We start from the raw sequence: 57,671 nt of genomic DNA, 5'->3' as shown, positions 1-57,671 counted from the left end.
ACGCCTTCGGACGCATCGATTGCCGCGCCATTGCTGAACGACAGCAAGGTAAAATCCGTTCCACCCTTGCGGAATTCATCGGTCAAATAGGCTTGCTCGCCCGCGCGCGTCGCAACGGGGGCGTCGAGCATCGAACATCCGGGGAGTGGTCCACCGGGCCACGCATCCGCATCGGGCGACGACAGCGGCGAGTCGTAGCTGCATGGCACCGAGAGCCGTCCGCCATTGACCATGCGCTTGCCGAACTCCGTTTCCTTGGCGAGCGACAGCACTGCCTTGCGCAGCCGCGCTTCCTGATGCGAGTTCGGTGCCATGAAATCCGTCGAGCGGGTGGATTCGCGAATGTTCTCGTCGGCAGCCAGACTGCGCTCGACATGATAGCTCTCGAGCAGGCTCGCGGGTGAGGCGCCGCGCAGCACGCGGTCGAGCTTCCAGGACAGGTTTTCGGCGTCCTCGAGTCCTGAATTGGCGCCGCGCGCGCCGAACGGCGAGACCTGGTGCGCGGAATCTCCCGCGAAGATCACGCGGCCATGGACGAAGCGGTCCATCCGGCGGCACTGGAACTTGTAGAGCGAGATCCACTCGAACTCGAATTTGTCGTGGCCGAGCATGCGCGCAATCCGCGGCCGCACGTTCTCGGGCTTCTTCTCGACGACGGGATCGGCATAGCGATTGAGCTGGAGGTCGATGCGCCAGACATTGTCGGGCTGCCGGTGCAACAGCGCCGAACGTCCCGCATGAAACGGCGGATCGAACCAGAACCAGCGCTCGGTCGGAAATTCCGCGGTCATCTTGACGTCGGCTATCAGGAACTGGTCCTCGAACACCTGACCTGCGAAGTCGGCACCCACCATCTGCCGCAGCGAGGAGCGCGCGCCGTCGCAGGCGACAACATATTGCGCATGCAGCCGATAGGCGCCCTCCGGCGTCTCGATCGTCAGCGCAACCGAATCATTGCGGCTCTCCAGCGCCGTCACCTTGTTGCGCCAGCGCAGGTCGATTGCCGGTAGATCCTGCACGCGATCGGCCAGGTAGGCCTCGGCGTAATATTGCTGAAGATTGATGAAGGCCGGACGCTTGTGACCGTCTTCCGGCAGCAGGTTGAACTGGTAGAGCTGGGACTCGCCATGAAAAATGCGGCCGACGCTCCAGACCACGCCCTTGTCGACCATGCGGTCGCCTACGCCGAGCCGGTCCCAATATTCCAGCGAACGTTTCGAGAAGCAGATCGCGCGGGAGCCCTCTCCGATGCGGTCGGCGTCATCCAGAAGGACTACGCGCTGACCGCGCTGGGCAAGGTCGATCGCCAGCGATAGGCCGACCGGGCCCGCGCCGACGACCACCACGGGATGCTCGGCCGCGCTCTGGCCGGGACGATCCTGATCGGGGTTGCGGCGATAGCCGAACTGGATTTTGGCCTGATGCGTATTGGCCTTCGCCATGCGCTAACCTCGGCTCTGGTCAGGAGAGGCCTGATCTGCTAGATAGTCTCACATGCAACTATTTTGGACCGGAGCCGGCCGGCCGTCAACTGGAATTCGGAGCGCTCTCCTTGGCGAGGACATCCAGCGACATCGCGCTGAAGACACACGCAGCCGATGAGGCTTCACCGCGGCCAAAAACACGGCTCGACCTGTTCAAGTTCGTGCCATTCCGCCTCAACCGGCTCGCGGCGGAAGTCAGCGCCGCGCTTTCGGTCGAATATCAGGAACGTCACGGCCTCGACATTCCGGCCTGGCGCGTGATCGCGACGCTCGGGTTCCGCAACGATGCCTGCAGCGCGCAGTACGTCGCGCAATGCACCCGCACCCACAAATCCACCATCAGCCGCGCGGTGACCATGCTGCTGCAGCAAGGGCTGATCGAGCGCCTCGAGAACGAAGCCGATCGCCGCGAATTCCGCCTGCGACTGACAAGGAAAGGCCGCACGCTCTACGAGGAGCTGTTTCCGCAATTGCTGCGGCGGGAGGACGAGATCCTCGCCTGCCTCTCCGCGCAGGAGCGCAAGCAGCTATCGACGCTGCTCGGCAAGATCGAACAGAGCCTCGACCTGATCCAGACCAGCGAAGAGGCCGACGCCAAGCAGGCGTATTGATCACTTCGCAAAGGATCGCGACGGCGGCAAATGCAGCGCCCAGACATCGACCTTGTCGCTGGCGCGCGGATAGATCTCGGTCACGATCGGATCGTGGCCCGGAATGAACCGGTCAGGATGGCCGGCGAGACGCTCGATCGTCTCCCACCCAACCGCCATGTCGCCGACATTGTAGACGATCGGAAACGGGCTCCGGCGCTGGAGATTGGCGTAATAATGCGCGGCGTCGGAGGCCAGCACCACCGGTCCGCGGGCGGTCTCGACCCTTACCACCTGCAAGCCGTCCGAATGGCCGCCGACGCGGTGCACGGTGACGCCGGCCGCGACCTCGCCCTCGCCGGAATAGAAATTGACGCGCTCGCCGTAGACATGGCGGACCATCTGCGTGACGTGCTCGACCGAGAATGGATGTCGCAGCAGTCCGTTGCACATGCAGCGCCCCGTCGCGTAAGCCATCTCGCGCTCCTGGAGATGGAAGCGCGCGTTCGGGAAGCGGTCGAGATTGCCGGCGTGGTCGTAATGCAGATGTGTGACGATGATGTCGCGAATGCTCGCTGCGGCGACACCAAAGCGCTCCAGCGCATCGACCGGATTGAGCGTCAGCTTGCGTGCCCGAAAGTCCGCCTCCTCGGCATTGAAACCGGTATCGACCAGGATGTCGCGGCCGTTGCCGCGGATCAGCCAGACGAAATAGTCGAGATCCTGCGCCGCGCTGTCATGCGGGTCGGGCGCGAGGAAGTTCATGGTGGGGGTGCGCGGCGACATCGTCGCATAGCGCAGTGCGTAGATTTCGTAGGCGTTTCCCATGGCTTTGATCTTGCTCTTTTCTGGGTGACCTTCAGGGGCGATCGATCGCACCAAGCCATTGTCCGCCACAAAGGTCAAACACCGGAGGTTGCGAGGGACGCCGGTCCACAATGTGAGCGCAATCACATTGTTGTCGCCATGACGGCCCTAACATCCAGCCGCAACGACAACCATAATTCATCGAGTGCAATCGTGAGCGCCGGTTTATTCCCTCCGCAACGTGCCCATACGTCGCGGTCAATTGTCGCGATAGCGCCGAATCTGCAAGCGGTTGACGCCCCCCTTCCCCGGTTTGATAATGCACATTGCGTAAGTTAAGGTCGCCGCGGCGCAAGCTGGAAACGGCGCCTTTTTGGCTGGATCGCGCTCATTATGAAAATTTGCTTCCTTTTCGTTCTGTCCTTGCTCGTGTCGCTCATCCCGACCGCTCCGTCGCTTGCGGCCGGCGATCGCTTTGCGCTGGTCATCGGCAATGCCAAATATCCAGACGCCGACACCCCGCTGAAGGAACCGCTCAACGACGCGCGCGACATCGCCGATGAGCTCAAGCGCGATGGCTTTTCCGTCGAGACCGGTGAGAATCTGACCGGCGACGGCATGCGCCGCGCCTTCGACAAGCTGTACGGCAAGATCAAGCCGGGGTCGGTGGCACTGGTGTTCTTCAGCGGCTTCGGCATCCAATCCGCGCGGCAGAGCTACCTGCTGCCGGTCGATGCGCAGATCTGGACCGAATCCGACGTGCGCCGCGACGGCATTAGCCTCGAAACCGTGCTCGGCGAGCTCAACACCCGCGGCGCCGGCGTCAAGATCGCGCTGGTCGACGCGTCCAGACGCAACCCGTTCGAGCGCCGGTTCCGCAGCTTCTCGGCCGGCCTCACCCCCGTCATCGCGCCGAACGGCACGCTGGTGATGTATTCGGCGGCGCTGGCCTCGGTGGTCTCGGACGCCGGCGGCGAGCACAGCCTGTTCGTCCAGGAACTCCTCAAGGAAATCCGCGTCCCCGACCTGATGGCCGAAGAGACGCTGAACCGCACCAAGATGGGCGTCACCCGCGCCTCCCGCGGCGAGCAGGTACCATGGATATCCTCGTCCCTGGCCGAGGATTTCTCGTTCATTCCGGGGGCCGGTGGGTCGCGTCCGACGCCGCCGCCGCCGTCCCCGCCTCCCGCTCCGCCGCCGGTCGTCGCCAACAACCCTCCGCCGCCGGCTCCGCCACCTGTGCTGCCGAAACCGGCTGACACGACGGCTGCGCCGTCACCGAAGCCTCAGGTCGACGCCGCCTTGCCGCCGGCACCACCACCAGTGAAACCGGCCGATCCCGTCACCGCTCCAAGCATGGACAGCGGGCCGAGTGCGGCCTCCCTGGCCGAGGATCCCACCATCAAGGGGCTGACCGCCAAGATCGCGGCCAATCCGGACGACGTGAACGCGCTTTACCGGCGCGGCCAGGTCTATGCCAGCAAGGGCGCCTACAATCTGGCCATCAAGGATTTTGACGAGACGCTCCGGATCAACCCGAAGGACGTCGAGGCTCTGAACAACCGCTGCTGGACCCGCACCGTGGTCGGCGACCTCCAGGGCGCGCTGAAGGATTGCAACGAGGCCCTGCGGCTGCGGCCGAACTTCGTCGACGCGCTCGACAGCCGGGGACTCGTCAATCTGAAATCGGGAGCGGCCAAGAACGCCATCGCCGATTTCGACGCGGCCCTGAGGATCAATCCGCGCCTGACCTCCTCGCTGTTCGGACGCGGCATCGCCAAGCAGCGCAACGGCTCGGCGCAGGAAGGTGCGCTCGACATCGCCAACGCCAAGGCAATGGATCCGAACATTGTTCAGGAATTCGCAAGCTACGGAGTGCGTTGATATTTCTTTGAATCGGGGCTGATGTGCCTCGAACCCGCGACGGCCCGGCGATGACTAATTGAACGGATGCCGCAGGTCGCCCGTCGGGGACCTATTGCAGGATTTTGGAACCGCGCGAGCTGGCTGCGCAGGAGGGACTGGCTATGAGATTGGCTGCAAAGGGACTTACCGCAATCCTGTCCATCATCACCGTCGGCGCCGCGCTGTCGCTGACGATCCCGCTCGCATTCGCCGGCGACGACGGCAACAGCAAGAACGTCACCGAGGACGAGATCGTCCGCGCGCTGGCGCCGCCGCCGAAAAAGCCGCTGACCCGCGGCCTCTCGGTCGCTCCGCAGGCCGATCCCGCACCCAATGCGGCGGAGACCAAGCTGATCCAGTCCGTGCGCGGCCGCTCGACGCGCTCGCTTTCGTCGACCGAGCGTGAGGAAATCGCGTCGGTGGCCAAGGACAAGCCGAACATCGATCTGGAAATCACGTTCGACTACAACTCAGCCAATATCAGCGCCAAATCGCTTGCCTCGGTACAGGCGCTCGGCCGCGCGCTGACCAGCCCCGACCTGAAAGGCTCGACTTTCGTGGTCGCCGGCCACACCGACGCCGCCGGCGGCGAGGGCTACAATCAGGACCTGTCGGAGCGCCGCGCGGATTCGATCAAGCGCTACCTGGTCGACAAATACAGCATCTCCGCGGCCGACCTCGTCACCGTCGGCTACGGCAAGAGCAAGCTGAAGGACCCGGCCCAGCCGATGGCGGAGATCAATCGTCGCGTGCAGGTCGTCAACATGGAAAACAAGACCACCGCATCGAAATGAGCACGACGTAATCCTTTGAAGTGACAAGTCGTGATGTGGTGTAAAGTCTCGCTTCCAGAACGCGTCCCGCAGTCTTGCGGGACGCTGCTTTATTTCAGGGAAACGCTCTCCATGGGCCGCGTGCGGATGGCCGTGAGCCAGGCCAGGACGATCCGGCGATGAATCTCTCCCATTATCTCAAGCCGGCCGGAACGGTGGTCTTCGTCGTCGCGCTCGGCGTCGGCTATTATCTGTTCGAGCACCGGCATCGCCCCGAAGCCAAGGAGACGCCGAGCGAGGCACTGGTCATCGTGACGAAGTCGACCAATGCCTGCTTCTCCGACCTGGTCCGGGTGACCGGCTTCTTCGTGCCGCGCCGCGAAGCCGTGGTCGTGGCCGACCAGGAGGGATCCAGGGTCACCGACCTCTTCGTCACCGAAGGTACCCTTGTCACCGACAATCAGGAGCTGGCACGCCTAACCGCCCCGCCCCAGATCCCGGGCCAGCCGCAGCGGCCCGGCCAGCAAGGTCCGGTCTCGCTGAAGGCCCCTGCGCCAGGGCTCGTCACCGAGGTCCGCACCATCGTCGGCGCGCCGGCCTCGCCGCAGGCCGGCCCGATGTTCCGCATCGCCGTCAACAACGAGATCGAGCTGGACGCGCAGGTCCCGGCGGTGCACATGCCCAAGCTCAGCTCCGGCGCGACCGTGCGCATCAGTCGCGACGACGCGCCCGATTTGATCGGGCGGGTCAGGCTGGTCGCGCCCGAAATTGATCGCGCCACCCAGCTTGGGCGCGTTCGCATCAGCGTCACCAACAATCCCTCGCTGAAAGTCGGCGTGTTCGCCCGCGCCTCGATCGACGCCAAGCGAAGCTGCGGCGTCGCGGTTCCCAAGACCGCGATCGACCATCTCACCGTGCAGGTCGTCAAGGCCAACATTGTCGAGACGCGCAAGGTACGGGTCGGGCTGTCGTCCGACAGCGCGACGGAAATCCTGGAAGGCCTCAACGTCGGCGAAATCGTCGTGGCCGACGCCGGCTCTTCGCTGCATGACGGCGACCAGATCAAGACCATGTTCGCCGATGAACTCGATCGCACGCGGGTACGCTGATGGCTCTCAATATCTCGGCATGGTCGATCCGCAATCCGCTGCCGTCGGTCGTTTTTTCCATCATCCTCCTGATCCTCGGCTGGGTGTCCTTCACCAAGCTCGCGGTGACGCGGCTGCCCTCGGCGGACATTCCCGTGATCTCGGTCGCGGTATCGCAGTTCGGCGCGGCACCCGCCGAGCTCGAATCCCAGGTCACCAAGACGGTTGAAGACGCCGTCTCCGGTGTCGAAGGCGTCAGGCACATCACCTCGCAGATCACCGACGGCCTCTCGGTAACGACCATCCAGTTCGCGCTGGAAACCAACACCGACCGCGCGCTCAACGACGTCAAGGACGCGGTGACGCGCGTGCGCTCCAACCTGCCGCAAAACGTCACCGAACCCCTGATCCAGCGCGTCGACGTCATCGGCCTGCCGATCGTCACCTACGCCGCGATCTCGCCCGGCAAGACGCCGGAACAGCTCTCATATTTCGTCGACGACGTGGTCAAGCGCGCACTGCAGGGCGTGCGCGGCGTCGCCCAGGTCGAGCGCATCGGCGGTGTCGAGCGCGAGATCCTGGTCTCGCTCGATCCCGACCGCCTGCAGTCGATGGGGCTGACTGCCGTCAATGTCAGCCAGAGCCTGCGCGGCACCAATGTCGACGTCGCCGGCGGCCGCGCCGAGATCGGCAAGAACGACCAGGCGATCCGCACCCTCGCCGGCGCCAAGACGCTGAGCGACCTCGCAGGCACCATGATTCCGCTGTTCGGCGGCGGCGAGGTCCGGCTCGACGATCTCGGCACCGTCACCGACACCATCGCGGACCGCCGCACCTTCGCCCGCTTCAACGGCGAGCCGATCGTCGCGCTTGGTATCAAGCGCTCCAAGGGTGCCAGCGACGTGAAGGTGGCCGAGGCCGTGCAGAAGCGCATCGACTCGCTCAAGGCCACCTATCCCGACGTCGACCTGAAGGTGATCGACACCTCGGTCGAGTATACCAACGGCAATTACCACGCGGCGATCTCGACCCTGTTCGAAGGCGCCATCCTCGCCGTCGTCATCGTGCTGTTGTTCCTGCGCGACCTGCGCGCCACCATCATCGCCGCGATCTCGCTGCCGTTGTCGATCTTCCCGGCGTTCTGGGCGATGGACCTGCTCGGCTTCTCGCTCAACCTCGTCAGCTTCCTCGCCATCACGCTGTCGACGGGTATTCTGGTCGACGACGCCATCGTCGAGATCGAGAACATCGTCAGGCACATGAACATGGGCAAATCGCCCTATCGTGCCGCCCTGGAGGCCGCCGACGAGATCGGCCTCGCGGTGATCGCGATCTCGCTGACGATCATCGCGATCTTCGCACCCGCCAGCTTCATGTCGGGCATCGCCGGACAGTTCTTCAAGCAGTTCGGCATCACCGTCTCGGTGCAGGTGTTCTTCTCGCTGCTCGCGGCGCGCTTCGTCACGCCGGTGCTCGCCGCCTACTTCCTCAAACATGGCAATCACCAAGAGCCGCCGCCCGGCCGCGTGCTGCGGTCCTATCACAGGCTCGTGGCCTGGTCGGTGAAGCACTATTTCATCACGGTGCTGGTCGGCTTCGGCGTGTTCGCCGCCTCGATCTGGAGCATTACGCTGCTGCCGCAGGGTTTTCTGCCGGCGCAGGACAGCTCGCGCTCACTGGTTGCCCTCGAGCTGCCGCCGGGCACCCAGCTCGCCTACACCGAAAAAGTCACCGAGGACATCGTCGCGCGGCTGCGCAAGCGGCCTGAGGTGAAGAGCATCTTCGTCGATGGCGGGCGCGTTCCACCGGGCACCCAGGAAGTCCGGCGCGCCGCTTTGATCATCAACTACACGCCCAAGGACAGCCGCGACATCACCCAGCGCGAGCTTGAATTCTCGATCAGCCAGGAGCTGGAGAACATTCCAGACATCCGCTTCTGGTTCCTCGACGAGAACGGCCTGCGCGCCATCTCGCTGGTTGTGACCGGCGCAGACGCCAACATCGTCAACAACGTCGCCAGCGAGCTCGCGACACAGATGAAGCGGATTCCGACCATCTCCAACGTGATCTCGGAAACCACGCTGGAGCGGCCCGAGCTGCGCGTCGAACCGCGCGCCGATCTCGCCGCACGGCTCGGCGTCTCGACCGAAAGCCTGTCGCAGACCATCCGGGTCGCCACCATCGGCGACGTCGGGCCGGCGCTCGCCAAGTTCGATGTCGGCGACCGTCTGGTGCCAATCCGCGTGCAGCTCGAGGACGCCGCGCGTGGCAATCTGAAGACGCTCCAGCAATTGCGCGTGCCGCTCGGCGAGCACGGCGAGAAGGGCGGCGTGCCGCTCTCCGTCATCGCCGACGTCAAGCTCGACCAAGGTCCGACCAGCATCAACCGTTACGATCGCGAGCGACAGGCGACTGTCGCGGCCGATCTCGTCGGCTCCGCCGCGCTCGGCGACGCCACCAAGAAGATCTACGACCTTCCGGTCATGAAGAGCCGGCCGAAGGGCGTGAAGGTCTCACCCTCCGGCGATGCCGAAAGCCTGAATGAACTGTCCGAAGGCTTTGCCACGGCGATCACGGCGGGCCTGATGATGGTGTACGCCGTGCTGGTGCTGCTGTTCGGCACTTTCCTGCAGCCGATCACCATTCTGTTCTCGCTGCCGCTCTCGATCGGCGGCGCAATCGCGGCCCTGCTGGTCACCGGCAAGCAGCTCACCACCCCGGTGTGGATCGGCATCCTGATGCTGATGGGCATCGTCACCAAGAACGCGATCATGCTGGTGGAATTCGCCATCGAGTCCATTCGCGCCGGCACACCGCGTGAAGAAGCCATGATCGACGCAGGCATGAAACGCGCACGCCCGATCGTGATGACCACCATCGCGATGGCGGCCGGCATGATGCCAAGCGCGCTTGCGGTCGGCGCGGGCGGCGAGTTCCGCTCGCCGATGGCGCTCGCGGTGATCGGCGGCCTGATCTTCTCGACCATCCTGTCGCTGGTGTTCGTGCCTGCGATGTTCATGGTGATGGACGATCTCGGCGCCCTGATCTGGCGCTTTGGCAAGCGGCTGGTCGTGCACAGCGAAGATGCGGACGACGCCCATCACGGCTCGGCGCCCGCAGAGGCAGCGCCGGTGCCCAAGGGCATCGTGCATCCCGCAGCGGAATAATTGCCGGCGATCAGGCCTTCGGCTCGATCTGGCGGATCTCGCCCGCACGCGCTATGTTGGGGGCATGACATTCGCACGCATCACGATTGATCCCGCGGTCTGCACCGGCAAGCCCTGTATCCGCGGACTGCGATTTCCGGTCGCCCGGCTGCTCGGCCTCCTGGCAGCCGGCGAAACCCGTGAATCCGTCCTAAAGGACTACCCTTACCTCGAACGCGAAGACATCGACGAAGCCTTGCGCTACGCGGCTTTTCTCGCCGAGGATGAAACCGTTGAGCTCAGGCCGACTGTGCCGGTGAAGTGAAATTTCTTGTCGACATGCCCCTCTCGCCGACCTTGTCGGGTTGGCTCACGGAATTGGGATATGACGCCGTCCACGCATCCGAGATCGGGCTTCACGCTGCCAGCGACGTTGAAATCATCGAGCGAGCCAAGCAGGAGGTCCGCACCATCGTCACCGCTGATCTCGATTACCCTCGGTTGATTGCGACAGCGGGCAACGATAGCCCAAGCCTCATTCTTTTTCGGAATGGTGACTGGACAGAAGCCGGTGTCCGATCTCGACTCGCCGTGGTTCTGTCCACCCTGACTGAAGACGAGATCCAGGGCAGCATCGTGACCATCGACCGGGATCGTGTCCGTCGGCGCAGGCTTCCGATCGGTTGAACCCCTACTCGTTCCGCGCGATCGCCGTCAGCTTAGTCATGTTCCGCAGCAGGATGCGGCCGCGCTGGAGATCGAGGATCGCTTCCTTGCGCCAGGCCTGAAGCTGACGGTTGACGCTCTCGCGGGCGGCGCCGACGAAGACGCCGAGTTGCTCCTGCGAGATGTGCACCTCCGAGCCGAAATCGGCGGCGAGCGCGCAGAGGCGCCGCGCGAGGCGAACCGGCAGCGGCTGGAGCATCGACTCTTCCATGCGCTCGCTCTGCCAGCGGATGCGCTGGCACAGCAGCGCGATGATCTTGATCCCGACCTTCGGCTCGCGTTCGAGGAAAGCGAGAAAGTCTTCGCGCCGCAGCACGAACAGCTCGCTGGCTTCACCCGCGGTCGCATCCGCGGTGCGGCTCTGGCCGTCCAGCACCGCAACCTCGCCGAACAGGTCGCCCGGCCCCATGAAGTTCAGTGTCAGCCGGCTGCCGTCGGAGGCGCCGGTCTCGATACGAACCTGGCCTCGGCGCACGCCGAACAGCGCGTCGCCCGCGTCGCCCTTCTGGAATAGCACCTCGCCGCTCCCCAGATGCTGGGTGTGGCAGAGATTCGCCAGCCGCTGGAGCTCGTCTGCGCCGAGATCGGCGAACATGGCATTCATCTTCAGGATGACCGCAAATTCGGCCTGCTTGCTCATTTCAATGTCCTTGTGAATTTCGTTGGCAAATCGCCTGGAACCATCAACATCAGGATCGCGTAAAACCGCGCCGGGGAAGTGTGTCATAAGTCACATAACTTTGCAGCACCCCTAGACTATTTTTACGCGCTTGGAGCCGCTTCCCGTCCCGGGATAAACTCAGGCGCAAAGGACGGTCATCTGCCGGATTCGACGCCGATTGTCCGTCGTTGGAAAGTCGACATGAGAGCAGTGAAATTCGCCGGCGCGGCGGCGGCCGCCGTCATCATCGTGATCGCACTCCTGCTGGTGATCGGGATCCCCTCCGGCTTCCTGAGCTCGACGATTGCCTCGCGAGTCGAGAGCGCGACCGGCTATCGCCTGTCGATCGACGGCACCACCAGGATCAGCCTGTGGCCGACGCTGAACGTGACGCTGAACGATCTCACGCTGGCCGACCCCAAGGACCGCAGCGGCATCACGCGCCTGACCGTCGACAGCGTGCAGGCCGACATGTCGCTCTCGAGCGTCTGGTCGGGCCGCCCGAAGATCAGCGAGCTCGTCATCACCCATCCCGTGCTCTATCAGCCGCTGCTGCGTGAGCGCCTGCCGAATGCCGGCGGCGCGTCGAAGCCAATCGCGCTCGACACGGATGGCGCCGCCATCGACCGCGTCAAGGTCACCGATGGCGAGATCGCATTCGCGCGCGCGCGGGATCGCGTCGAGAGCCGCATCAGCGCCATCAACGCCGATGCGACTGTCGGTCGCGACCGCAAGATCAACATCACCGGCACCGCACGGGTCGGCGAGCACCCGACCAAATTCGACATCAAGGCGACCACGCCGGCACCACCAGCCGACCGGCCGACCATTCCGGTGGATTTCGCCATCGACATGCCCGACGTGCTGAAGTCTCAGCTCGCAGGCCACGCCGAGTTGCGGCTGAGCGGCGATGTCGTGATGATCAACGGCGTAAACGGCACGCTCGGCGATGGCGCGTTCAACGGCTGGGCCTCGGTCGATATCGCGAGCAAGCCTCTGGTCAAGCTCGATCTCGACTTCCAGCGGCTCGCGATTCCGCTGGCGAAATCGCCGGAAGGCGCATCCGGGCAGCCCTGGAGCGACGCGCCGATCGACGTGTCCGGGCTCAACTATGTCGATGCGCAGATCAGGCTCTCCGCCCACGAGGCGGTGATCGGGGATGCGCGCCTTGCGCCTTTGGCGATCGATGCGAAGCTCGCCGGCGGCGTGCTGAAGGCCGGCACCGCCAATCTCGGCGCCTATGGCGGCCAGGTCTCGGGCGAGGTGATCCTGGATGCGACCAGCGGCGCGCCGAGCTTTGCCATGCATTCCGACCTCGCCGGCGTGCGCGCGCTGCCGCTGCTGCAGGGCCTTGCCGAATTCGACCGGATCGACGGCAAGCTGCAGGCCAAGCTCGCGCTGCGCAGCGCCGGCACCAGCCAGCGCGCGCTGATGGCGAACATGCAGGGCACGGCCTTCGTCAATTTCCAGGACGGCACCATTCGCGGCATCAACGTCGCACAGATGATCCGCTCGCTGACATCGGGCACGCTGTCCGGCTGGCAGGCAAACCAGGACAACAGCCGGGAGCAGAGCACGGATCTGTCGCAGCTCTCGGCGTCCTTCCGTATCGACAAGGGCCAGGCGGTGACCACCGATCTCAACTTGACCGGACCGCTGGTCCGCGTGACCGGCGCCGGCACGATCGCCCTCGACACCAAGATGCTGGGCTTTCGCGTCGAGCCGAAGCTGGTGATGACGACCGAAGGCCAGGGCCGGGCCGCCGAGCCGGTGGGCTTCGGCATCCCCGTGATGATCCAGGGCACCTGGGCGCAGCCGCGGATCTATCCTGACATGGCCGGCATGCTGGACAATCCGGACGCCGCCTATGCCAAGCTGCGCGAGATGGGCAAGGGGCTGTTCGGCGCCGATGGAGCCGGGCTCGGCAATATCCTGGGGAGCCTTGGGCTCGGAGGTACCCCCGCGCCGGGTGGCGGCACTGCGCCCGGTAACGCCAATCCGCAAACCCAGCAGCCCGGACAGAACAACCTGCTCGGCGGCCCCCTGGGCGAGGCGATCGGCAACCTGATCCAGCAGGGGCTTTCCAGTGGCGCGGGAAACGGGACTGGGACTGGGACTGGGACTGCCACTGGCACCGGCACTGCCACTGGCACCGCTCGCAGCCGTAGCCTTCCGGCACCACCATCCACACTGATGCCGCAAGCCTCGCCAGCGCCCCCCGCCCTGGAGGACCCGCCGGCGGCGCAACAGGACAGCCAGCCGATGAACGAGCTGATGCGGCAGCTCTTTAATCGATGATTGCAGGACCAAAGCGCGGGACTCCAAGCCCTCCGTTGCCAAGCCCATCCCCTTACATCGGCCGGCCCGGCCACGGCTTCCTCCAAACGGATGAGACTGCGGCAATTCACCATCCTTCCGCCTGCCTCCGAGTCCACGGCGGGTAACCACACCGGCCAGTCACGCGGCCCCGACCAGTCCCTTGGACCAAATTGTGCTAGAAGGCTCGCAGGGTCCGTACGGACCGTAGCGCCGGCGCCGATGGCGGCGCGAGAGGATCGGGATGGCAGGAGCGAACGACAAGACACGGTTTCTGCGCGAGGGCCTGTTCGCCAAATACGTCGTCTCCCTCGTCGGCCTCGTCGTGTTCGTGCTCGCCGTCAACGGCGCGATGGAGAGCTGGATCTCCTACCGCGCCACCAGGACCTCGCTGACCGACGGCCTCGAGGACAAGGCGCAGGCTGCCGCGCGGCGGATCGAGCAGTCGATCTCCGAGCTCGAGCGCCAGATCAGCTGGGTGACGCGGGCGAGCCAGGACACGCTCGAGAAGCGCCGCGCCGACTACGCCCAGCTGCTGCACCAGGTCGCTGTCGTCAACCAGTTGTTCCAGCTCAACGGCGACGGCCGCGAGGTGCTGCGCGTCTCGCGCCAGTCGACCACGACCGGCAGCAATGCCGACCTCTCCCGCGACATGCGCTTCACCGACACCGTCGCCCGCGGCGTCAGCTACGCGCCGGCATGGTTCTCCGACCGGAAGCCGATGATGTCGATCTCGGTGGCGCATTCCGGCTTCAACGCCGGCGTCACCGTGGCCGAGCTCGACCTCAGCTTTCTCTCCGAGTATCTCTCCGACGCCCAGGTCGGCAAGGCTGCCTTCGCCTATGTGGTCGATCCGCGCGGCCGCGTGCTGGCGACGTCCTCGAAAGGGCCCGAGGTCGGCAAGGACCTGTCGAAACTGCCGCAGGTTGCGGCCGCGGTTGCACCGGGCCACGAGCCCGACACCTCGGGCACAGACTTCAACGGCCATGCGGTGATGAGCGCCGCGAGCACCGTGCCGAAGCTCGGCTGGAGCGTGATGTTCGAGCAACCGACTACGCAGGCCTTGATGCCGATCCGTGACCAGCTGGTGCGCATCGCGCTGCTGATCGGCATGGGCCTGCTGGTCGCGATCCTCGCCGGCACGCTTCTGGCGCGCCGCATGATCATTCCGATCACGGCGCTGCGCGACGGCGCGCACAAGCTCGGCGAAGGCGATTTCAGCCATCGCATCGAGGTGCACACCGCCGACGAGTTGGAAGACCTCGCCGGCCAGTTCAACCGCATGGCCGGCCAGATCCAGGAGACCTATTCGGACCTGGAGACCAAGGTCGAGGAGCGCACCCGCGACCTCGCGCAGTCGATCAACGAGCTCAAGGTGCTGGAAGAGGTCGGCCGCGCGGTCGCCGCCTCGCTCGATCTCGACGCCGTGCTGCCGACGATCGCCGCGCGCGCGATCGAGATCACCCATGCCGACGCCGTGCTGATCTACGGCTACGACGCCGAGGCGCGCCGCTTCAATCTGGTCGAGGCGAACGGCATCGACAAATCCGCCGATGGCGCCCACGTCACCATCGACGAAGGCCAGAACATCCTGAGCGATGCGGCCGGGAGCGGCGAACCGATCGCGATTGCCGATCTCGACCAGGCCGCCGGGCAGCCGCTGCGCGACGTCGCGGTCGATGCCGGCTTCCATTCGGTGCTGGTGGTGCCGCTGGTGGACCAGCAGGGCACGCTCGGCTCGCTGGTGGTGCTGCGCCGCGCCAGCGGCGAGTTCGCCGCCAGCATCATCGGCCTGATGCGCACCTTCGCGAACCAGGCCGTGCTGGCGATGCGCAATGCGCGGCTGTTCACCGAGGTCGACCACAAGGGCCGCGAGCTCGCCGCCGCGCACGAAACCGTGCAGCAGCAGGCCGCAAAGCTCCAGGAGCAGACGGAGCAGCTGCGCAACTGGAACCGCTCACTGGAAGAGCGCGTCGAGAAACAGTTAGGCGAGATCGGCCGCATCAAGCGGCTCGAACGTTTCCTCGCGCCGCAAGTCGCGCAGCTGATCGCCTCATCCGATGGCCACGACGCCCTGCTCGACAGCCACCGCCGCGAAGTCACCGTCGTGTTCTGCGATCTGCGCGGCTTCACCTCGTTCACGGAGGCGACCGAGCCGGAAGAGGCGATGAACGTGCTGCGGGAATATCACGCCGCGCTCGGCGAGCTGATCCACCGCTATGAGGGCACGCTCGATCGCTTTGCCGGCGACGGCGTGATGATCCTGTTCAACGCTCCCATTCAATTCGCCGACCACACCAAGCGCGCGGTGAAGATGGCCGTCGAGATGCGCGACACCATCGGCAGGCTGACTGAGAAATGGAAGAACCGCGGCCACTCGCTCGGCTTCGGCGTCGGCGTCGCCATGGGCTACGCCACGCTCGGCCAGATCGGCTTCGAGCAGCGGCTGGAATATGCCGCGATCGGCAGCGTCACCAATCTCTCCTCGCGCCTGTGCGACGAAGCCAAGGCCGGCCAGGTCGTCGTCAGCCGCCGCGTCTACGGTATGGTCGAGCCCTGGGTCGAAGCCCGCCCGCTCGACGATCTCGTGCTCAAGGGCTTCAACCACCCCGTGCTCGCGATGGAGATCTTGTCGTGGCGCGAGGAAGTGGAGAACGTGGTGGATGCGGCTGCTGTGCGTAAGAGAGGGTAGCCAAAACAAAAAGTGCGAAAACAACCCCATGCACAGTAGCCGGGGGCTGCAAGATCAATGACTTACGCGGGTGCTGAAGCGCAGCCTTGAAAGATCACACCCCGCGCTTCGGCCCCGTCGCCTCGAACCCCGCCTTCTGCTCGTCGCTGAGATCCGCCTCGAAATCGTCGAGCGCGTCCGTGACGCCGTTCACCGCTTGCAGCATCGTCTCCAGCCGCGTCTTGACGGCGGTGAGGCGGGCCTGTGGTGTCGCCGCTGCGTCTGACGGGCAGGCGTTCAGCGTTTCCATCGTCCGCAGCGTGGTGTCCTGGAGCACCTCAAACCGGGCCCGGGCGGTGTCGTCGAGGCGAAGCGTGGTGGCGATGTCGGACGCGGGCCATTGCTGCTGGATGAGCTGCTCGTATTGGCGCTGCGCCTGCACATCATAGCGGGGATCGCTGTCCGCCTGGCAGTCCGACGCCGCCTGGGGATTCTTTTGCTGGATCGACGCGAGCGCGGCGCGACGCTCCCCGGCCAGGCCATCGAATTTTGCTTTCTGACCATCGTCGAGGAGATCGACGAATTTTGCCAGCGGCGGTGCGACGGCGTCCGTTGTCTTGATCATGGCCTCGAGGCGCTGGCGCATCAGGCCGAGGCGCTCCATGGCCGTCGCAGGGACCTGCGTTGGACACGCGGCGCGGATGGTGTCGCGCGCAGCGAGCCAGGCGGCCGCGAGCTCGTCGAGCGCTGCGCGCTGCAATTCATTCGGCTGCACGGCAGCGGCGATGCGATCGACCGGCAGGCCGCCGGTGTCGCTGGCATCGCAGACAGTCTCGGCGGTCGGGACCTTTCGTCCGCGCCTGCCTTGCGGCGCGGTGTAGGCGGCAAGCTCGGTGGCCGCATAGGGCGCGAAGATCGCGGCATAGATGTCGCCATAGCCGTAGAGCGAGAGGCTGGTCGTATCGCCGAGAATGATTGCGGTGGTGAGATCGTCATGCGCGAACGGCCAGAACACCGGACCGACCCAGCCGTAACTGCCGTCGGGGTGGCGCCACCAGCCCTGCGGACGGCGGCCGCCACGCCAGCCCGATAGTGCTGCTTGCGCCGTCATCGCCGCACGGAGGACGTAAGGATTGGCAGGCTGGTCGCGCTCGGCGCCGCGCGGCACCTGACGAGGATCTTGCGACCTCAGCGCTGCGGAGCGGTACCGGCCACCGCGCACCGCCATGCGGGCATGGCGCAAGCGCGTCACGCCGATCATGTGGCCGACGGCAAAGCGCGCGACACCGAGCGGGCCGCCGCGCAAGCCGAACTGCGCCTCGGCGCGATTTGGCAACAGCACCGCCAGCATCATGAGGGTCGCGCCTGATAGCGCCAGCCCCAACCTGGGGCCCATGCGTGATCCCAACATGACCACTGACCTGTCCACCCTGGCCCTCCTCCGGCGCCAAGCGCGCACCGCGTCGCACCACGATGACGCGCGGAGGAACTAAATGTTCCGGAAGCAGACAGGGCAAAGCGCCGCAACTGACGCTGCGTTGCCGATGCGATGTCACTCCGCCTTCTGCGGCAGCACAAAGGTCTGGCCGGGATAGATCAAATTGGGATTGTGGATCTTGCCGCGGTTGGCGTTGTAGATCACGGCAAAGCGGGCGCCGTCGCCGTAAGCGAGCCGGCTGAGCGCCCACAGGCTGTCGCCGCGCGAGATCACCCGGCTGCCTGCTTCCGCCGGTGCAGCGCCGACGACTTCCGCCGGCGAGGCCGATGCGACGGTCGTGGCCGCGGGCACCCGCGCCATGGCCCTGGGCTTCGGTGCGCCCGTCGATCTCGGCCGGGCCGCGGGCCTGTCCGATACCGATGCCACAACATCCGACTTGTCGTCAGGCTTCTCGGCCTTCGCTTCTTGCTTCGTATCTTGCCTCGCGGCCGGTGCAGGGCGCGAGGGCGGCGGCGCGGCTTCGGCGATCGTCACCGGCATGCTGCGGCCGGATTGCGTGATGGTGCCGTCAGGCGATTTCGCCCGCAGGGTCAGCTCATAGGAACCGGCAGGAAGCTGCGGCGGCGTCATCACGAATTGGCCCGAGGCATCCGCCACCACCGTGTCGAGCGGTTTGCCGTCACGCAGCAATTCGACTTTTGCGCCAGGCGTCGCCCGGCCCGCGATCACTGCCACCTCGCCATGATCGTCGATGCGCCCGACGTCGAACCGGGGCCCGGTATCCGCAACCACCGGCGCCGGCTTCACCGGGGCAAGATCGGCAAGCGCGGCCGTGACCTGCCTCTCGCTTTCGGCCAGCGCGCCCGCCTTCGATTCCGGAGCCGGCAATGCAGGTGGCGCCGGCGGCGCGACGGCCGCAAGCTTTGGCTCTTGCGGCTTGAGTTCCGGCCTAGCGGCGACCGCGACGTCGGTCTTCGCCCCGTTCGGCAGCAGGCGGCGCAGCTCGGTGGGGCCGATCACGAGCATGGTGCCGCCCACCGCGAGCAGACAGAATGCAATGAAGGCCTTGGATGCGGTCACCATCAGGAGCGAACCTTGGTCAGAAAGAACCTTGCAAATCAGCCGAGCCGGCAAGTTGCGCCGTTTTGGTCACGGCAGCAAGACGCTCAATAGGATGATGCGCCGGCAGCGCCGAGATGGGAGATCAGGCGGTGAACGCACCGGAATCGTCGGGAACCACCCTGATTCCGTTCGATTCATGTTTTCCTAACCCTTGCTGGTAACCGGCTCTTGTCGGTTTTGCTGCATCTTGCATCTCACGGGAGGGCTGCATGGGGACATCGATCCGGTGGAGCGCGCGCATGCGCGCGTTGCTGCGCCGTTGGCGCGGCGCGCCGCTGACATGGCTCATCATCGGCGGTTTCGTGCTGATGGCCGCGATGGCTATCGGCACCGCGCTCACCGTCGACCGCTTCCGGCAGAATGCGATCGAGAGCGGCCGCGACAGCCTGGAGAGCGCGGTCCGGTTGCTCGCCCGTCATTTCGACCGCGAGTTCGAGGATTTTGCGGTGCTGCAGAAGAGCATCATCGCCGAGCTTGAAAGCCATGGTATCGAGTCCCCCGATGTCTTCCGCAGTGAGATGGCCACGCTCGCCGTGCACGAGGTGCTGCGCGCCAAAGCCAGCGGCTGGTCGGACGTTGCCGGCGCCAACGTGTTCGATGCCAAGGGCGTGCTGATCAACTCGTCGCGGCGCTGGCCTGTCGCCGATATTTCGGTGTCCGACCGCGGCTATTTCAATCGCCTCAAGAACGATCCGGCTTCGCAGGAGGAGGTCGAGGTCGTGCCCGGACGGTTGGGCAGCGGACCGGCGATCGTGTTCGCGCGCCGCGTCTCCGGCCCCCGCGGCGAATTCCTTGGACTGGTTTCGCGCGCGATCACGCCGGACCAGCTCGAATCCTTCTTCGCCTCGAGCGGGCTCGGCGAGGAATCCTCGATCGCGATGCACCATCAGAACGGCCAGCTGCTCGCGCGCGTTCCGCATGTCGACGCGATGATAGGGCAGAATTTCCGCAACGGCACGCGCGAACAGCTGGCGGTATTCGAGCGCACCTTCGTCACGACGCAGCTCTCAAGCCCGATCGACGGCAAGGACCGCATCGTCGCTGCACGCCTCCTGACCGGCGAGCCGCTGGTCGTGGTCGCGACCAAGTCACTGGATGCGACGCTGGCGACCTGGCACACGCAAACCAAATTCTTCGTCACCGTCGCGGTGCTGTCGATCGGCCTGCTCGTGCTCACGCTGTATTTCATCTTCCGCCAGATGACGCGCCGGCTCGCCGCGGAGAAGCAGCAGCTCGACACCGCGATGAATACCATGACGCAGGGCCTCCTGATGTTCGACCAGGACCAGCGGCTGATCGTCTGCAACGGGCGCTACATCGAGATGTACGGGCTGTCGGCGGACGTGGTGAAGCCCGGCGCGTATTTCCGCGACGTGATCCAGCATCGCCACGACACCGGCTCGTTCCACGGCGACGTCGATTCCTATTGCGACGGCGTCTTGAGCAATGCCGGGCAGACGCAGAGCGCGATCGTCGAGACCGCGGACGGCCGCCTGATCGAGATCAAGAACCAGCCCGGCGCCCGCGGCGGCTGGCTTGCGACCCATGACGACGTCACCGAGCGCATCCGCGCCGACGAGCGCATCGCGCATATGGCGCATTACGACGCGCTGACCGATCTGCCCAACCGCGTGCTGATGCGCGGCCATCTGGAGCGGCGCGTCGCGGAGCTCAGCCAGGGCAAGCCGTTCGCGATCCTCTATATCGACGTCGACGAATTCAAGGGCGTCAACGATTCGCTGGGACACGAGGTCGGCGACGAACTGCTGCGCCAGGTCGCGAACCGCCTGCGCGCCTGCGTCAGCGGCAACGACATGGTCGCACGGCTAGGCGGCGACGAATTCGCCATCGTCAAGGCGGGCACCCGCGAAGAGGCCGACCTGACGACCCTCGCCGAGCAGATCCTGACGGCGTTGCGCGCGCCTGTGAACTGCAGCGGCCAGGAAATCCCGACCGATGCCAGCATCGGCATCGCGATCGCGCCCGATCACGGCGACAATCTCGACGATCTGCTCAAACGCGCGGATCTCGCGATGTATGTGGCGAAATCCGAGGGCCGCCGCACTTATCGCGTCTTCGCGCCCGAATACGACGCCAAGGCGCGGCTGCGGCGCCAGCTCGAGCTCGATTTGCGCCAGGCACTCGCCCACGGCGAATTCGAGGTGCATTACCAGCCGTTGGTCGACCTTGCGGCCAATGTCGTCACCGGCTGTGAGGCGCTGCTGCGCTGGCATCATCCGGAGCGCGGCATGGTCTCGCCCGCCGACTTCATCCCGGTCGCGGAAGAGACCGGGCTGATCGGCGAGATCGGCGAATGGGTGCTGAAGCAGGCCTGTACCGAGGCCGCCTCCTGGCCCGGCGACATCCACATCGCGGTCAACGTCTCGCCGGTGCAGTTCCGCTCGAGGACGCTGGCGCTGAAGGTCGCCGCCGCGCTCGCCGAGTCGGGTCTCGCGCCCGGACGGCTCGAGCTCGAGATCACCGAGACCGTCCTGATCCGCGACGACCAGGAGGCGCTGACGATCCTGCAGCAGCTGCGCGAGCTCGGCGTCCGCATCGCGCTCGACGATTTCGGCACCGGCTATTCGTCGCTGAGTTACCTGCACCGCTTCCCGTTCGACAAGATCAAGATCGACCGCAGCTTCATTAGCGACATCGGTCAGTCCGAGGATTCCTCGCCGATCGTGCAGGCGGTGGTGCACATGGCCGCCGCCCGCCACATGGCGACGACCGCGGAAGGCGTCGAGACCGAAGCCCAACGCGAGGTGCTGCGCCAGCTCGGATGCAGCCAGATGCAGGGCTGGCTGTTCAGTCCGGCCGTGCCGGCGGCGAAGCTGAAGCAGCTGTTGTCGGCACAGGCAGCGGCGGCTTAGCGGCGCATTGCCGCACGCAAAACATCTTCCCTCCTCCTCCCTCCTCCCCCCCGCCGTGCGTTCGCGAAAGCGCGGGCCGGCTTGGGGCAGAATCGGACAAAGCATGGCGGTTTCAGGAAATACGCCCGGCGTTCGCGGCGCATAGAACACGCGCCGTTCCGTACAAATACGGACGACTGATCGAAACCCGAGCTGATCAGGAGGAGCCACACCATGACCGGGAACACCGCACCCATGCGCAATCCCTCGCACGAGAGCGTGCCGCCGGCACCTGACGCACAGCCTGACGACAGTTCGACGTCCGAGCGGCGCGCTGCCGACGCGGAGATGGCGCGCGTGCTGGGGATCAAACCGTTTCGCATGGCCCTGGACTCGTCCGGTGCCGGCATCGCGCACTGGAAGCATGATGCGCTGCACGACGTCGTCCAGCCCATGCGCCACCACGTGATCATGGCGCACAAAGGCGTGATGCAGCGCATGGAGCGGCGGTCGGGAAAATCGATCGCGATCGGCACGTTTCGTCCGGGGGTCGTGAACATCATTCCGGAAGGGTCGAGCTCGCGATGGGATATTCCGAAGCCTGTCGACGTCGTTCAACTCTATCTTCCCGATGCAATCCTGAAGCGCGTTGCGGAGGAAGCCGGGACCGCCGGACCGGCCGACCTGCTGGAGCGAACGGCGCATCCTGATCCCATTACGTCCCGACTGCTCCTGAGCGCGTCCGATGCGCTGGAAGGCAATGGCGCGCTGGATACGCTATTCCGCCATCAATTGATCAATCTTCTGGCCACGCGTCTTTTGGCTGCGCACGCAGGCTCGCCGACCACGTTCCAACCGACCATGGGCGGACTGGCGCCGAAGGTCCTCCTCCGTGCGATCGAACGATTGCGCTCCGACAGCGAAGCGGACGTCTCGCTCGATGCGCTGGCGTCCGATGCCGGTCTATCGCGCTTCCATTTCTGCCGGTCCTTCAAGGAGAGCACCGGGCTCTCGCCGCATGCATGGCTGCGCCAGCACCGGCTCGAGCAGGCCATGAACATGCTGCGGGAGAGCGACGATTCGATCGTCTCGGTCGCCGCGGCGCTTGGTTATTCCTCGCAGACCGCCTTCGCGGCGGCATTCAAGAAGCTGACGGGCGAAACGCCGAGCGATTGGCGCAGGCGCGTGCGTTAGCAGCAATCTCTCGACAGGGACGGCAATCGCGCTGGGGCATCGGCAAATCGGGTCGGCTACATCATCACCATGTCCAGACCAATCGAGGGAGACCAAAGATGACCTGGAAAAACTTTGTCAGCCAACGGCTGATTGGGTCACGCCGCCGAAGGCTCGCGACCGCAACCTTGTACGGACTCTCGCTGGCCGTTCGCTTCACGTCGGCGACAGGCGAGGAGGTGGAAATTCCACCGTACTCCATGCACCTGACGCATCCGCAGGTTTCCATCATGACCCGAAATGACGCCGGCCCGCCCTATCAGGGCTGGGCTTCAATGGAGCCTCAGCCGCTCGTCCTTGGCCACAGCGTGCCACCGCGCTCGCCGCTGCAACGCTGCATGGCGCCTTAAGACCAGCGATCGACTTCACCTCTTCGTGCCGCTGCCGGACGCTGCCCACAACGCAGCAACGCGGTCGTCTGCGAACTTTCGAAAAGTGCAAACAAGGAGCAAACCCATGCGCATCATCATCATTGGCGCCGGCTTCGCCGGCATGTACGCCGCCCTCTCCGCAGCCCGCCTGCGCGACATCCAGGGCGTCTCGCCGGAGCAGCTCGAGATCGCGCTGGTTGCTCCCGAGCCTGTGCTCGTGGTTCGCCCGCGGCTCTATGAACCGAAGCCCGAGACCCTGTCGGCGCCGCTGCTCGATGTGCTCAAGGCGATCGACGTCGCCTATGTCCAGGGCAGCGCCGAGGCCATCAACACCGAAGCACAAACGGTAGAGATCGCCACCGCCAAGGGCACCAGGAAGAAGCTCTCTTACGATCGCCTCGTCGTGGCCACCGGAAGCCGGCTGTTCCGTCCGAACATTCCGGGGCTCGCCGAGCACGGCTTCAGCGTCGATACCATCGACGATGCAATTGCGCTCGACAAACATCTGCATGGTCTCGCGAAGCGGCCCGCCGCAAACGGACGCGACACGGTGGTCGTCGCCGGCGGCGGCTTCACCGGGATCGAGGCGGCCACCGAAATGCCGGCGCGTCTGCGCGACATCCTGGGCACCAACGCCAGGACTCGCATCGTCATCGTCGAGCGCAACAATGCGATCGCACCCGACATGGGGGAAGGCGCCCGCCCCATCATCGAGGAAGCCCTGCGCAAGGTCGGCGTGGAGACACGGCTCGGCGCCGGTGTCGCCTCGCTCGATGGATCCGGCGTCACGCTGTCGGACGGCGAGCGCATCGAAACCGAGACCGTGATCTGGGCGGCGGGCATTCGTGCGGCGCCTTTGACCGGGCAGATTCCCGCCGGGCGCGACAATTTCGGCCGGCTGCTGGTGGACCGCGATCTGCGCGTGCCCGGTGTGGCGGGTGTCTTCGCCACCGGCGATGCCGCGCGAGCCGCCTGCGACGACGAGGGCAATCACGCGCTGATGTCGTGTCAGCACGCCACGCGGATGGGCGCCTTTGCCGGCAACAACGCCGCGGCCGAGCTGCTGGGCGTCCCGACCAGGCCCTATCACCAGAAGGCCTATGTCACCTGCCTCGATCTCGGCGAAGCCGGCGCGCTGTTCACGCGCGGCTGGGAGCGCAAGGTCGAGATGGTCGGCGACGTCGCCAAGAAGACGAAGCGGGAGATCAACACCGTCTGGATCTATCCGCCAAAGGCGGAGCGCGCCGCTGCGCTTGCTTCTGCGGATCCGGAACGCGTGACCGCTCTCTAGACACATCACGTGTTGATGGCCGCGATCCTGCGGGGCGCGGCCCGCCACGACAGACCATTCGGAGCCCACACCATGAACCAGCAGATCCGCAACGTCGCGTTCGCCATGCCGCTGACGAACCCCGCTTTTCCCCCCGGCCCCTATCGCTTCATCAACCGCGAATATTTCATCATCCAGTACCGAACGGACCTGGAGGCATTGCGCCGGATCGTGCCGGAGCCGCTGGAGTTGACCGAGCCTGTGGTGAATTACGAATTCATTCGTATGCCCGATTCCACCGGCTTCGGCGACTACACGGAAAGCGGCCAGATCATCCCGGTGTCCTTCCGCGGCCAGACCGGCAGCTTCGTCCACCAGATGTACCTCAACGATCATCCGCCGATCGCCGGCGGCCGCGAGCTGTGGGGTTTTCCCAAGAAGCTGGCGCAGCCGAAGCTGGTCGTCGAGACCGATACCCTGGTCGGTACGCTGGACTACGGCTCGGTACGCATCGCCACCGGCACCATGGGCTACAAGCATCGCGCCCTCGATACTTCCGCCGAAGCACGCAAGCTCATCGCGCCCAATTTTCTGCTGAAGATCATTCCGCATGTCGACGGCTCGGCGCGCATTTGCGAGCTCGTTCGCTTCCATCTCGAAGACGTCACGGTGAAGGGCGCATGGACGGGACCCGCCGCGCTCGACCTCTACTCCCACGCGCTCGCACCGGTCGCCGAGCTGCCGGTTCTTCAGGTGCTTTCGGCCAAGCATGTCGTTGCCGACCTGACGCTCGGACTCGGTACCGTGGTGCACGACTATCTGGAGCGGCCCGCGGTCGCGCAATGGCGTGGGGCCGGATCTGAAATCCTGACCGAAACACACGCCGGCTGACCGAACAGGTCGCATTGCAAGGAGTAGTCGCCATGTTTAACGTGACGCGCGAACACATCGATTCCGCACAACCGATCAATTCGCTGCCCTACGATGTCGTTGCGCTGGTGCTGCAGGGCGGTGGCGCGCTCGGCGCCTATCAGGCAGGCGTATACGAAGGCCTGCACGAGGCCGGGATCCGGCCCAACTGGCTGGCGGGCATCTCGATCGGTGCGCTGAACGCCGCTATCATCGCAGGCTCCCCGGAGGACCAGCGCGTCGCGCGGCTGCGCGAGTTCTGGGAGACGATCTGCGCGACCCCGGTGGAATGGCCTGCCGGCGAGGGACTGGCCGGGGCGCTACCCTTCGCATTCGACTTCAACTCCCTGCACAACACGCTTGCCGCGATGCGCGCGCTGTTCCAGGGCCAGCCCGGCTTCTTCAGGCCGCGCTTCCCCTCGCCCTTGTGGTCGCCCTTCTCGGGTGACGCCGCGACCAGCTTCTATGACACGGCGCCGTTGCAACGAACGCTGGAACGGCTCGTCGACTTCGACCGGCTGAATTCGGGCGAGGTGCGTGTCAGCATCGGCGCGGTCAACGTCCGGACCGGCAATCTCACCTATTTCGACACAGCCGAGCGGCGGCTCGGTCCGAAACACTTCATGGCTTCGGGCGCGCTGCCGCCCGGATTCCCCGCTGTCGAAATCGACTCCGAGCATTACTGGGACGGCGGCGTCGTCTCCAACACGCCTCTCTCTCGCGTCCTGTCGGGCGATGCGAAAGACACGCTGACGTTCCAGATCGATCTCTGGTCGGCCCGGGGCCGCGTGCCACACGACATGATGGAGGTATCGAGCCGACAGAAGGAGATTCAGTATTCCAGTCGCACCCGCGCCGTCACCGACCAGGCGCTACGCATACAGAAGATGCGGCAGGCGCTGCAGCGGACGATCGACAGATTGCCGGAGGCCGCAAGGAATGATCCGGAGATGCGCGCCGTCGCCGAGCTCGCCCGTCACCGCTCCCACAACATCATCCACCTGATCTACCAGTCCAAGCTCCACGAGGGCCACTCCAAGGACTACGAGTTCGGACCGAAGGCGATGCGCGCGCACTGGCAAAGTGGACGGGACGACATCCGCCGGACGCTTGCCGACGGACGGCGCCTTGAGCCGCCGCCTTCCGAACTCGGCATCGTCACCCATGACATTCACCGCCGCGATTGACGTCGCAGGCGACCATCATCGAAAGGAAGTTTTCATGTTGAAAGGCAAGGTAGCGATCGTCACCGGATCGACCAGCGGCATTGGTCTCGGGATCGCACGAGAGCTGGCCAAGCTCGGCGCCGATATCGTCCTGAACGGCCTTGGCGACCCGGGCGAGATCGAGAAAATCCGCAGTGGCATCGAACAAGAGGACGGCGCGCGCGTCGCGTATGACGGCGCCGATATGTCGGATGGTGAGGCCGTGCGCGCAATGATCGAGGCGACGATCAAGAACTTCGGACGGCTCGACATCCTGGTCAATAATGCCGGCATCCAGTTCACCGCACCGATCGAGGAGTTTCCGCCCGCCAAGTGGAAGGCCATTCTCGACATCAACCTGTCTGCGGCATTTCACGGCATCGCTTCAGCCGTGCCTCAGATGAAGAAGCAGCGATGGGGGCGCATCGTCAACATCGCCTCCACACATGGCCTCGTCGCATCCACCCACAAGGCAGCCTATGTCGCGGCCAAGCATGGCCTCGTCGGCCTGACCAAGGTGGTAGGCCTTGAAACCGCCGGAAGCGGTGTCACTTGCAACGCGGTCTGTCCCGGCTGGGTGCGCACGCCGCTCGTGGAGAAACAGATCAGCGACATCGCGGCGGAGAAAGGCATCAGCCAGAAGCAAGCGAGCGAAGAGCTTCTCGCCGAGAAACAGCCGTCGCTGGATTTCGCCTCCCCGAAGCAACTCGGCGGCACCGTCGCTTTCTTGTGCTCGGCCGCTGCCGACCAGATCACGGGCACGACGATCTCCGTCGACGGCGGCTGGACGGCGCGGTGATTGACCATCACTCACATCGTGCCCGTCACACGATCGGTGGACGGCCCGGTGCGCTTGCGTCGGCCGATCCGGAGCGCGTGACCAGCCTTTAGCGCGCGAAGCGATGACGGCCGCGCTCTCCCTGGCGGCGCGGCCTGCTCAACCAGGACCAGCCAGAGTTAGACCAACCAAGCGCCTCAACCTTGAAACAGGAGACAAACATGAACCTGCACAACACCTCACATCCCGTGACATCGCGGCCTGAAGAGCTCGTACCGTCGCGCTACGCGGTGAAGATCGGCGACATCGACGTGCTTGTGGTCAGCGATGGCGTGCTGCCGCTGCCGACCACGATGCTAGGACACAACGTCGACCCGGCCGTCCGGGCGACCTGGCTGCACGACATGTTCCTGCCGCAGGACGCTTTCGACTGGGCGCTGAACGCTGTCATGGTCCGCAGCGGCGGCAAGACCATCCTCATCGACGCCGGACTGGGCTCGGACCCGAACCTGCACTTGCCGCGGGCCGGGCAGTTGATCAAGCGACTGGCGGCTGCCGGGATCGATCTCGCATCCGTGACCGATCTGGTGCTGACTCATTTGCACATGGACCATATCGGCGGGCTGCTGGTCGACGGCGTGAAGGAGCAGCTGCGCAAGGACCTGCGGATTCATGTCGCGGCCGCCGAGGTCAAGTTCTGGGAAGCGCCTGATTTCTCCCGCACGGCCATGCCGGAAGGGTTCCCGGACGCACTTCGATCGACCGCCAAGCGGTTCGTGAAGGAGTACGGCAGTCAGCTGCGGCCGTTCGATGACGAGCACGAGATCGCGCCTGGCGTCATCGCCCGTCGCACCGGCGGTCACACCCCTGGACACAGCGTGGTTCGCATGGCGTCCGGCGGTGACGCGCTGACATTCGCCGGCGACGCCGTGTTTGCCGTCGGGTTCGAGCAACCTGACTGGCACAACGGGTTCGAACACGACCCCGAGGAGGCCGCGCGCGTTCGTGTCCGACTGTTGCGACAGCTTGCCGAGACCGGCGAGATGCTGGTGGCCACGCATCTGCCGTTCCCGTCCGTGGGCCGGGTGGCCGCCGACGGCGATGCCTTTCGTTGGGTCCCGGTGTTCTGGGACTACTGACCGCTCGCCGGGTTAAAGCCGAAGCGGGGCGCGGATTCGTGGCATCTTCTTGGCATCGAGTTCGCGCCCTTCAAAATAGGATCAAACATCGACCCTCGCGGTTATCGCCCCGCTGAGACGGCGGGAACCCGGTCGGCGGGCGCCAGCCAGCATTGCGTCACGTGCAGCGCAGGCGCTTCTCGTCTGCGCTCTTGCGCACGTGCGAGATCAAGCGAGGCGATATGGCGATCGTGGCACTCAGGATGATCACTCTCGTGGCGGTTGCCGCCCTGATCAACCCATCCGTGGAGGCCCGCGACGACGGTCGCTACGCAAACTCTCCCCTCAAGGGCTGGTTCGAAGGCCTGCACAGCAAGGGCGGCGGTCCCTGCTGTGCCGACGCCGACGGCACCGCCCTCGACGACGTCGACTGGGAGACGAAGAGTGGACACTACCGGGTCCGTCTCTTGGGCGAGTGGATCGAGGTACCCGACGACACGGTCATCACAGAACCGAACCGCGCCGGCCGCACCATGGTGTGGCCGTATTTCGTCAACGGCCGCGCCATGATCCGCTGCTTCATGCCCGGCAGCATGACTTGAGTATGAACTCTCGTGTCCTGGGCGGGCGCCGCATACAACGACGCGCCGCTGAACCGGACGGGCTTACTTCCCCTGCCTGGCCGCGTGGATCTCGACGAACTCGGCGTCGGGATGGCTGATGATCGTAGCCACCATGATGCCGCTGATGATGAGCGACCAGGCGGTGTCCCAATAAATCCAAAACACGTGCCAGCCTCCGTTTCGATCTGCTCCGCCCAGGGGTCGGGACAACGGCAAGGCGAGCCTGCCGTTCCCAGTGTGAGTGCGGCGCGGGGGAAGCGCTATTTCGGTTTGGTCGGCGCGGAGTTGCGATCGGTTTGGCCGGTGTGGCGCTTTGCCACGACATCCTCGTCGCGCTCGCCTTCGTGCGGGCGGGACGGCCGTTTGGGCTCGCCGGCCTGACCGCCATGCTTGCCGCCCATGTCGGGCTTGCCTTCAAGATCGTTTTCGCGGGGCATGCCGGTTTAATGCGTTCGCGCGGCATTGGTTCGTTTGGCCTGTGAACGAGTTCATAGGATCGCCGTGGTTTGCAGTGCACGATCAAGAGGCACGCTCCCCCGGGGCATTCACGTTGATATTGCGGACGGATTTGGCCTGATGCGGAAACGACTCGTCGCTTGGACGACCCTGATCTGCGCGCTGCTCGCGATCATCGTGTGGACCGTGCTCGGGCCGCCCGACCACCCGCCCGGCCCGCATCTGCCCTCCCGCACAGCGGCGGTCCGGTAGGCCTTCCACCGATACCATTTCGGCATCGATCGATCCCAATTGGAATTTGGTGCGACGGGGCGGCAGCCGCTATCCTCGCCGGCAAAACGACAAATGCCGCACCGGCTTCCAGGAGGACCCCATGTCAGGACCGACCCGACGCATCGCATCCGGCGCGCCTCGCGCTGCGATCGCCACCACCCTCGCTTTCCTCACTCTCATTTCTGGAGTCCGCGCCGGCATGGCCGAGACCTTCGCCTATGTCGGCAACGCCGACAGCAACGACATCAGCGTGTTCAAGATGGCCGAGAGCGGCGAGATGACGCCCGTGCAGACGGCCGCCTTCACCGGAGTCGAAAAGCCCGGCTCCTCGACGCCGATCGCGATCACGCCCGACCACCGCGTGCTGATCGCCGGCATCCGCTCGCAGCCGTTCCAGGCGGTGAGCTTTGCGATCGATCCCAGGACGGGCCAGCTCAGCCATATCGGCAACGGGCCGCTCGCCGACAGCATGGCCAATATCGCCTTTGACCGGGGCGGCAAATTCCTGTTCAGCGCCTCCTATGGCGGCAACAAGGTCGCGCTCAATCCACTGCTCGCCAACGGCGTCGCGGGCGAGCCGAAGCAGGTGATCCCGACCGGCCTGAACGCGCACGCCTTCCTGCCCTCGCCCGACAACCGCTTCGTGTTCGCGACCAATCTCGGCTCCGACCAGGTGCTGGCCTTCGGGTTCGATGCCACCACCGGCACGCTCACGCCGAGCGATCCGCCGGCTCACAAGGTGCCGGAGAAATCGGGGCCGCGGCATTTCGTATTTCACCCCAACGGCAAGTTCGTCTATCTGCTTCACGAGCTGAACGGCGACGTCGCGGCGTTCACGTACGAAGCCAAGAGCGGCGCTTGGGACGAGATCCAGCGCACCAGCGCGCTGCCGGAAGGGTTTTCGGGAAAAGAGTCGAATAAGAAGCCCTGGGCCGCCGACATCCACATCACCCCCGACGGCCGTTTCCTCTACGCCTCCGAGCGCACCACCAACACGCTCACCGCCTACAAGGTCGATGCAACCAGCGGCAAGCTGACCACGATCGGCAGCGTGCCAACCGAGAAGCAGCCGCGCGGCTTCCACATCGATCCTTCAGGGCGCTACCTCGCCGCGGTCGGCGAACTCTCCGACAGCATGACGGTCTATGCCATCGACCAGAGCAGCGGCGCACTCGCCAAGCTGAAATCCTATGCCACCGGCAAGAAGCCGAACTGGGTGGAGTTCTTGAGCCTGCCGTGAGGGGGCGCTGATATCTCCTCGCCGTCATGGCCGGCGAACCTCTTTGCTTGTGCGGCGACTAATTCAACGGGCGGCATCGCGCCGCCCGTGCTGCTGCGGCATTCTCATCCGGCCGGCCCCTACGTGGCCTTGGCTCGCAGCGGTCGCTTCTGCTAACGATGAGGCCGTCAAGGCCCCAACCGGAATGACCCATGCGTTCATTGCCTGCGCGTTCTGTTTCCAGACATCTCGTTGCGCTCGCCGGACTGCTGTTGCTGTCCGCCCAGCCCGCGCCTGCCGCCGATGACGACGCGCCCAAGGGGCCGGCAGTCACGGTGCTGAAGGTCGCAAAATCCTGTTTCTCCGACATCGTCGAGGCCACCGGCACGATCATCGCCCGCGAGGAAAGCTCCGTGCGGCCCGAGCGGCCCGGCCTGAAGGTGACGGAAGTGCTGGCGGAAGCCGGCGAGAACACCACCGCAGGCCAGGTGCTGGCGCGGCTGGCACTGCCCGAGGGCGGCACGCTTCAGGTCACCGCCCCCGTGGCGGGCGTGATCGCGACATCGACCGCGCAGATCGGCAATCTCGCCTCTGCCAAGGGCGAGGCACTGTTCACGATCGTGGCGCGCAGCGAATACGATCTCGTCGGCCTTGTCGCGACCAGCGATATGCGCAAGCTCGCGGTCAACCAGCAGGCGACCGTGCGCATCGCCGGCGCCGGCGATATCGACGGCAAGGTGCGCCGCATCGGACCGACGGTCGAGCCGAACATTCAGCAGGGCATGGTCTATATCGGCATCTCCTCGCAGAAGCGGTTGCTCCTGAACGCGAGCGGGCGTGCGCTGATCAAGTCCGGCCAGAGCTGCAACGTCGCGGTCCCGCTGACCTCGGTGCAGTATTCCTCGGCCGGTACCGTCGTGCAGGTGATCCGCCGCAACCGCGTCGAGACCAAGCGCGTCGAGGTCGGACTGATGTCGGGCGGCAATATCGAAGTCCGCGACGGCCTCAACGAAGGCGATATCGTCGTCGCCCGCGCCGGCGCGCTGTTGCGCGAAGGCGATCCGGTGCGCACGGTGATGGCCGCGGAAGCGGTGAAGTAATCGTGGGGTGGATGTGCGCGACAACACGCTATCGTAGGGTGGGCAAAGCGAAGCGTGCCCACGTCTTCTATCGAAATGTTGAAGAGATGGTGGGCACGGCGCGTTGCGCCTTTGCCCACCCTACAAAGCCTAAGAAAAACTAGCCGCCGGCTTGGCCGAAATGGACGTCTTCGAGCAGAGAGGAGGAGACGGACGGGACCTGGTCGCCTTCGCTGGCACGCGAGATGGCAACGCGGGTCTTGTTGAAGACGCTCTCGGCGCTGCCCTGCGCATTGAGGTTGTTGAGGAACTCGCTGACCAGCACGCTGTGCTCGCCCTTGCCGTCATCGACGACCTTGCCGGGCGAGGCCGAAGAGAGGATCAGCGCATTGTCCGTTGCGCTGATCGGCGCGAGGCCGTGGCTGTAGGAGCGGAAGCGGCGCTCATACGGATTGCGGCGGGAGGCATCGACCACGACGAGCTTGGCCTTGGCGCCCTGCTCCTTCATCATCTCGAGCACGCCCTCGATGGAAACGCCTTGGCGGCGGACATCGTTTTCCTTCCAGATCACGGCATCGACCGGCAGCATGTAGCTCTCGCGACCGGCCTGCACGCCGTAGCCGCCGAAGAACAGCATGACGACGGTGTCGCGCTTGATCCGGGACTTCAGGCGATTGACGGCGCGGACCATGTCGTCCCTGGTCGCGTCTTCCACCATGTCGACGTCAAAGCCGTTCTTGCGCAGTGACGAGGACAGCGCTCGGGCGTCGTTGATCGACTGCGTCAGCGGCGCATTGGCGTCGGGGTAATGTCCATTGCCGATGACGAGGGCGAGACGCGAGGCCTGGCCGACCGAGCCGGTGACCTGGTCGGTCGAGACGGCCTTCGCGGCATCGAGCGCCCGCATGTTGAGAGCAGCATGGGCACCGATCACGAGCGACACCGTGCCAATGAGGGCTGCGGCGACCGCGATCGTGCGTCGGGAAAGGTCGAGCTGCCTTAAATTCATCTCGGTTCGTTCCTGTGCCAAAGACCGGCCAAGCGCGCGCACACTGTTTGAGTAGCGCGATAGCGTCTTTGGGTTTGAGGGATTGGCCGGGGGTGTGCCCCCGAATTGCGCGCAATTTGCGGCGCCGCACCAAACAAAGGTTTAACCCGATATCGCCTCCCCGGCAATAGAACGCCAAAAATTAGATGTAAGTGTCTGGGAATGTTTGGTAATTTTACATGCCAATGTGTGATTTTTTTGCGTCTCCGTAACCTTCCGGAGCCCCATAATGCAGACTTCGTGCCGGCCTTTTCTGTGACCCTCATCACATTTGTATTTCCTGCGAATCCGGGTAGCTTTTTCAACGACTTGCGGGGGGTGGCGCGCGGCTGGGAGCGTGCCGGTCGGCCCCCGGCCAAATTCCCGCCACAGGTATTTCATGAGCTTTCAATATTTTGCCGGCGCCGCCTGCCGGGCGCTGACGGCGCGGAAGGACGGCCCCTCGCTTTACGACATCTGCGATCCCGTATTGTCAGTTGGAGCCGGCGGCGATCCGCATCTGGCCAAGTTCTACAAGACCGCGCTCGGCAATCCCGCATTGCGGGTGCTGCTGCGACGCGCGGGCGTGCCCGAGCTGCGTGATGAAGGCAAACTGGCCCGGCTGCGCGAGGCGCTGGTTCGCGCCCGCGACGAGGTCGAGCCCGATTGGGCGGCGGTCGGCCAGCCCGTCGCCGATCTCGTCGACAGCATCGCGCTGGATCATCCCAAGCCGCCGCCGGCTGTGTTCACCGGCGCCATGCCGCAACAATCGCAGATCGACGCCGTGATCCGCGACTGCGCGCAGCATCTGCTCGGCTCTTACCGCAAAAATGGCTTCCTGCCGACCTACGCCGCGTTCAACCTGATCGGCGATCCTGATTTCCGCGGGCGCGAGCTGACCATGGCGCTCACGGGACTCAACGCGCGCGGCTACAAGAACTCCTCGCTGCTGTTCAACCTCGCCCGCGTCTTCATCGCGCGATCGCCGGCGCGCGCAGTCGTCAATCCGCCCTGGACCGGCATTGCCGAACCGATGTGGGAGCCGGTGCAGATCCGCCACCGCTCGGCCTATTACGACGCGTTCTTCATCGAGGCGCTGCTGAGTTACGTCGAGACCGGGCTCGCCTCGTCCGCCGACAAGGTTGCGGCGGACCGCGCGGTCGCGGACATGGTCGACTTCTGCGTCAACAGCAGCCGCGAGCAAGTGGAGGGCATCGACGGGGCGCGGTTCAACGTCATCACCGCGCTCGCGCCCGCGCCGCATCCGCGCTTCTCCCGCTACTTCGCCCAGATCAAGCAGGACCTCGGTTTCGGCGTCTACGTGCCGGATTGCGACACCACGGCGTGCTCGATCTCGGCGGCAACGCAGGCCGGCTGCACCGATCCGATCCTCGACCAGCCGCTGCTGGATTTCTACGCCGGCTACCAGGTGCGCGCCGGCGTCAACGAGCCGCGCGTGACCGTGCCGATCAACGACAATATCGACTATGAAGGCGGGGTCGCGACCTGGATCGACAACCTCAAGGGCGAGCGGCCCTATGGCAACGATCTCGATCCGACGCTCAATCTCGACATTCTCGAGGTCAGCTTTCGCAACCTCGCGCGCTGGGAAGTATTGGAGACGCCGGCGCGGCTCGCCACCGTGCATCGCATCATCGGCTTCCAGAAGCGGCTGGCCGCAAGCGGCGCCTTCGCCAATCCGCGCTCGCACATCTATTATCTGCCGGAGCTCTACAGCGCCTATTTCGGCCGCTGCTACGCCGCGTTCCTGGCGCTGCCGCTGGCGGCGCAAGCCGCGATCGATCCCGACGGCGATTTCGATTTCATCCGTCACCGCGTGCTCTCCTACGTCCAGGGCGAGCTGATGGCCGCCGAAATGAACGTGTTCGACGCGGCATTGGCGCTGATTGCGCTCGGCCATCTCGGCGCCGACCCGCGCGCCTTTGCACCGGCGCTGAACGTGATCGTCGCGAGCCTGGGCGAAGGCGGCCGCCGCGGCCCGTTCCGCGCCTATGAATGGAACAAGATGAAGACGCCGACGCGAATTCTGGTGGGCGGTCCGGAGGTCACGTCCGCGTTCGTGCTGATGGGGCTGGCGGTGGCGCGCAGGCGAATGGTGAATGGCGAGTAGCGAATGGGGCTATCACATTCTATTCGTCATTCCGCACTCGCTATTCGCTCCATGATGACGGGAAGTTGAAAGCCCATCTGTCAGGCAAACGCTGGCCGGGCGGACAAAAGCCGACCACAATTGCGGCGTCTATCGCAATTTCCTCACACGCGGACCGGCATGTTGCGAAAATTCCTGATTGCGCTGTCACTGCTGGCCTTGTCCTTGCCCGGCTTGCCATCGCCGGCTGAGGCAGCCGACATCACCGGCACGGCAAAGGTCCGCGACGGCGATTCCATCCTGATTGGCAACACAAGGATCCGGCTCGGCGGCATCGACGCGCCGTCGTCCGACCAGCTCTGCCTCAATACCAAGGGCGAGCGCTGGACCTGCGGGATCGCGGCGCGCGACGAACTCGCCAAATACACTGAGGGCAAGAACTGGGTCTGCCATGCAAGATCGATCGACCGGCGCGGCCGCACCGTGGCGCGCTGCGATGTCGGCGGCGAGGACATCCAGAAATGGCTGGTGCGGAGCGGCTGGGCACTGGCCTACACCCGCGTCTCTCGCGACTACGAACCCGATGAGGCTGCCGCGCGGGAGGCCAAAGCCGGGATGTGGCAGGGCGCCTTCATCGCGCCCTGGGACTGGCGCGTGCGCAACAAGAAGACGACGATATTGGGCGCCACCAAGCCGCCCGACGGCACGCATTCGGTGCTGCTCGCCTCGGCCTCGGGACCGGTTGCGCCGTCGCCGGACTGCACCATCAAGGGCAACGTCAACAGCGCCGGCGAGTGCATCTATCATCAGCCGAACAGCCGCTGGTACACCCAGATCAAGATGAAGATCAGCAAGGGCACCCGCTGGTTCTGCTCGGTCGAGGACGCCGAAGCCGCCGGCTGCCGCGAGACCAGGAGATAAGAGCCTCAGACCTGCGTTTTACGCGCTTTTCTCAGGGCTCGGCGCCGCGTAGAAGTGTGAATCAGCGACCCACCGAGCCGTTCTCAGGCAACAAGGACCAATAGCAATGACCGTTCGCGCGGGCCGGGAATTTCTGGCCATCCCCGGGCCCACCACGATGCCCGACGAGGTGCTGCAGGCGATGCATCGCCCGGCGATCGACATCTACTCCAAACAAATGACCGATCTGACCGAGAGCCTGCTCCGCGATATCTCGAACCTGTTTGCGACCAAGGGCAAGTCCTACATCTACATCGCCAACGGCCACGGCGCCTGGGAAGCGGCGCTGAGTAACGTGCTGTCGCGGGGTGACAAGGTGCTGGTGCTGGAGAGCGGACGCTTCGCGATCGGCTGGGGCCATGCGGCGGCGCTAATGGGCGCCGAGGTTGAGGTGCTCAAGGGCGACTGGCGCCGCGCGGTACGGCCGCACGAGGTCGAGGAGCGCCTGCGCCGCGACAAGGAGCACACCATCAAGGCGGTCGTCGTCGTCCAGGTCGATACGGCCTCGGGCGTGCAGAACGACATCGAGGCGATCGGCAAGTCGATCAAGGCGAGCGGCCATCCGGCGCTGTACATGGTCGACACTGTCGCCTCCCTCGGCTGCATGCCGTTCGAGATGGACAAATGGGGCATCGACGTCGCGATGTCAGGCTCGCAGAAAGGCCTGATGACGCCGCCCGGCCTCGGCTTCGTCGCCGCCAACGCGCGCGCGCTCGAGGTGCAGAAGAAGGCCAACATGTCGACGCCCTATTGGAGCTGGAGCGAGCGCGAGGGCACCGAGCACTATCGCAAATATGCCGGCACCGCGCCGGTGCATCTGTTGTTCGCGCTGCGCCAGGCCATCGACCTCCTGCACGAAGAGGGGCTGGAGAACGCGTTCCGCCGCCACAGCCTGCTCGGCGAGGCCGCACGCCGCGCGGTCGGCGCATGGTCGGAAGGCCAGGTGCTCGGCTTCAACGTCGCGGAAGCCAGCGAACGCTCCAATACCGTGACCACGGTGACCATGAGCAACGGCCACGATCCTGCAATCCTGCAACGCTATTGCAAGGAGAAGTGCGGCGTGGTGCTCGGCACCGGCATCGGCGATCTCTCGGGACAAGCCTTCCGCATCGCCCATATGGGCCATGTGAATGCCCCGATGCTGCTCGGCACGTTGGGAGTGATCGAGGTCGGGCTGAACGCGCTGAAGATTCCGCACGGCAAGGGCGGACTCGAAGCGGCGGTTGCGTATCTCGGCGAAGAGGTGGCGGTGTAGCGCGGCTTCGCATCTCTTCCTTCTCCCCTTGTGGGAGAAGGTGGCGCGAAGCGCCGGATGAGGGGTTGTTTCCGCACTCGCAACTACCAGACTCGCGGAGAGAGACCCCTCACCCGTCTCGCCGCTACGCGGCGAGCCCACCCTCTCCCACAAGGGGAGAGGGAAAGATCAGCGCTCCACTCGATACGCCGCGACCTGCGCTTTCAGCTCATCCAGTGACGCAAGCGGCGCCTTCGGATCGACGCGATACTCTCCACGCGCCAGCCACGACAGCACCTTCGCGTCAACGACCGGCGAATGGTGGATGACGTCGCCGTAATTGTCGAGGTCGTGCGTCACGTCCTTGATCGCCCGGAAATCGTACAGGCGCACATTGGGAAGCTGCGTCAGGCGTTGCGCAGTGACAGCGGTGAGGTCGGTGACGATCTTCAGCGTCGCAGGCGAGGCATCGCGCATCGCGACGAATTGCAGGATCGAATAGGGCGGGAAGTAGATGTCGAAGGTCACGTCCGGATGGCGCGCGATCAGGCCGACGACGTCTTGCTCGAAATGCCTCACCATGGCGTCGTAACGATAGCCTTCGCCGAGAAAGCGGCTGCGCACAGGACTTGTGATGTAGGCGAAGGCCGCAAGCGTCTTCTCCGCGTTGTAACCCCGCGCAACGTCGAAATCCCGCGGTAGCGCGTAGATGTCGTCGACGTCGGACAGCGCAAACTTGACCGGGAGATACGGCGCCGCCCGGGTCAGCGACTGCCGCAGCGGCGGAACCGACCGCAGCAGTGCGAACAGGGATTCCTTCGCCATCGCCGCACTGAGCAGATAGGACGCGATGCCCTTGGCCGGCCCACGATAGAGGTCGACGGACAGAAAGGGATCGGACTCGATGTCGGCCGCATCGACGAAGATGAAATCGTCCATCGCCCAGATCACGCGCTTTGCGCCGCGGTCGATGGCCTGCTCCAGCACAAAACCCTGCTGGCGCGAATTGGACCCGGTCATCGCCAGCTTGAGCGAGTGAACGCCGAGCGCATGGTCGATGTCGCTCTGACGGAAATGGATCGCGAGCGAGGTGCCCATGAACGCGGTGTTGAACGACTGGCTGCGGATCAGCCCGGCGTTCTGCACGCGCGTGTCGTCGGAATAAAACGGCGCGACGACACGCGACGGCCGAAACAGTTGCAGGGGATCGATGATGTAGGTGAGCGCAGCCGCCCCCAGCACGCATGCGATGCTCGCGAGGAGAAGACGCCCTGGATGTGTGAACGCGCCTCGCATCAGAACCGGAAATAGATGAATTCGCTGTGGCTCTGGATGCCCAAGATCCCGAACGCAAGCACCAGCGACGCACCGTAGAGCACCAGCGGCCGCATCCGTCCGGCCATCAGGCCGTCGCCGACCCTGCGATTGGCGTGATCGTATCCCATGATTCCCTGCGTGTTCGGCGCCAGCCACACCACCGCAGCATAGATCGTGACCTGCACCAGCGCGGCGATCTCCTCGCGGCCGAAGACGATGTTCGAGGGCTCGGCCATGGCCTGGAGAACCCGCAGCGCCCAGTCGATCCGCTCGGCGCGGAAAAACACCCAGGCGACGACGACGGCTAGGAAGGTCAGCACGGCCCCGGCGATCCGGACCGGGCGCGCAAGGAGCGTCGGAATCTCAGGCACCAGCGCGTTGAAGGCATGGTTGACGCAGAGATAGGCGCCGTGCAGCGCGCCCCAGACGACAAACGTCCACGCCGCGCCATGCCAGAGCCCGCCGAGCAGCATCGTGATCATCAGATTGACATAGCGGAGCACGCGGCCGCGCCTGTTACCCCCGAGCGGGATGTAGAGATAGTCGCGCAGGAACTGCGACAGCGTCATGTGCCAGCGCCGCCAGAACTCGACGATGCTGGCGGCCTTGTAGGGCGAGTTGAAATTGACCGGCAGGAAAATGCCAAACATCAGCGATATCCCGATCGCCATGTCGGAATAGCCGGAGAAATCGAAATAAAGCTGGAACGTGTAGGCGAGCGCGCCAAGCCACGCCTGGTCGAAGCTCGGCGACCGTGCCTCGAAGGCGAGCGCGACCAGCGGCTGGATGCCGTCGGCGAGACAGGTCTTCTTGAACAGGCCGATCGCGAAGATGATGAGGCCGCACAGGATCAGATGAGCATGCGGATGCTTGGTTTCCTCGCGTTCGAATTGCGGGATCATGTCCTTGTGGTGAAGGATCGGCCCCGCGATCAGATGCGGAAAGTATGTCACGAACAGCGCGTAATGCGGCAGCGCATAGGCCGCGACCTGGCCGCGATAAGCATCGACCAGGAACGCGATCTGGGTGAAGGTGTAGAAGGAGATGCCGACCGGCAGCAGGATGTGGACCGCGAATTGCGTCCCGGCGAGCGCGTTGATGTTATCGGCAACGAAGCCGGCGTATTTGAAGATGCCGAGCACCAGGAGATCGCCGGCGACGCCGAGGGCAAGCGCCGCCTTTCGTTGCGACGGGGCAAGCTTCGCCACGATGAGGAGGTGGCCGACGCCATAGTTGAAGGCGATCGATATCAGCAACAGGGCCAGGAACTGCCAGTTGCCGATGGCGTAGAAGGTGAGCGAGGCCGCCGCCAGCCAGATCACCGGGACGAGATTGCTGCGTCGCCCGAGCCAGAAATAGCCGGCCAGCGCAGCCGGCAGGAACAGCAGGATGAACGGGTAGGAATTGAACAGCATCAGGCTGGACCGGCGGCGGGGATAGGGAGCCTAAGCATAGAAGGGACGGATCAACAACCCGGCGACTTGGCGCGGTCCTTGGCGCAGTGGCGCTGGCAATTCGTGGAATCGGGACGATATATGGCAGGACGCATCTGAACGAGGATCGAGTGACACAAGCCAAAACGCCTGCCCAGGCCCCCGTCGCCCCGCGCCGGCCGCATTCCTTCACGCGGCACGGGATCACCGTGACCGACGACTATGCCTGGCTGAAGGACGAGAAATGGCAGGAGGTGCTGCGCGACCCCGCGGTGCTCGATCCCGACATCCGCAAATATCTCGACGAAGAGAATGGCTACACCGAGAGCCTGCTCGGCCATACCGCAACCCTGCAGAAGACGCTGGTGCGCGAGATGCGGGGGCGGATCAAGGAGGACGATTCCAGCGTGCCCTCGCCGGATGGTCCCTTCGCCTATTTCCGCAAATTTCGCGAAGGCGGCCAGCATGAGCTGTTCGGCCGCATGCCGCGCGATGGCGGCGAGGGCCATATCGTGCTCGACGGCGATGCGCTCGCCAAGGACCACACTTATTTCAAATTCGGCGGCAGCCGGCACTCGAATGACCACAAGCTGCAGGCCTGGAGCGCCGACACCAAGGGCTCCGAATATTTCTCCATCCGCGTACGCGACTGGGCGACCGGAACGGATCTTGACGACGTCGTCGAGGAAACCGACGGCGGCGTGGTCTGGAGCAAGGATGCGACGTCGTTCTTCTACGTGAAGCTCGACGACAATCACCGACCAATGCAGGTCTGGCGGCACAAGCTCGGCACTGGGCAAGCCGACGACACGCTGGTTTACGAGGAGCAGGACTCCGGCTGGTTCACCCATCTGCACGAGAGCACCAGCGGCCGCTTCTGCGTGATCGCAGGCGGCGATCACGAGACCTCGGAGCAGCGGCTGATCGATCTCGCTAGCCCCGAGGCGCCGCCGCGCCTTGTCGCGGCGCGCGAGGAAGGCGTGCAATATTCGCTCGCCGACCGCGGCGACGAGCTCTTCATTCTCACCAATGCCGATGAGGCCATCGATTTCAAGATCGTCACCGCACCGCTCAGCTCACCCGAGCGCAAGAACTGGCGCGATCTGATCCCGTATCGCCCCGGCATCTACATCATCGACCTCGATCTCTATGCCGGCCATCTGGTGCGGCTGGAGCGCGCCAATGCGTTGCCCTCCATCGTGATCCGCGATCTCGCGACCAGGGACGAGCACGCGATCGCCTTCGACGAGGCAGCTTATTCGCTCGACACGATGGGCTCTTACGAATTCGAGACGACGAATCTGCGCTTCGCCTACTCGTCGATGACGACGCCGTCGGAAGTCTATGACTACGACATGGTCAAGCGGACGCGCACCTTGCGCAAGCGGCAGGAGATCCCGTCGGGCCACAATGCGAGCGACTACGTCACCACGCGCATCATGGCAAAGGCGCATGACGGCGCCGAGGTGCCGGTCTCGATCCTCTATCGCCGCGGGCTCAAGCTCGACGGCGCGGCGCCGCTGCTGCTCTACGGCTATGGCTCCTACGGCATGGCGATGCCGGCCTCGTTCAACGCCAACCGCCTGTCGCTGGTCGATCGCGGCTTCGTCTACGCCATCGCCCATATCCGCGGCGGCGCCGACAAGGGCTGGGGCTGGTATCTCGACGGCAAGCGCGAGAAGAAGACGAACTCGTTCGACGACTTCTCAGCCAGCGCCCGCGCGCTGATCGATGCGAACTACACCAGCGCCAAGCGCATCATCGGCCATGGCGGCTCGGCCGGCGGCATGCTGATGGGCGCGGTCGCCAACCGCGCCGGCGAATTGTTCGCCGGCATCGTCGCCGAGGTGCCGTTCGTCGACGTGCTCAACACCATGCTCGACGACACGCTGCCGCTGACGCCGCCGGAATGGCCGGAATGGGGCAACCCGATCGAGAGCGAGAAGGATTTTCGAACGATCCTGTCCTACTCGCCCTATGACAACGTCGCGGCGAAAGACTATCCCGCGATCCTCGCGATGGGCGGGCTTACTGATCCCCGCGTCACTTACTGGGAGCCCGCCAAGTGGATCGCGCGCCTGCGCGCGACCATGAGCGGCGGCGGCCCGGTGTTGCTCCGAACCAACATGGGCGCCGGCCACGGCGGCGCCTCGGGACGCTTCAACCGGCTGGATGAAGTCGCGATCGTGTATGGGTTCGCACTGTGGGCGGCGGGGATGGCGGAAGCTGGGGTGTAACCACACCCTCCGCGTCGTCCCGGCGAAGGCCGGGACCCATACCGCGTGATTATCGGTGAAGCACGGTGTGGGTACCGCGGAAGACCTCTTAACTACTGGCCTTCACCAAACTAGTCCCTGGGGTTATGGGTCCCGGCCTTCGCCGGGACGACATCGGGTGTGAGGCACAAGCCGCCTCACACCGCCCCGTGCGCCTCCACGTACAGCGCGTACACCGAGTGGCTGCTTGCCATATACAGGCGGTTGTTCTTGGGACCGCCGAAGCAGAGGTTGGCGCAGCGTTCGGGCAGCTTGATGAAGGCGAGCGGCTTGCCGTCCGGGTTGAACACCATCACGCCGTCGAGATCTTCGGACTTGCCCTTGAGCTGAAACGCCTTGCGGCCGGCGATTTCGGTCGGCTCGGACTGCAGCGCGCCGTTGGAGCCCCAGCCGCACCAGAGATTGCCGTCGCGATCGACGCGAAAACCGTCGAGCGAGGCCTGGTCGGCGGCGTCGATCAGCTTGGCCTTGCCGCTGAGGCTGCCGTCGTCGCCGACATTGTAGCTCCAGATGCTGCGATTGGGCGTCCCCTTCCACTCGACGATGTAGAGCTTCTTCTCGTCCGGCGAGAAGGCGAGGCCGTTCGGATTGACGAGGTCGGTGAGGACGGCGGTGAGCTTGCCGTCCTTGGCGATGCGGTAAACGTTGGTGGTGGCCTGCTCGGCCTTCTCCTTCTTGCCCTCCCACTCGCCGTTGATGCCGAACAGCGGGTCGGTGAACCAGATGCTGTCGTCGGATTTCACCACGATGTCGTTCGGCGCATTCAGCCGCTTGCCCTCGAACTTGTCGGCCAGCACGGTGATCTTGCCGTCCTTCTCGGTACGGGTGATGCGGCGGGTGACGGAGTGCTCGCAGCTGACGAGGCGGCCCTGGCGGTCGCGCGCATTGCCATTGGCGTAGTTGGCATTGGCGCGGAACACGCTGGTCTGTCCGGTCTTCTCGTCGAACTTCATGATCCGGTTGTTGGGAATGTCCGAGAACAGCAGATAACCGCCTTCGGGGAAATAGGCCGGGCCTTCGGCCCAGCGCATGCCGGTTGCGACCTGCTCGACTGTCGAGGAATAGAGCCGGTATTTTCCAAAGCTCGGATCGAGGATCTGAACGGCGGGGTCGGGGTAGCGCTGGTTGGGCGTGAACGGAAACGACTGGGCACCGGCGGCGCGGGCCAAACAGGCGGAAGCCGCCGCCGCGCCGGCGCCGGCCAAGAGATTGCGTCGTGTGAAATTCATAAGAATCCTCCCTGGGTGATTTAAAGGCCGGCGCTTGGTGCGGCCGGCCTGTTTTTTGACATGACTTGGTGCTGGCGCACGGACTTACCGCCCGTTCGCCTTCCGCCATGCTGCGAAGTCGGTGAGCGTCTGCGGATCCGTCGCCGGATAGAGACCAAAGATGCCGCGGCCCTTGTTGACTTCCTCGGTGACGAAGTCCTCGAACGCGGTCATCTCGAAGGTTTCGTTGGCGATCTCGTCGGCGAGATGCGCGGGGATCACGATCACGCCGTCGGCGTCGCCGAGAATGACGTCGCCGGGAAACACCGGCGCATCACCGCAGCCGATGGGGACGTTGATCTCGATCGCGTGATGCAGCGTCAAATTGGTCGGCGCGCTCGGGCGGTGATGGTAGGCGGGGATACCGAGCTTGGCGATCTCGGCCGAGTCACGAAAGCCGCCGTCGGTGACGACACCGGCGACGCCGCGCTTCATCAAGCGCGTGACCAGGATCGCACCGGCGGAAGCGGCGCGCGCGTCCTTGCGGCTGTCCATCACCAGCACGCTGCCTGCCGGGCAATTCTCGACCGCCTTGCGCTGCGGATGAGAGTGATCCCTAAACACGTCGATGGTGTTGAGATCCTCGCGGGCCGGCATGTAGCGCAGCGTGAAGGCCTCACCGACCATGGTCGGCTGGTCGGCGCCGAGCGGGTGCACATCCTGGATCATCTGGATGCGCAGACCGCGCTTGAACAACGCGGTGGCGACGGTGGCGGTGGAGACGGATTTGAGCTTGGTGCGGATGGCTTCGCTGAGTTTGGTCATGGGCTATCACTCTCTCTTTCGTCATTCCGGGGCGCGCGAAGCGCAAACCCGGAATCTCGAGGTTCGGGTTCGATGCTCCGCATCGTCCCGGAACGATGGTGGTTGGCTAGTAAATCGACGGTTCGCCGATCGGCGCGCCGAAATCGGTCTCCAGGAAGTCGAAGTCGCAGCCGTCATTGGCCTGCTTGATGTGCTTGGTGAACATCCAGCCATAGCCGCGCTCGAAGCGGCGTTCGGGCTGCTTCCAGGCGGCGCGGCGCTTTTCGAGCTCGGCCTCCGACACGTCGAGATTGATGGTGCGGGCCGCGACATCGAGCGTGATGCGGTCGCCGTTCCGCACCAGCGCCAGCGGACCGCCGACATAGGATTCGGGAGCGACGTGCAAGATGCAGGCGCCGTAGCTTGTGCCGCTCATGCGCGCATCCGAGATCCGCACCATGTCGCGCACGCCCTGCTTCACAAGCTTGGTCGGGATCGGCAGCATGCCCCATTCCGGCATGCCCGGCCCGCCCTGCGGCCCGGCATTGCGCAGGATCAGGATGTGATCCTCGGTGACGTCTAAGTTGGGATCGTCGACCGCCTTCTTCATCGCGGGATAGTCGTCGAACACCAGCGCCGGGCCGGTGTGCTTGAGAAAGCGCGGCGCGCAGGCGCTCGGCTTGATGACGCAGCCGTCGGGCGCGAGATTGCCCTTGAGCACGGCGAGCGCGCCTTCCTTGTAGATGGGATTGTCGATCGAGCGGATCACGTCGTCATTGTGGACCTCAGCATGCGCGATGTTCTCGCCCAGCGTCTGGCCCGTGACGGTGATGCAGTCGAGATGCAGGTGCGGCTTGATCTGGCCCATCAGCGCCGGCAGGCCGCCGGCATAGAAGAAGTCCTCCATCAGATAGGAATCGCCGCTCGGCCGCACGTTGGCGATGACGGGCACCTTGCGGCTCGCAATCTCGAAATCGTCGAGGCCGATGTCGAGACCGGCGCGGCGAGCCTGCGCGATCAGATGAATGATCGCGTTGGTCGAGCAGCCCATCGCCATCGCCACTGCGATCGCGTTCTCGAACGCTTTTCGGGTCTGGATCGTCTTCGGCGTCAGATCTTCCCAGACCATCTCGACGATGCGACGGCCGCATTCAGAGGCCATGCGGATGTGGTTGGCGTCGGCGGCGGGAATCGAGGAGGCGCCCGGCAGCGTCATGCCGATCGCCTCGGCAATCGCGGTCATGGTGGAAGCCGTGCCCATGGTCATGCAGGTGCCGTAGCTCCGCGCGATGCCGGCTTCGATATCGAGCCAGTCCTTCTCGGAGATTTTTCCGGCGCGCCGCTCGTCCCAGTATTTCCAGCCGTCCGAGCCGGAGCCGAGCGTCTTGCCCTTCCAATTGCCGCGCAGCATCGGGCCGGCCGGCAGATAGATCGCCGGGATGTTCATCGAGGTTGCGCCGAGCAGCAGCGCCGGCGTGGTCTTGTCGCAGCCGCCCATCAGCACCACGCCATCGACGGGATGGCTGCGCAGCAGTTCCTCGGTGTCCATCGCCAGCAGATTGCGGTAGAGCATGGTGGTCGGCTTGAGCAGGGATTCCGACAGCGACAGCGCCGGCAATTCCAGCGGCAGGCCGCCGGCCATCAGGATGCCGCGCTTGACGTCGTCGACGCGCGACTTGAAATGCATGTGGCAGGGCTGCGCGTCCGACCAGGTGTTGAGGATCGCGATGATCGGGCGGTCCTTCCACTCCTCCGGCGCGTAGCCCATCTGCATGGTGCGGGACCGATGGCCGAACGAACGGAGATCGTCGGGTGCGAACCAGCGCGCGCTGCGGAGCTGGTCGGGCGTCATTTTCTTCTTGGTCATGATTGGGTGCCCCATTTCTGCACGGTGTTCCGCTCGAGGGCGCGGAAGATCAGGTTCTCGACAAAAAGCCCGATGATAATCACCGTCAAGAGGCCTGCGAAGACCGCAGGTATGTCGAGGAGGTTGCGGTTCTCGAAGATGAACCAACCGAGCCCGCCCTGCCCCGAGGACACGCCGAACACCAACTCGGCCGCGATCAGCGTGCGCCAGGCAAAGGCCCAGCCGATCTTCAGGCCGGTGAGGATCGAGCCGAACGCCGCGGGAATAAGGATCTTTGCCACGTAAGGCAGCCCGCGCAGACCGTAATTGCGGCCGACCATGCGCAGCGTGTTCGAGACACTCTTGAAGCCTGAGTGGGTGTTGAGCGCGACCGGCCACAGCACCGAATGGATCAGCACGAAGACGAGGCTGCCGTTGCCGAGACCGAACCAGATCAAAGCGAGCGGCAACAGCGCGATCGCTGGCAGCGGATTGAACATCGCAGTGACCGTCTCGAGGAAGTCGGTGCCGATCCGCGTCGAGATCGCGAGCACGGTGAAGATCGCGGCCAGCACGATGCCGGCCGAATAGCCCATGAACAGCACTTTCAGCGAGGCCCAGGCCCGCATCGGAATGGTGCCGTCCTTGACGCGGTCGTACAGCGTGATAGCCGTGTCGTGCAGCGTCGGAAACAGCAGGGGATTGTCGAGGGTGAGGCCGTAGGCCTCCCAGACCGTCGCGAGAAACAGGATGATGACGGTCTTGCGGACAAAACCGTCGTTCCACAACAACTCGAGCACGCTCAGCTTGCGCTCGACTTCGCCCGGTGCGCCGGCGGCGGCAGCCGGCGCCTCACGGAGCAATATTCTGGCTTCGCCCATAGCGGCTTCCCTCAATGCGCCGTCGCTTCGGAGGCAAACAGGAGATCATGGATCTCCTTTTCCAGCCGGCCGGCGCTGCCATCGTCATTGCAGACCTTGTCGACGTCGATCACCTCGGCCTTGACACGGCCGGGATGCGGCGACAGCAGCAGGATGCGGTTGCCGATGCGGATCGCTTCCGCAATCGAGTGGGTCACGAACAGCACGGTGAACTTGGTCTCGCTCCAGAGCTGGAGCAGCTCGTCCTGGCAAGTTCGCCGCGTCAGCGCGTCGAGCGCGGCGAACGGCTCGTCCATCAGCAGGATGTCGGGCTCCATCGCCATGCCGCGCGCGATCGCGACGCGCTGCTTCATGCCGCCGGAGAGCGTGTGCGGATAGGCATCGACGACGCGTGTGAGGCCGACCTTCTCGATATAGGCCCGCGCACGCGCTTCGGCGTCCTTGCGCGACAATTTTCGCGCGGTCAGCAGCGGAAACATCACGTTCGCCAGCACGCTTTTCCAAGGCAGCAGCTGGTCGAACTCCTGGAAAATCATCATGCGGTCGGCGCCAGGGCCGCGGATTTCGCGGTCGTTGATGGTCATGCGGCCTTCGCTCGGCGCCATGTAGCCACCGACGGCCTTGAGCAGGGTCGATTTGCCGCAGCCGGACGGCCCGAGCAGCACGAAGCGATCGGACTTGTCGACGGTGAAGCTGACCCTTTCGGTCGCGGTGACGACGGCGCTGGAGGTCTTGTAGCGCAGCGTCACGGAGCTGACGTCGAGCAGCGCCATCAGTTGCCCTTCAGGTCGTGCGCGACGGGGAGATAGTAGTCGGTCCAGGCCTTGGGCTGGGTCTTCAGCGTACCGGTCTTGAACAGATGGGCGGCGAATTTCATCGTGCCCTGCGGCCCGAGATTCCACTCCATCATGCCGGGCTCCTTCAGGAGATCGAGCAGCTCTTCCACCGAGGTCTTGTCGCCGGTGATCTCCTTGTAGATCTCGACGGCCTGTCTGGTGTCGCTGCGGATTAGATCCTGCGCTTCCTTGGTCGCATCGCGCACGGCCTGGATGATTTTCGGATTGGCATCGGCGAATTTCGTCGTGGTGAAGAACTGCGCCTGGCTCAGCGGCCCGCCCATCACGTCAGGCGAGCTCAGCACGACATGCGCGCCCGGCACGTTCTTCAGCTCCAGGAATGTGAACGGCGGGATCGAGAAGTGGGTATGCACCTCGTGCTTGGAATTGGACAGCGCCGCATAGGCGTCGGGATGGCCGAGCTGCACGGTGTTGGAATCCAGCTTCGACCATTGGTCGGCACCGAAAGCCTCGGCGGCGGCGATCTGCAATACGATTGCCTGGGTCGAGACTTTTACGGTCGGCACGGCGATCTTGTCGCCGGGGCCGAAATCCCTGATCGACTTGATGTTGGCGTCGCGGCTGATCAGCGTCATCGGCTGCGCCGACGTCGCGACGATGCCCTTGACGCCGCCGCGGGTGCGGTCCCACAGCAGCAGCAGATTGCCGGTGCCGGTGTTGAGGATGTCGACGCCGCCCGCGAGCAGCGCATCGGTCTGCGCACCACCGCCGGAGAACGTAACCCATTTGGTGGTGACGCCTGATACCCCGAGCTGAGCTGCGTGCTTCTCGATCAGCTTCTGCTTCTCCATGATGTGGCTCGGCATGTAGAAAATGCCGGGCTGGCGCGACAGCGCAATCTCAGACTTCTGCTGCGCCTCCGCGGGCGACGCCGTCAGCGCCGTGGCGGCCATCAGGGCGATAGCTGCGAGGCCACACTGCAATTGCTTGATCATTGTTGTTCGTTTCCTCCGGCCGCCATTGACGAGCGATCTGACTGATGCACTAATGCATTAGTGCATCCAAGGCAAGGCCGCCGGAACTCTTCACATGGAACCAGCCCAACCCGCGCCTCGCGCGACCGCCCGCCCCGGCGCGCGGCTCGACCGGGCCCGGCAGGCCGCACCGCAGGTGTTCGAGCGGCTGCGCAACGCCATTCTCGCGCTCGAACTGCCGCCGGGCTCGCCGCTGTCGCGCACCGACCTCGCCGCGCAATTCGGCGTCAGCTCGACGCCGATCCGCGATGCCTTGATGCGGTTGGAGGAAGACGGGCTGGTCGAGGTGTTTCCGCAGCACGCGACCGTCGTCAGCCGGGTCGATGTCAGCCGCGCCGAGCAGGCGCATTTCCTTCGTCAGGCGCTGGAGCTCGAAATCGTCCGGCTGCTCGCGGAGCAGCACGACGACGCGTTGGTCATACGCCTCGACCATGCGATCGCGCTCCAGCAGCGATTCGCCAAGGCCGGAGACTTCGAGAGCTTCATTGCCGGCGACAATGATTTTCACGCGCAGCTCTATGCCGCGGCCGGCAAGCACGATCTCTGGACGCTGGTGCGCAGTCGCAGCGGACATATCGACCGGCTACGGCGGCTGCATCTGCCCTCGCCCGGCAAGGCCCAGAATATCGTCCGCCACCACAAGCTGATCACGCGCGCGATCGAGGCCGGCGACGCCGATGCCGCGCAACAGCATCTGCGCAAGCACCTGTCGGGCACGCTGAGCGAGCTCGACACGATCCGAAGCAACTATCCGGAATACCTGACCGACTAGGCCTGTCGCGCGCGGTTATCTCGCGCGCTTATGCACGTAATCGTGCATAAGTTGGCGCACCGACTTCGCCTTTTGCGAGCACCCGTCGGATCGCCCGCGAAGTGCTTGCAGGCCGCATGCAATCCGCGCAACAATTTCGTATCTGATGGTTTGATTTGCGGTCGCTGGGAAGTCCCATTCGACCCGGAGGATACCAGACGTGGCCAACATCCTGATCGTGGATGACGACCCGGCCGTGCAGATGACGATCCGGCTACTCCTGGAGCGGGCCGGTCATGATGTCACCGCCGCCGGGGACGGCCGCAAGGGACTTGCGCTGTTCGAGGCCAGCCAGTTCGACCTGCTGTTTCTCGACATCTTCATGCCCGGCATGGACGGCCTGGAGACGATGCGCCACATCCGGGCGCTGCAGCCGGCGATGCCGATCATCGTCATTTCCGGTCGTTCGGCCACGCCGGACGCCTATGCCGAGCCGGATTTCCTCAAAATGGCGACCAGGCTCGGTGCGGTGGCGAGCTTGCAGAAGCCGTTCCGGGCCGACGCACTGCTCGCCGCGGTTGATGGCTGCCTGGACGCGGCGGGGATGGCATCGGTCGGAAATCCGGATGTCAGCAGCGGCCGCCGATGACAAGAACCTTCACTCCGTTCCAACGCAGCACAGGCGCGGCCATTCGGGAAGCGGTGCAATTATCCCCATGACGCTCGCAACGCGGCTGGCCATCACGATGATCCTGCTGGTGGCGATCACCGTGGCCGCGGTCGGCTGGCTCGGCTATCGCAACACCACCCAGGCGGTCATTCCGCGGGTCCTGGAACGGATCGAAGCCCAGTCAAGCTTGCTGGCCACGCATCTTGAATCCTACGTTGCCGGCGCTCGCGGCGATCTGCTCGGTTATCGCTCCGCCGCAGCCATCAATGGCCTGATCCGCGCCCATATCGGTGGAGGGACCGACGCTCTCGACGGCGTTTCGGAGCAAACCTGGCGCGAGCGCATCGCTGCGCGGCTCGCAGCCGAGATCGACGCGAAACCGAGCTACGGCCAATTTCGAATCATCGGCCTCGACGACGACCAGCGTGAACTTGTCCGCGTCGATCGCTCCGGCCCGAATGGAGCAGTACGGATTGCCCCCAACGGCGAACTCGAACGCAAGAGCGAACGAACCTACTTCCAGGAGACGATTCGACTGGCGCCGGGCGAAATCTATGTTTCACCAGTCGAGCTCGCCACCCGACACGGAGGAACCACAGACCTTCACATTCCGACGTTGCGCGTTGCGACGCCGCTGTTCGCGCCGGACGGCAAGCCGTTCGGCATCATCATCGCCAACATCGACATGCGTCCCGCGCTCGACCGCGTCCGCTCGACCGCGAGCGCAGGCGGAGAGATCTATGTCGTGAATTCGCGTGGCGACTATCTCGTCCATCCCGATCGCGCGCGGGAGTTCGGTTCATTGCACGGCAGCGCCAACGATTGGCGCCGTGACTTTCCATTCTTTGCAGCCCGGGCCGGCCTGCCGCAAGCATCGGCGCAGCTTATGAGCGACCGGTCGGGCCGGCCCAGTGGAGCCGCGATTGCACCGGCGCTTCTTGCCGGCAAGGAGTGGGTCGCGATCATCGAGACGGCCCCTCCATCGGTGTTCAGCCGCGTTCCGGCGGCCATTCAAAAAACCTCCTCGCTGGTCGGCCTGCTTGCTGTCCTTGCCGCAGCTTTACTTGCGGTGCTGCTGGCGCGCTCATTGACGCGTCCGATCGGACGTCTGACCGCGGCGGTGGAGGCGATCGGCAGCGGACGGCCCGCCGACATTCCCCTGGATGCCAGCGGCGAGACCGGCGTGCTGGCGCGGGCCTTTGCCCGGATGGTCGAAGAGACGCGAGCGAAGACGGCCGCTCTCGAACGCGAGGTCGAGGAGCATCGCCGCACCGAGGCCGCGCGAAGCCATCATGAAGCGCGCGAGCGCTTGTTCAGCGCTGCCGTCGAATCCTCCGACGATGCGATCGTGATGCAATCGCTCGATGCCATCATCACGGGCTGGAATCCCGCTGCCGAACGCCTCTATGGCCATTCGGCCGACGAGGCGATCGGGCAGTCCACCTCGATCATCGTCCCGCCCGACCGTCGCGAGCAGGGCAAGGATATTTTACGGCAGATCGCCCGGGGCGAGCCGATCGAGCGTTTCGAGACGGTGCGCCTGCGCAAGGACGGCACGCCGATCGACATCTCGCTCAGCCTCTCCCCGATCCGTGGGCTGTCGGGTGAGATCATCGGCGTCTCCGGGTCGGCCCGGAGCCTGACCGAGGCGCGACGGACCGAGCGGGCGCTGCAGCAGCAGCTCGAGGAACGACGACAGATCTTCGAGACCTCGCAGGATCTGATCATGGTGATGGACGCGCGCGGCAACATCGTGCAGATCAGTCCGAGCAGCGAGGCCATTCTCGGCTACCGGCCGGAGGAGATGATCGGCCGCAGCGGCGCCGATTTCATTCATCCCGCCCATCTCGACCAGTCGCGCGACGAGATGCGCGCGCTGCGACGCGGCGAACGTCCCAGGCTGGCCGACACCCGCTGCTTCCACAAGAAAGGCCACGAGGTCTGGCTGTCCTGGCTCGCCAGCTGGTCCGCCCAGGCCAAGCGCTTCTTCTTCGTCGGGCGTGACATGACGGAGGCCCGGCTGGCGCAGGAATCCCTGCGCGAGAGCGAACGGCTCGCGCGCAACATCGTCGAGACCTCACTCGACGCTTTCGTCCAGACCGACGAGACGGGCGGCATCCTGAACTGGAATTCGCAGGCCGAACAACTCTTCGGCTGGCATCGCGACGAGGTGCTCGGCAAGAGCACGATTGACCTGATCGTTGCCGAGAGCGAACGCGAAAGGGTCAGGACGGGCCTGAAGCATTTCCTGGAAAACGAAGACGGCAGGACGCTGAACCGCCGCCACGAACTCATGTGCCGCCGCCGCGACGGCAAGGAATTCAAGGCCGAGCTGAGCGTCACCGCGTTGAAGCGCCGCGAGGGCCTGCTGTTCAACGTGTTCTACCGCGACCTAACCGACAAGATCGCGGCCGACGAGCGCATCCGCCATGCCGAGAAGATGGAGGCCGTCGGCCAGCTCACCGGCGGCGTGGCGCACGACTTCAACAACATTCTCACCGTCATCACCGGAACGATCGAGATCCTGGCCGACGCGGTGGCCAAGGAGCCGGAGCTCGCAGCGATCACGAAGATGATCGACGAGGCCGCCGGGCGTGGCGCCGAGCTGACGCAGCACCTGCTGGCGTTTGCGCGCAAGCAGCCGCTCCAGCCGCGCGAGATCGACATCAACTCGCTGATCATCGACACCGCGAAACTATTGCGGCCGACGCTGGGCGAGCAGATCCATATCGAAGCGGTATTCGAGGACGAGAGCTGCGTCGCGATCGTCGATCCCAGCCAGCTCACCACCGCGATCCTCAACCTCGCGCTCAATGCCCGCGACGCCATGCCCGGCGGCGGCAAGCTGATCATGGAGACGGGCGCCGCCTATCTCGACGAGGTCTATGCCAGCGCCAACGACGTTCCGCCGGGCCACTACGTGCTGATCGCCGTGAGCGACACCGGCAGCGGAATTCCCGCCAACATGCTGGCCAGGGTGTTCGACCCCTTCTTCACCTCGAAGGGACCGGGCAAGGGCACCGGACTTGGGCTTTCGATGGTCTACGGCTTCATCAAGCAGTCCGCGGGCCATATCAAGATCTACAGCGAGGAAGGCCACGGCACCACGATCAAGATGTACCTGCCGCCCGGCAAGACGCCGACGGTGGTCGGCGAGGGCGTGATGCCGGCGACCATCGAGCGCGGACACGAGACGATTCTGGTGGTCGAGGACGACCGGCTGGTGCGCGACTACGTGCTGGCGCAGCTGCATTCGCTGGGTTACGTCACCTTGCAGGCGGCGAACGCCGCGGAGGCGCTCGCAATCGTCGCCGCCGGAAGACCGTTCGACCTCCTGTTCACCGACGTCATCATGCCCGGCAAGATGAACGGACGGCAGCTCGCCGACGAACTCCAGAGGACGCGTCCCGATCTCAGGGTGCTCTACACGTCCGGCTATACCGAGAACGCGATCATCCATCACGGCCGGCTGGATTCGGGCGTTCTGCTGCTGGCGAAGCCCTATCGCAAATCGGATCTGGCGCGGATCATCCGCAGGGCGCTGGCCAGTTGATGTGGAGGATCCTGCGCGAGGGTCCGTCGCCGGAATGGAGCGCAACGCAATCCAGGCTACGAAGCTTCAACGCGAGTGCTACGACGCGCGCTGGGCCGCGGTCATCACGATCCGGATCAGATCGGCGGCATTGCGTGCACCGAGCTTCTTCATGATGTTGGCGCGGTGGTCCTCGATGGTGCGCGGGCTGATGCCGAGCGTGCGGCCGGCCTCCTTGTTGGAGGCGCCGGCGGCGAACTGCTCGAGCACCTCGCGCTCCCTGCGCGTCAACGGCTCGCGTCCGGGGAAATGCAGCGAGCCGAACTTCGGCGCCGCGTTCTCCGACTGCCTGCGTGCATAGGCGCCGATCGCCTCGTCGAGCCGGCCGACGATCTCGCTGCCGCGGAACGGCTTCTCGATGAAGTCGAGCGCGCCGCTCTTGATGGCCCCCACCGCCATCGCAATATCGCCCTGTCCGGAGATCATGAAGATCGGTGCCGGATAGTCTTCGCCGTGCAGCTCCTTGAGAATGTCGAGGCCCGACTTGCCGGGAATGTGCACGTCGAGCAGGACCGCTGCAGGTGTGCGGTTTCGCGCGACGGAGAGCAATGCTGCGCCGTCCGCAAAACAGATCACCTCATAGCCCGCCGCCTTCAACACCATCGACAAGGTGTCGCGAACGGCAGCGTCGTCGTCGACCACGAAGATTTCACCGCGAGAGCTTTGTTCGGCCATGTGCCACACATCCGGTTGGCATGAAGGACTCGCGTCCGCGCCAATTGTTATGACGTTCGGCGCGGATTCGGCCCACCGTATTTGTACGGGACACGGACTTAACGCACAAGTAGCGGCAAGGCGCCTAATTGCAGAGGACGGAGAATATCCATGCTAAATTTGGCCGGTACGCCGCCTCTGGTCGCAATGCCCGAAGTCGAGAGCCGTCAGCTGATTGCGGCTGACCTTCGCATGCTGATCTCGCAGATCGAGACCAACATGCGCCGGATCGCCACAGCCATGGAGCAAGAACACGGAAGCGATCCGGAAGGTTCCGCCGACGTCTTCGTGCTCGATGACGTCACACCCCGGTATGCCACGGCGATCGCCGCTCTCGACGCCGGCCGGGCGGGCCTTGGCCACGCCCTGGAGTGCCTGTCGGAAGCCGGCGGCTCGGTGTAGATCGCGATAGCTGCGGCGCGGCGACCGCATTTCATCGCATGGCAGGCCCGCGGCTCAGGCGCGGTGCCGTTCCACGATCGCGTCGGTGGCGACGCCACCCCAGGTGTGGATCGCCGGCAGGCCCATCGCGGTCTTGCCGAGATTGGCAAGGCTGATGCGCAACGCCGCCAGATCCAGCGGCTTGGGCAGGCTCTGGAGCCCGATCCCGACGGAACGGGCGAAGCTGCGGGCGGCGCTGCGGCGCTTGCCGTCCATGCCGCTGATGACGATCACGGCGCCGCCAAATTTCGCCTTGGCCATCTCGCCCAGCACGTCGATGCCGTCGCCATCCTCCAGCACGAGATCGAGTGTCACGCAGTCGAAACGCGCGGTGCGGAGTTTTTCGATCGCTTCCGCCACGGACGGCGCCACAGTGACTTCGTGGCCGGCCTGCCTGGCCGCGATCGTGATCAGGCTGCGCTGCGTGGCGTCGTCATCGACCACCAGAAGCTGAAGCGCGCGCCGCTCGGCGCCGTCGGGCAGGTTTGACGGGAGGGGGGAGAGAGAGCTTCTGGGCATTACCGGATCCTGAGATTGAGACCGGCAATGGATACACGGTTCGCGCTTAGGCGACGTAAAGCAGCTCCGGCAAATTCGGTCGGATGTTTCAGCAAATATGAACCAACGTGTCGGCAAACGCCGACGAGACGCAGGTGAAGATCACGCCGCCTCGTCACGGCCACCGGCCGCGCCGCGCTTCTTCCGGTTCTTGCCACGCAGGAACTGGATGTCCATTTCGGCGCCGTTGACCCGCACCAGCTCGCAGCGGCGATAGGCGAGGCCGGTCGACGACAGCAGCAGGAAGAACTCTTTCAGGTTCAGTCCCTGAATCGAGCCTTCCACCGTGAGGATGGCGTCGGTGTCGGAGATCGCGTTGAGCTTGCAGTCGCGGCGCCATGTGCCGTCGATGGCCATGATGCAGACATCGTAGCCGCGACTGAACGTCACCCGCTCGAGACCCTTTCCATCCTCGGACATGCTTATCGCCCCGCCATCACCGCCATGCGCGGCGCTGCGCCGGCAAGAGCCGGCTTGGCGGCTGCGGCACGCGGATCGTTCGGTTTGTAGAGACCGCGCCGCTCTGGAATCGGCCTGAACGTGTCGGTCAGTCCGACCACCGTTTCGGCCGCGCCCAGCACCAGGAAGCCGTCTCCCTCGATCTGGCGTGCCAGACGGTTGAAGATGTTGATCTTGGTATCCTGGTCGAAATAGATCAGCACGTTGCGGCAGAAGATGACATCGAAGGTGCCGAGCTGGGCGAAATCGTGCAGCAAATTGAGCTGCCGGTGCTGGATCATCGCCCGCAGCTCGGGATTGATCTGCCAGGTCTCGCCGGTCTGCTTGAAATATTTCATCAGCATCTGGATCGGCAGGCCGCGCTGCACTTCGAACTGGCTGTAGATGCCGGCCTTGGCCTTCTCGAGCACCTCCTGCGACAGGTCGGTCGCGATGATCTCGACGCGCCAGCCGGTCAGGGCCGCACCCATCTCCTTCAGGCTCATCGCCAGCGAATAGGGCTCCTGTCCGGTCGAGCCGGCGGCGCACCAGATGCGCACGCTGCGGCGGCCGGCACGCGCCTTGATGATCTCCGGCATGATGTGGTCGCGGAAATGATCGAACGGGACCTTGTCGCGGAAGAAGAAGGTCTCGTTGGTGGTCATCGCCTCGACCACGCTGGTGACGAGCGCGCCCGAGCCAGCGCCTTGCAGCTTCTGCACGAGCTCGCCGATGCCGGAGAGCCCGGCCTTGCGCGCCAGCGGCAACAGCCGGCTTTCAATCAGATATTGCTTGTCTGCGGACAGATCGAGCCCGGAATGATCCCTCAGGAACTTGCGCAGATACTCATACTCGGTCGGGGTCACGGATAGCCTCTCGGAAGCTGTACTGGGAACACTCTGGCTGGAACGCTTCGCCAGACACTCAGACCATCGCTTGTCCGACCGGGATCAAGCCGACTTCAGCGAATTTGTCGGCGATAATGTCTTTGTCGAAGGGCTTCATGATGTACTCGTTGGCGCCGCCGCTGAGCGCCTGAGCAATATGAGCCACGTTGTTTTCGGTGGTGCAGAACACGACCTTGGGCTGGTCGCCGCCGGGCAGGCGGCGCATGTGGCCCATGAACTCGAAGCCGTCCATCACCGGCATGTTCCAGTCGAGCAGCACCGCGTCGGGCAGCTTGCGCTGGCAGACCTCGAGCGCCTTGGAGCCGTCCTCGGCCTCGGTGACTTCGAATTCCAGGCCTTCCAGGATCCGGCGTGCGATCTTGCGCACGACGCTGGAATCATCGACCACCAAACACGTCTTCATTTTGGTTCTCCGGCTTCGATGTTTTGGGGCTCACGCAGCCATCTGCACTTCGGTTTTGAGCTCGAGGACGCGATCGACGTCGAGGACGACCATGAGCTGGCCGTCGAGACGGTGGACGCCGCCGGCGAGCTTGGCCATGCGGGGGTCGAGGTTGAC

Annotated in this window: 50 protein-coding genes and 1 pseudogene (1 of these 51 running past the window's edge); 30 read left to right on the top strand and 21 right to left on the bottom strand. The window is 64.8% G+C overall.

Annotation, left to right across the window (positions count from 1 at the left end):
• Positions 1–1,442: the 5' portion of an FAD-dependent oxidoreductase gene (locus IVA88_RS03975; protein ID WP_247495994.1), read on the bottom strand. It extends 247 nt beyond the left edge of the window; 1,442 of the gene's 1,689 nt are visible here — the first part of the coding sequence; the start codon lies at positions 1,440–1,442; its stop codon lies off the left edge, out of view.
• 110 nt (positions 1,443–1,552) lie between these two features.
• On the opposite strand from IVA88_RS03975, the gene IVA88_RS03970 reads away from it, so the two are divergent.
• Positions 1,553–2,095 carry a MarR family transcriptional regulator gene (locus IVA88_RS03970; RefSeq protein ID WP_247495993.1) on the top strand — a complete coding sequence of 181 codons (543 nt, stop codon included), beginning with the start codon at positions 1,553–1,555 and terminating at the stop codon, positions 2,093–2,095.
• On the opposite strand, the gene IVA88_RS03965 is transcribed toward IVA88_RS03970, so the two are convergent.
• Positions 2,096–2,902: an N-acyl homoserine lactonase family protein gene (locus IVA88_RS03965; protein WP_247495992.1), complete on the bottom strand. Its 807-nt coding sequence runs from the start codon at positions 2,900–2,902 to the stop codon at positions 2,096–2,098.
• Positions 2,903–3,274: 372 nt separating this feature from the next.
• On the opposite strand from IVA88_RS03965, the gene IVA88_RS03960 reads away from it, so the two are divergent.
• From IVA88_RS03960 to IVA88_RS03935, 6 genes are all read left to right on the top strand, one after another.
• Positions 3,275–4,765, top strand: a complete 1,491-nt coding sequence (locus IVA88_RS03960; protein WP_247495991.1) for a caspase family protein — start codon at positions 3,275–3,277, stop codon at positions 4,763–4,765.
• 143 nt (positions 4,766–4,908) lie between these two features.
• The gene (locus IVA88_RS03955) at positions 4,909–5,580 is read left to right on the top strand and encodes an OmpA family protein (RefSeq protein WP_247495990.1); all 672 of its coding nucleotides are present in this window, start codon (positions 4,909–4,911) and stop codon (positions 5,578–5,580) included.
• A 158-nt stretch (positions 5,581–5,738) separates the two neighbouring features.
• Positions 5,739–6,668: an efflux RND transporter periplasmic adaptor subunit gene (locus IVA88_RS03950; RefSeq protein WP_247495989.1), complete on the top strand. Its 930-nt coding sequence runs from the start codon at positions 5,739–5,741 to the stop codon at positions 6,666–6,668.
• Complete coding sequence (locus IVA88_RS03945; protein ID WP_247495988.1) at positions 6,668–9,814, top strand: efflux RND transporter permease subunit; 3,147 nt, start codon at positions 6,668–6,670, stop codon at positions 9,812–9,814. Before IVA88_RS03950 ends, IVA88_RS03945 begins: the two co-directional genes overlap by 1 nt.
• Before the next feature lie 64 nt (positions 9,815–9,878).
• Entirely contained in the window at positions 9,879–10,118 is a 240-nt protein-coding gene (locus IVA88_RS03940) for a DUF433 domain-containing protein (protein ID WP_247495987.1), read from the top strand.
• Complete coding sequence (locus tag IVA88_RS03935; protein ID WP_247495986.1) at positions 10,115–10,480, top strand: DUF5615 family PIN-like protein; 366 nt, start codon at positions 10,115–10,117, stop codon at positions 10,478–10,480. The genes IVA88_RS03940 and IVA88_RS03935 overlap by 4 nt, the downstream gene beginning before the upstream one ends.
• A gap of 4 nt (positions 10,481–10,484) precedes the next feature.
• Here the strand turns inward: IVA88_RS03935 and IVA88_RS03930 are convergent, their stop codons facing one another.
• A complete protein-coding gene (locus IVA88_RS03930; RefSeq protein ID WP_247495985.1) occupies positions 10,485–11,159 on the bottom strand; it encodes a Crp/Fnr family transcriptional regulator in 675 nt (224 codons plus the stop codon).
• A gap of 222 nt (positions 11,160–11,381) precedes the next feature.
• Here IVA88_RS03930 and IVA88_RS03925 point away from each other — a divergent pair, with 222 nt between their 5' ends.
• Complete coding sequence (locus tag IVA88_RS03925; protein WP_247495984.1) at positions 11,382–13,478, top strand: AsmA family protein; 2,097 nt, start codon at positions 11,382–11,384, stop codon at positions 13,476–13,478.
• A 262-nt stretch (positions 13,479–13,740) separates the two neighbouring features.
• Positions 13,741–16,188, top strand: a complete 2,448-nt coding sequence (locus IVA88_RS03920; protein WP_247495983.1) for an adenylate/guanylate cyclase domain-containing protein — start codon at positions 13,741–13,743, stop codon at positions 16,186–16,188.
• Positions 16,189–16,282: 94 nt separating this feature from the next.
• Here the strand turns inward: IVA88_RS03920 and IVA88_RS03915 are convergent, their stop codons facing one another.
• A complete protein-coding gene (locus IVA88_RS03915) occupies positions 16,283–17,563 on the bottom strand; it encodes a Spy/CpxP family protein refolding chaperone (protein ID WP_247495982.1) in 1,281 nt (426 codons plus the stop codon).
• Positions 17,564–17,719: 156 nt separating this feature from the next.
• A complete protein-coding gene (locus IVA88_RS03910; RefSeq protein WP_247495981.1) occupies positions 17,720–18,688 on the bottom strand; it encodes a LysM peptidoglycan-binding domain-containing protein in 969 nt (322 codons plus the stop codon).
• Positions 18,689–18,936: 248 nt separating this feature from the next.
• Here IVA88_RS03910 and IVA88_RS03905 point away from each other — a divergent pair, with 248 nt between their 5' ends.
• The 9 genes from IVA88_RS03905 (at position 18,937) to IVA88_RS03865 (ending at position 29,065) form a co-directional block, all read left to right on the top strand.
• On the top strand, positions 18,937–21,600 hold the full coding sequence (locus IVA88_RS03905; RefSeq protein WP_247495980.1) for an EAL domain-containing protein: 2,664 nt from the start codon (positions 18,937–18,939) through the stop codon (positions 21,598–21,600).
• A 213-nt stretch (positions 21,601–21,813) separates the two neighbouring features.
• Entirely contained in the window at positions 21,814–22,773 is a 960-nt protein-coding gene (locus tag IVA88_RS03900; protein ID WP_247495979.1) for an AraC family transcriptional regulator, read from the top strand.
• A gap of 98 nt (positions 22,774–22,871) precedes the next feature.
• A complete protein-coding gene (locus IVA88_RS03895; protein WP_247495978.1) occupies positions 22,872–23,162 on the top strand; it encodes a hypothetical protein in 291 nt (96 codons plus the stop codon).
• 106 nt (positions 23,163–23,268) lie between these two features.
• Positions 23,269–24,474: an NAD(P)/FAD-dependent oxidoreductase gene (locus IVA88_RS03890; RefSeq protein WP_247495977.1), complete on the top strand. Its 1,206-nt coding sequence runs from the start codon at positions 23,269–23,271 to the stop codon at positions 24,472–24,474.
• A 72-nt stretch (positions 24,475–24,546) separates the two neighbouring features.
• The gene (locus tag IVA88_RS03885; protein ID WP_247495976.1) at positions 24,547–25,344 is read left to right on the top strand and encodes an acetoacetate decarboxylase; all 798 of its coding nucleotides are present in this window, start codon (positions 24,547–24,549) and stop codon (positions 25,342–25,344) included.
• A 32-nt stretch (positions 25,345–25,376) separates the two neighbouring features.
• Positions 25,377–26,549 carry a patatin-like phospholipase family protein gene (locus IVA88_RS03880; protein WP_247495975.1) on the top strand — a complete coding sequence of 391 codons (1,173 nt, stop codon included), beginning with the start codon at positions 25,377–25,379 and terminating at the stop codon, positions 26,547–26,549.
• Between the two features lie 34 nt (positions 26,550–26,583).
• A complete protein-coding gene (locus IVA88_RS03875) occupies positions 26,584–27,366 on the top strand; it encodes a 3-hydroxybutyrate dehydrogenase (protein WP_247495974.1) in 783 nt (260 codons plus the stop codon).
• A gap of 200 nt (positions 27,367–27,566) precedes the next feature.
• Complete coding sequence (locus IVA88_RS03870) at positions 27,567–28,484, top strand: MBL fold metallo-hydrolase (RefSeq protein ID WP_247495973.1); 918 nt, start codon at positions 27,567–27,569, stop codon at positions 28,482–28,484.
• 221 nt (positions 28,485–28,705) lie between these two features.
• Positions 28,706–29,065, top strand: coding sequence for a hypothetical protein (locus IVA88_RS03865; protein WP_247495972.1), 360 nt, complete (start codon positions 28,706–28,708; stop codon positions 29,063–29,065).
• Positions 29,066–29,128: 63 nt separating this feature from the next.
• Here IVA88_RS03865 and IVA88_RS32400 read toward each other — a convergent pair whose 3' ends face one another.
• Positions 29,129–29,251, bottom strand: a complete 123-nt coding sequence (locus tag IVA88_RS32400) for a hypothetical protein (RefSeq protein WP_256466747.1) — start codon at positions 29,249–29,251, stop codon at positions 29,129–29,131.
• Positions 29,252–29,382: 131 nt separating this feature from the next.
• Between IVA88_RS32400 and IVA88_RS03860 the strand changes: the two genes are divergently transcribed.
• From IVA88_RS03860 to IVA88_RS03850, 4 genes are all read left to right on the top strand, one after another.
• Complete coding sequence (locus IVA88_RS03860; protein ID WP_247495971.1) at positions 29,383–29,568, top strand: hypothetical protein; 186 nt, start codon at positions 29,383–29,385, stop codon at positions 29,566–29,568.
• A gap of 94 nt (positions 29,569–29,662) precedes the next feature.
• A complete protein-coding gene (locus IVA88_RS32395; RefSeq protein ID WP_256466745.1) occupies positions 29,663–29,794 on the top strand; it encodes a hypothetical protein in 132 nt (43 codons plus the stop codon).
• 121 nt (positions 29,795–29,915) lie between these two features.
• Positions 29,916–31,055: a beta-propeller fold lactonase family protein gene (locus tag IVA88_RS03855; protein ID WP_247495970.1), complete on the top strand. Its 1,140-nt coding sequence runs from the start codon at positions 29,916–29,918 to the stop codon at positions 31,053–31,055.
• A 191-nt stretch (positions 31,056–31,246) separates the two neighbouring features.
• Positions 31,247–32,134 (top strand): HlyD family efflux transporter periplasmic adaptor subunit, encoded by an 888-nt coding sequence (locus IVA88_RS03850; RefSeq protein ID WP_247495969.1) that lies wholly within the window; start codon positions 31,247–31,249, stop codon positions 32,132–32,134.
• A 139-nt stretch (positions 32,135–32,273) separates the two neighbouring features.
• Here IVA88_RS03850 and IVA88_RS03845 read toward each other — a convergent pair whose 3' ends face one another.
• Complete coding sequence (locus tag IVA88_RS03845; RefSeq protein ID WP_247495968.1) at positions 32,274–33,122, bottom strand: caspase family protein; 849 nt, start codon at positions 33,120–33,122, stop codon at positions 32,274–32,276.
• 418 nt (positions 33,123–33,540) lie between these two features.
• On the opposite strand from IVA88_RS03845, the gene IVA88_RS03840 reads away from it, so the two are divergent.
• From IVA88_RS03840 to IVA88_RS03830, 3 genes are all read left to right on the top strand, one after another.
• Positions 33,541–35,271, top strand: a complete 1,731-nt coding sequence (locus IVA88_RS03840; protein WP_247495967.1) for a hypothetical protein — start codon at positions 33,541–33,543, stop codon at positions 35,269–35,271.
• Positions 35,272–35,430: 159 nt separating this feature from the next.
• Complete coding sequence (locus IVA88_RS03835) at positions 35,431–36,171, top strand: thermonuclease family protein (protein ID WP_247495966.1); 741 nt, start codon at positions 35,431–35,433, stop codon at positions 36,169–36,171.
• 106 nt (positions 36,172–36,277) lie between these two features.
• A complete protein-coding gene (locus IVA88_RS03830) occupies positions 36,278–37,465 on the top strand; it encodes an aminotransferase class V-fold PLP-dependent enzyme (protein WP_247495965.1) in 1,188 nt (395 codons plus the stop codon).
• 168 nt (positions 37,466–37,633) lie between these two features.
• Here the strand turns inward: IVA88_RS03830 and IVA88_RS03825 are convergent, their stop codons facing one another.
• Positions 37,634–38,740, bottom strand: coding sequence for a hypothetical protein (locus tag IVA88_RS03825; RefSeq protein ID WP_247495964.1), 1,107 nt, complete (start codon positions 38,738–38,740; stop codon positions 37,634–37,636).
• Positions 38,740–40,176, bottom strand: coding sequence for an MBOAT family protein (locus IVA88_RS03820; RefSeq protein WP_247495963.1), 1,437 nt, complete (start codon positions 40,174–40,176; stop codon positions 38,740–38,742). Before IVA88_RS03820 ends, IVA88_RS03825 begins: the two co-directional genes overlap by 1 nt.
• A gap of 149 nt (positions 40,177–40,325) precedes the next feature.
• On the opposite strand from IVA88_RS03820, the gene IVA88_RS03815 reads away from it, so the two are divergent.
• Positions 40,326–42,431 carry a S9 family peptidase gene (locus IVA88_RS03815; RefSeq protein WP_247495962.1) on the top strand — a complete coding sequence of 702 codons (2,106 nt, stop codon included), beginning with the start codon at positions 40,326–40,328 and terminating at the stop codon, positions 42,429–42,431.
• Positions 42,432–42,607: 176 nt separating this feature from the next.
• On the opposite strand, the gene IVA88_RS03810 is transcribed toward IVA88_RS03815, so the two are convergent.
• From IVA88_RS03810 to IVA88_RS03785, 6 genes are all read right to left on the bottom strand, one after another.
• On the bottom strand, positions 42,608–43,699 hold the full coding sequence (locus IVA88_RS03810; RefSeq protein WP_247495961.1) for an SMP-30/gluconolactonase/LRE family protein: 1,092 nt from the start codon (positions 43,697–43,699) through the stop codon (positions 42,608–42,610).
• Positions 43,700–43,783: 84 nt separating this feature from the next.
• Positions 43,784–44,503, bottom strand: a complete 720-nt coding sequence (locus tag IVA88_RS03805; RefSeq protein WP_247495960.1) for a ribonuclease activity regulator RraA — start codon at positions 44,501–44,503, stop codon at positions 43,784–43,786.
• A gap of 106 nt (positions 44,504–44,609) precedes the next feature.
• On the bottom strand, positions 44,610–46,349 hold the full coding sequence (gene araD, locus IVA88_RS03800) for an L-arabinonate dehydratase (RefSeq protein ID WP_247495959.1): 1,740 nt from the start codon (positions 46,347–46,349) through the stop codon (positions 44,610–44,612).
• Entirely contained in the window at positions 46,346–47,209 is an 864-nt protein-coding gene (locus IVA88_RS03795; RefSeq protein ID WP_247495958.1) for an ABC transporter permease, read from the bottom strand. Before IVA88_RS03795 ends, araD begins: the two co-directional genes overlap by 4 nt.
• Before the next feature lie 11 nt (positions 47,210–47,220).
• Positions 47,221–47,982, bottom strand: a complete 762-nt coding sequence (locus IVA88_RS03790; RefSeq protein ID WP_247495957.1) for an ABC transporter ATP-binding protein — start codon at positions 47,980–47,982, stop codon at positions 47,221–47,223.
• Positions 47,982–49,001 carry an ABC transporter substrate-binding protein gene (locus IVA88_RS03785; protein WP_247495956.1) on the bottom strand — a complete coding sequence of 340 codons (1,020 nt, stop codon included), beginning with the start codon at positions 48,999–49,001 and terminating at the stop codon, positions 47,982–47,984. Before IVA88_RS03785 ends, IVA88_RS03790 begins: the two co-directional genes overlap by 1 nt.
• Before the next feature lie 94 nt (positions 49,002–49,095).
• Here IVA88_RS03785 and IVA88_RS03780 point away from each other — a divergent pair, with 94 nt between their 5' ends.
• The 3 genes from IVA88_RS03780 (at position 49,096) to IVA88_RS03770 (ending at position 54,014) form a co-directional block, all read left to right on the top strand.
• Positions 49,096–49,812 carry a GntR family transcriptional regulator gene (locus IVA88_RS03780; protein WP_247495955.1) on the top strand — a complete coding sequence of 239 codons (717 nt, stop codon included), beginning with the start codon at positions 49,096–49,098 and terminating at the stop codon, positions 49,810–49,812.
• A gap of 199 nt (positions 49,813–50,011) precedes the next feature.
• Positions 50,012–50,440, top strand: a complete 429-nt coding sequence (locus IVA88_RS03775; protein WP_247495954.1) for a response regulator — start codon at positions 50,012–50,014, stop codon at positions 50,438–50,440.
• Positions 50,418–54,014 carry a PAS domain S-box protein gene (locus tag IVA88_RS03770; RefSeq protein WP_247495953.1) on the top strand — a complete coding sequence of 1,199 codons (3,597 nt, stop codon included), beginning with the start codon at positions 50,418–50,420 and terminating at the stop codon, positions 54,012–54,014. The genes IVA88_RS03775 and IVA88_RS03770 overlap by 23 nt, the downstream gene beginning before the upstream one ends.
• A 78-nt stretch (positions 54,015–54,092) precedes the next feature.
• Here the strand turns inward: IVA88_RS03770 and IVA88_RS03765 are convergent, their stop codons facing one another.
• Positions 54,093–54,728, bottom strand: a complete 636-nt coding sequence (locus IVA88_RS03765) for a response regulator (RefSeq protein WP_247495952.1) — start codon at positions 54,726–54,728, stop codon at positions 54,093–54,095.
• 150 nt (positions 54,729–54,878) lie between these two features.
• On the opposite strand from IVA88_RS03765, the gene IVA88_RS03760 reads away from it, so the two are divergent.
• Complete coding sequence (locus IVA88_RS03760; RefSeq protein WP_247495951.1) at positions 54,879–55,169, top strand: hypothetical protein; 291 nt, start codon at positions 54,879–54,881, stop codon at positions 55,167–55,169.
• A 54-nt stretch (positions 55,170–55,223) separates the two neighbouring features.
• Here IVA88_RS03760 and IVA88_RS03755 read toward each other — a convergent pair whose 3' ends face one another.
• The 5 genes and pseudogenes from IVA88_RS03755 to IVA88_RS03735 form a co-directional block, all read right to left on the bottom strand.
• Positions 55,224–55,727, bottom strand: coding sequence for a response regulator (locus IVA88_RS03755; protein ID WP_247495950.1), 504 nt, complete (start codon positions 55,725–55,727; stop codon positions 55,224–55,226).
• Between the two features lie 141 nt (positions 55,728–55,868).
• A complete protein-coding gene (locus tag IVA88_RS03750) occupies positions 55,869–56,186 on the bottom strand; it encodes a PilZ domain-containing protein (protein ID WP_247323919.1) in 318 nt (105 codons plus the stop codon).
• A gap of 2 nt (positions 56,187–56,188) precedes the next feature.
• Complete coding sequence (locus IVA88_RS03745) at positions 56,189–57,070, bottom strand: protein-glutamate O-methyltransferase CheR (RefSeq protein WP_247495949.1); 882 nt, start codon at positions 57,068–57,070, stop codon at positions 56,189–56,191.
• Between the two features lie 58 nt (positions 57,071–57,128).
• Entirely contained in the window at positions 57,129–57,515 is a 387-nt protein-coding gene (locus IVA88_RS03740) for a response regulator (protein ID WP_027568377.1), read from the bottom strand.
• Between the two features lie 30 nt (positions 57,516–57,545).
• Positions 57,546–57,671, bottom strand: a pseudogene (locus IVA88_RS03735) (chemotaxis protein CheW); the annotation flags it as partial.

The sequence above is a fragment of the Bradyrhizobium sp. 149 genome, assembly GCF_023073915.1.
Taxonomy (GTDB): domain Bacteria; phylum Pseudomonadota; class Alphaproteobacteria; order Rhizobiales; family Xanthobacteraceae; genus Bradyrhizobium.
Note: the sequence above shows the minus strand (reverse complement) of the source record. Positions and strands in the feature narration are given on the sequence as shown.

Bases quoted from the DNA above. Each gene is read 5' to 3' on its own strand.
- IVA88_RS03965 (WP_247495992.1), bottom strand. From the start codon at position 2,902: ATGGGAAACGCCTACGAAATCTACGCACTGCGCTATGCGACGATGTCG.
- IVA88_RS03960 (WP_247495991.1), top strand. From the start codon at position 3,275: ATGAAAATTTGCTTCCTTTTCGTTCTGTCCTTGCTCGTGTCGCTCATC.
- IVA88_RS03955 (WP_247495990.1), top strand. From the start codon at position 4,909: ATGAGATTGGCTGCAAAGGGACTTACCGCAATCCTGTCCATCATCACC.
- IVA88_RS03950 (WP_247495989.1), top strand. From the start codon at position 5,739: ATGAATCTCTCCCATTATCTCAAGCCGGCCGGAACGGTGGTCTTCGTC.
- IVA88_RS03945 (WP_247495988.1), top strand. From the start codon at position 6,668: ATGGCTCTCAATATCTCGGCATGGTCGATCCGCAATCCGCTGCCGTCG.
- IVA88_RS03940 (WP_247495987.1), top strand. From the start codon at position 9,879: ATGACATTCGCACGCATCACGATTGATCCCGCGGTCTGCACCGGCAAG.
- IVA88_RS03930 (WP_247495985.1), bottom strand. From the start codon at position 11,159: ATGAGCAAGCAGGCCGAATTTGCGGTCATCCTGAAGATGAATGCCATG.
- IVA88_RS03925 (WP_247495984.1), top strand. From the start codon at position 11,382: ATGAGAGCAGTGAAATTCGCCGGCGCGGCGGCGGCCGCCGTCATCATC.
- IVA88_RS03920 (WP_247495983.1), top strand. From the start codon at position 13,741: ATGGCAGGAGCGAACGACAAGACACGGTTTCTGCGCGAGGGCCTGTTC.
- IVA88_RS03915 (WP_247495982.1), bottom strand. From the start codon at position 17,563: ATGGGCCCCAGGTTGGGGCTGGCGCTATCAGGCGCGACCCTCATGATG.
- IVA88_RS03910 (WP_247495981.1), bottom strand. From the start codon at position 18,688: ATGGTGACCGCATCCAAGGCCTTCATTGCATTCTGTCTGCTCGCGGTG.
- IVA88_RS03905 (WP_247495980.1), top strand. From the start codon at position 18,937: ATGGGGACATCGATCCGGTGGAGCGCGCGCATGCGCGCGTTGCTGCGC.
- IVA88_RS03900 (WP_247495979.1), top strand. From the start codon at position 21,814: ATGACCGGGAACACCGCACCCATGCGCAATCCCTCGCACGAGAGCGTG.
- IVA88_RS03895 (WP_247495978.1), top strand. From the start codon at position 22,872: ATGACCTGGAAAAACTTTGTCAGCCAACGGCTGATTGGGTCACGCCGC.
- IVA88_RS03890 (WP_247495977.1), top strand. From the start codon at position 23,269: ATGCGCATCATCATCATTGGCGCCGGCTTCGCCGGCATGTACGCCGCC.
- IVA88_RS03885 (WP_247495976.1), top strand. From the start codon at position 24,547: ATGAACCAGCAGATCCGCAACGTCGCGTTCGCCATGCCGCTGACGAAC.
- IVA88_RS03880 (WP_247495975.1), top strand. From the start codon at position 25,377: ATGTTTAACGTGACGCGCGAACACATCGATTCCGCACAACCGATCAAT.
- IVA88_RS03875 (WP_247495974.1), top strand. From the start codon at position 26,584: ATGTTGAAAGGCAAGGTAGCGATCGTCACCGGATCGACCAGCGGCATT.
- IVA88_RS03870 (WP_247495973.1), top strand. From the start codon at position 27,567: ATGAACCTGCACAACACCTCACATCCCGTGACATCGCGGCCTGAAGAG.
- IVA88_RS03865 (WP_247495972.1), top strand. From the start codon at position 28,706: ATGGCGATCGTGGCACTCAGGATGATCACTCTCGTGGCGGTTGCCGCC.
- IVA88_RS32395 (WP_256466745.1), top strand. From the start codon at position 29,663: ATGCGGAAACGACTCGTCGCTTGGACGACCCTGATCTGCGCGCTGCTC.
- IVA88_RS03855 (WP_247495970.1), top strand. From the start codon at position 29,916: ATGTCAGGACCGACCCGACGCATCGCATCCGGCGCGCCTCGCGCTGCG.
- IVA88_RS03850 (WP_247495969.1), top strand. From the start codon at position 31,247: ATGCGTTCATTGCCTGCGCGTTCTGTTTCCAGACATCTCGTTGCGCTC.
- IVA88_RS03845 (WP_247495968.1), bottom strand. From the start codon at position 33,122: ATGAATTTAAGGCAGCTCGACCTTTCCCGACGCACGATCGCGGTCGCC.
- IVA88_RS03840 (WP_247495967.1), top strand. From the start codon at position 33,541: ATGAGCTTTCAATATTTTGCCGGCGCCGCCTGCCGGGCGCTGACGGCG.
- IVA88_RS03835 (WP_247495966.1), top strand. From the start codon at position 35,431: ATGTTGCGAAAATTCCTGATTGCGCTGTCACTGCTGGCCTTGTCCTTG.
- IVA88_RS03830 (WP_247495965.1), top strand. From the start codon at position 36,278: ATGACCGTTCGCGCGGGCCGGGAATTTCTGGCCATCCCCGGGCCCACC.
- IVA88_RS03825 (WP_247495964.1), bottom strand. From the start codon at position 38,740: ATGCGAGGCGCGTTCACACATCCAGGGCGTCTTCTCCTCGCGAGCATC.
- IVA88_RS03820 (WP_247495963.1), bottom strand. From the start codon at position 40,176: ATGCTGTTCAATTCCTACCCGTTCATCCTGCTGTTCCTGCCGGCTGCG.
- IVA88_RS03810 (WP_247495961.1), bottom strand. From the start codon at position 43,699: ATGAATTTCACACGACGCAATCTCTTGGCCGGCGCCGGCGCGGCGGCG.
- IVA88_RS03805 (WP_247495960.1), bottom strand. From the start codon at position 44,503: ATGACCAAACTCAGCGAAGCCATCCGCACCAAGCTCAAATCCGTCTCC.
- araD (WP_247495959.1), bottom strand. From the start codon at position 46,349: ATGACCAAGAAGAAAATGACGCCCGACCAGCTCCGCAGCGCGCGCTGG.
- IVA88_RS03795 (WP_247495958.1), bottom strand. From the start codon at position 47,209: ATGGGCGAAGCCAGAATATTGCTCCGTGAGGCGCCGGCTGCCGCCGCC.
- IVA88_RS03790 (WP_247495957.1), bottom strand. From the start codon at position 47,982: ATGGCGCTGCTCGACGTCAGCTCCGTGACGCTGCGCTACAAGACCTCC.
- IVA88_RS03785 (WP_247495956.1), bottom strand. From the start codon at position 49,001: ATGATCAAGCAATTGCAGTGTGGCCTCGCAGCTATCGCCCTGATGGCC.
- IVA88_RS03780 (WP_247495955.1), top strand. From the start codon at position 49,096: ATGGAACCAGCCCAACCCGCGCCTCGCGCGACCGCCCGCCCCGGCGCG.
- IVA88_RS03770 (WP_247495953.1), top strand. From the start codon at position 50,418: ATGTCAGCAGCGGCCGCCGATGACAAGAACCTTCACTCCGTTCCAACG.
- IVA88_RS03765 (WP_247495952.1), bottom strand. From the start codon at position 54,728: ATGGCCGAACAAAGCTCTCGCGGTGAAATCTTCGTGGTCGACGACGAC.
- IVA88_RS03760 (WP_247495951.1), top strand. From the start codon at position 54,879: ATGCTAAATTTGGCCGGTACGCCGCCTCTGGTCGCAATGCCCGAAGTC.
- IVA88_RS03755 (WP_247495950.1), bottom strand. From the start codon at position 55,727: ATGCCCAGAAGCTCTCTCTCCCCCCTCCCGTCAAACCTGCCCGACGGC.
- IVA88_RS03750 (WP_247323919.1), bottom strand. From the start codon at position 56,186: ATGTCCGAGGATGGAAAGGGTCTCGAGCGGGTGACGTTCAGTCGCGGC.
- IVA88_RS03740 (WP_027568377.1), bottom strand. From the start codon at position 57,515: ATGAAGACGTGTTTGGTGGTCGATGATTCCAGCGTCGTGCGCAAGATC.